The 57,671-nt window shown below is 43.7% G+C and carries 54 protein-coding genes and 2 tRNA genes (2 of these 56 running past the window's edge); 30 read left to right on the forward strand and 26 right to left on the reverse strand.

Going from position 1 to position 57,671, the window contains the following annotated elements:
• The 3 genes from BACSA_RS10525 to BACSA_RS10535 all read left to right on the forward strand — a co-directional run.
• Window positions 1-1,672, forward strand: the 3' portion of a protein-coding gene (locus tag BACSA_RS10525; RefSeq protein WP_013618087.1) for a SusC/RagA family TonB-linked outer membrane protein. Its footprint begins 1,595 nt before the window's first position; the window shows 1,672 of its 3,267 coding nt (coding positions 1,596-3,267); its start codon lies beyond the left edge, outside the window; it ends in the stop codon at window positions 1,670-1,672.
• 22 nt (window positions 1,673-1,694) lie between these two features.
• Window positions 1,695-3,212, forward strand: coding sequence for a SusD family outer membrane lipoprotein NanU (gene nanU, locus BACSA_RS10530; RefSeq protein WP_041584360.1), 1,518 nt, complete (start codon window positions 1,695-1,697; stop codon window positions 3,210-3,212).
• A 179-nt stretch (window positions 3,213-3,391) separates the two neighbouring features.
• Window positions 3,392-4,024, forward strand: coding sequence for a nitroreductase family protein (locus BACSA_RS10535; protein ID WP_013618089.1), 633 nt, complete (start codon window positions 3,392-3,394; stop codon window positions 4,022-4,024).
• 415 nt (window positions 4,025-4,439) lie between these two features.
• Here the strand turns inward: BACSA_RS10535 and BACSA_RS10540 are convergent, their stop codons facing one another.
• The 8 genes from BACSA_RS10540 to BACSA_RS10575 all read right to left on the reverse strand — a co-directional run bounded on the left by BACSA_RS10540 (window position 4,440) and on the right by BACSA_RS10575 (window position 13,358).
• Complete coding sequence (locus tag BACSA_RS10540) at window positions 4,440-5,195, reverse strand: succinate dehydrogenase/fumarate reductase iron-sulfur subunit (protein WP_013618090.1); 756 nt, start codon at window positions 5,193-5,195, stop codon at window positions 4,440-4,442.
• A 35-nt stretch (window positions 5,196-5,230) separates the two neighbouring features.
• On the reverse strand, window positions 5,231-7,213 hold the full coding sequence (locus BACSA_RS10545; RefSeq protein ID WP_013618091.1) for a fumarate reductase/succinate dehydrogenase flavoprotein subunit: 1,983 nt from the start codon (window positions 7,211-7,213) through the stop codon (window positions 5,231-5,233).
• A gap of 106 nt (window positions 7,214-7,319) precedes the next feature.
• Window positions 7,320-7,994 carry a succinate dehydrogenase cytochrome b subunit gene (locus BACSA_RS10550; RefSeq protein ID WP_013618092.1) on the reverse strand — a complete coding sequence of 225 codons (675 nt, stop codon included), beginning with the start codon at window positions 7,992-7,994 and terminating at the stop codon, window positions 7,320-7,322.
• Window positions 7,995-8,266: 272 nt separating this feature from the next.
• Window positions 8,267-8,698 (reverse strand): hypothetical protein, encoded by a 432-nt coding sequence (locus BACSA_RS10555; RefSeq protein WP_013618093.1) that lies wholly within the window; start codon window positions 8,696-8,698, stop codon window positions 8,267-8,269.
• A 160-nt stretch (window positions 8,699-8,858) separates the two neighbouring features.
• Entirely contained in the window at window positions 8,859-9,968 is a 1,110-nt protein-coding gene (locus tag BACSA_RS10560) for a site-specific integrase (protein WP_013618094.1), read from the reverse strand.
• 64 nt (window positions 9,969-10,032) lie between these two features.
• Window positions 10,033-11,145 (reverse strand): OmpA family protein, encoded by a 1,113-nt coding sequence (locus tag BACSA_RS10565; protein WP_013618095.1) that lies wholly within the window; start codon window positions 11,143-11,145, stop codon window positions 10,033-10,035.
• A gap of 157 nt (window positions 11,146-11,302) precedes the next feature.
• Window positions 11,303-12,442, reverse strand: a complete 1,140-nt coding sequence (gene mnmA / locus BACSA_RS10570; protein ID WP_013618096.1) for a tRNA 2-thiouridine(34) synthase MnmA — start codon at window positions 12,440-12,442, stop codon at window positions 11,303-11,305.
• 133 nt (window positions 12,443-12,575) lie between these two features.
• Window positions 12,576-13,358, reverse strand: a complete 783-nt coding sequence (locus BACSA_RS10575; RefSeq protein WP_013618097.1) for a 4Fe-4S binding protein — start codon at window positions 13,356-13,358, stop codon at window positions 12,576-12,578.
• A gap of 100 nt (window positions 13,359-13,458) precedes the next feature.
• Between BACSA_RS10575 and ruvB the strand changes: the two genes are divergently transcribed.
• Entirely contained in the window at window positions 13,459-14,484 is a 1,026-nt protein-coding gene (ruvB, locus tag BACSA_RS10580) for a Holliday junction branch migration DNA helicase RuvB (RefSeq protein WP_013618098.1), read from the forward strand.
• A 95-nt stretch (window positions 14,485-14,579) separates the two neighbouring features.
• Window positions 14,580-16,055: an oligosaccharide flippase family protein gene (locus BACSA_RS10585; protein ID WP_013618099.1), complete on the forward strand. Its 1,476-nt coding sequence runs from the start codon at window positions 14,580-14,582 to the stop codon at window positions 16,053-16,055.
• 103 nt (window positions 16,056-16,158) lie between these two features.
• On the opposite strand, the gene BACSA_RS10590 is transcribed toward BACSA_RS10585, so the two are convergent.
• The 9 genes from BACSA_RS10590 to BACSA_RS10630 all read right to left on the reverse strand — a co-directional run bounded on the left by BACSA_RS10590 (window position 16,159) and on the right by BACSA_RS10630 (window position 22,585).
• Window positions 16,159-18,015, reverse strand: a complete 1,857-nt coding sequence (locus tag BACSA_RS10590; RefSeq protein ID WP_013618100.1) for a DEAD/DEAH box helicase — start codon at window positions 18,013-18,015, stop codon at window positions 16,159-16,161.
• Between the two features lie 201 nt (window positions 18,016-18,216).
• Complete coding sequence (locus BACSA_RS10595) at window positions 18,217-18,426, reverse strand: helix-turn-helix domain-containing protein (protein ID WP_013618101.1); 210 nt, start codon at window positions 18,424-18,426, stop codon at window positions 18,217-18,219.
• Window positions 18,427-18,431: 5 nt separating this feature from the next.
• Entirely contained in the window at window positions 18,432-18,668 is a 237-nt protein-coding gene (locus BACSA_RS10600) for a hypothetical protein (RefSeq protein ID WP_013618102.1), read from the reverse strand.
• 13 nt (window positions 18,669-18,681) lie between these two features.
• A complete protein-coding gene (locus tag BACSA_RS10605; protein WP_013618103.1) occupies window positions 18,682-19,134 on the reverse strand; it encodes a DUF2975 domain-containing protein in 453 nt (150 codons plus the stop codon).
• Window positions 19,135-19,149: 15 nt separating this feature from the next.
• The gene (locus BACSA_RS10610; protein WP_013618104.1) at window positions 19,150-19,800 is read right to left on the reverse strand and encodes a DUF2975 domain-containing protein; all 651 of its coding nucleotides are present in this window, start codon (window positions 19,798-19,800) and stop codon (window positions 19,150-19,152) included.
• 27 nt (window positions 19,801-19,827) lie between these two features.
• The gene (locus tag BACSA_RS10615) at window positions 19,828-20,472 is read right to left on the reverse strand and encodes a DUF2975 domain-containing protein (protein ID WP_013618105.1); all 645 of its coding nucleotides are present in this window, start codon (window positions 20,470-20,472) and stop codon (window positions 19,828-19,830) included.
• A gap of 182 nt (window positions 20,473-20,654) precedes the next feature.
• A complete protein-coding gene (locus BACSA_RS10620) occupies window positions 20,655-21,269 on the reverse strand; it encodes a DUF2975 domain-containing protein (RefSeq protein WP_013618106.1) in 615 nt (204 codons plus the stop codon).
• Window positions 21,270-21,281: 12 nt separating this feature from the next.
• Window positions 21,282-22,124, reverse strand: a complete 843-nt coding sequence (locus BACSA_RS10625) for a CPBP family intramembrane glutamic endopeptidase (RefSeq protein WP_013618107.1) — start codon at window positions 22,122-22,124, stop codon at window positions 21,282-21,284.
• A gap of 44 nt (window positions 22,125-22,168) precedes the next feature.
• A complete protein-coding gene (locus BACSA_RS10630) occupies window positions 22,169-22,585 on the reverse strand; it encodes a DUF3836 domain-containing protein (protein WP_013618108.1) in 417 nt (138 codons plus the stop codon).
• Window positions 22,586-23,032: 447 nt separating this feature from the next.
• On the opposite strand from BACSA_RS10630, the gene BACSA_RS10635 reads away from it, so the two are divergent.
• A complete protein-coding gene (locus BACSA_RS10635) occupies window positions 23,033-25,144 on the forward strand; it encodes a glycoside hydrolase family 97 protein (RefSeq protein ID WP_013618109.1) in 2,112 nt (703 codons plus the stop codon).
• Window positions 25,145-25,394: 250 nt separating this feature from the next.
• Here the strand turns inward: BACSA_RS10635 and BACSA_RS10640 are convergent, their stop codons facing one another.
• The 4 genes from BACSA_RS10640 to BACSA_RS10655 form a co-directional block, all read right to left on the reverse strand.
• Window positions 25,395-26,183, reverse strand: coding sequence for a class I SAM-dependent methyltransferase (locus BACSA_RS10640; RefSeq protein WP_013618110.1), 789 nt, complete (start codon window positions 26,181-26,183; stop codon window positions 25,395-25,397).
• A gap of 77 nt (window positions 26,184-26,260) precedes the next feature.
• A complete protein-coding gene (locus BACSA_RS10645; RefSeq protein ID WP_013618111.1) occupies window positions 26,261-27,763 on the reverse strand; it encodes a sigma-70 family RNA polymerase sigma factor in 1,503 nt (500 codons plus the stop codon).
• A gap of 239 nt (window positions 27,764-28,002) precedes the next feature.
• Window positions 28,003-28,923: a riboflavin biosynthesis protein RibF gene (ribF, locus tag BACSA_RS10650; RefSeq protein ID WP_013618112.1), complete on the reverse strand. Its 921-nt coding sequence runs from the start codon at window positions 28,921-28,923 to the stop codon at window positions 28,003-28,005.
• Between the two features lie 224 nt (window positions 28,924-29,147).
• On the reverse strand, window positions 29,148-31,793 hold the full coding sequence (locus tag BACSA_RS10655) for a calcium-translocating P-type ATPase, PMCA-type (RefSeq protein ID WP_013618113.1): 2,646 nt from the start codon (window positions 31,791-31,793) through the stop codon (window positions 29,148-29,150).
• Window positions 31,794-31,955: 162 nt separating this feature from the next.
• On the opposite strand from BACSA_RS10655, the gene BACSA_RS10660 reads away from it, so the two are divergent.
• From BACSA_RS10660 to BACSA_RS10680, 5 genes are all read left to right on the forward strand, one after another.
• Window positions 31,956-32,029 (forward strand) — tRNA-Ile (locus tag BACSA_RS10660).
• Between the two features lie 153 nt (window positions 32,030-32,182).
• Entirely contained in the window at window positions 32,183-33,451 is a 1,269-nt protein-coding gene (locus BACSA_RS10665) for a phage integrase SAM-like domain-containing protein (protein WP_013618114.1), read from the forward strand.
• A gap of 147 nt (window positions 33,452-33,598) precedes the next feature.
• On the forward strand, window positions 33,599-34,456 hold the full coding sequence (locus BACSA_RS10670; protein WP_013618115.1) for a hypothetical protein: 858 nt from the start codon (window positions 33,599-33,601) through the stop codon (window positions 34,454-34,456).
• A 120-nt stretch (window positions 34,457-34,576) separates the two neighbouring features.
• A complete protein-coding gene (locus BACSA_RS10675) occupies window positions 34,577-35,485 on the forward strand; it encodes a hypothetical protein (RefSeq protein ID WP_013618116.1) in 909 nt (302 codons plus the stop codon).
• A 78-nt stretch (window positions 35,486-35,563) separates the two neighbouring features.
• A complete protein-coding gene (locus BACSA_RS10680; protein WP_013618117.1) occupies window positions 35,564-36,337 on the forward strand; it encodes a hypothetical protein in 774 nt (257 codons plus the stop codon).
• Between the two features lie 42 nt (window positions 36,338-36,379).
• Here the strand turns inward: BACSA_RS10680 and BACSA_RS10685 are convergent, their stop codons facing one another.
• Complete coding sequence (locus BACSA_RS10685; protein ID WP_013618118.1) at window positions 36,380-38,200, reverse strand: hypothetical protein; 1,821 nt, start codon at window positions 38,198-38,200, stop codon at window positions 36,380-36,382.
• A gap of 848 nt (window positions 38,201-39,048) precedes the next feature.
• On the opposite strand from BACSA_RS10685, the gene BACSA_RS10690 reads away from it, so the two are divergent.
• The 9 genes from BACSA_RS10690 to BACSA_RS10735 all read left to right on the forward strand — a co-directional run bounded on the left by BACSA_RS10690 (window position 39,049) and on the right by BACSA_RS10735 (window position 46,004).
• Entirely contained in the window at window positions 39,049-40,074 is a 1,026-nt protein-coding gene (locus BACSA_RS10690; RefSeq protein WP_013618119.1) for a DUF3871 family protein, read from the forward strand.
• A 103-nt stretch (window positions 40,075-40,177) separates the two neighbouring features.
• Window positions 40,178-40,450 carry a hypothetical protein gene (locus tag BACSA_RS10695; RefSeq protein WP_013618120.1) on the forward strand — a complete coding sequence of 91 codons (273 nt, stop codon included), beginning with the start codon at window positions 40,178-40,180 and terminating at the stop codon, window positions 40,448-40,450.
• A 405-nt stretch (window positions 40,451-40,855) separates the two neighbouring features.
• Window positions 40,856-41,170 (forward strand): hypothetical protein, encoded by a 315-nt coding sequence (locus BACSA_RS10700; RefSeq protein WP_013618121.1) that lies wholly within the window; start codon window positions 40,856-40,858, stop codon window positions 41,168-41,170.
• 40 nt (window positions 41,171-41,210) lie between these two features.
• Window positions 41,211-42,062 (forward strand): exonuclease/endonuclease/phosphatase family protein, encoded by an 852-nt coding sequence (locus BACSA_RS10705; protein ID WP_013618122.1) that lies wholly within the window; start codon window positions 41,211-41,213, stop codon window positions 42,060-42,062.
• A gap of 98 nt (window positions 42,063-42,160) precedes the next feature.
• Window positions 42,161-42,436 (forward strand): hypothetical protein, encoded by a 276-nt coding sequence (locus BACSA_RS10710; protein WP_052305985.1) that lies wholly within the window; start codon window positions 42,161-42,163, stop codon window positions 42,434-42,436.
• Window positions 42,437-42,814: 378 nt separating this feature from the next.
• Entirely contained in the window at window positions 42,815-43,384 is a 570-nt protein-coding gene (locus BACSA_RS10720) for a hypothetical protein (RefSeq protein WP_013618125.1), read from the forward strand.
• A gap of 159 nt (window positions 43,385-43,543) precedes the next feature.
• Window positions 43,544-44,308: a hypothetical protein gene (locus BACSA_RS10725; RefSeq protein ID WP_013618126.1), complete on the forward strand. Its 765-nt coding sequence runs from the start codon at window positions 43,544-43,546 to the stop codon at window positions 44,306-44,308.
• Window positions 44,309-44,381: 73 nt separating this feature from the next.
• Window positions 44,382-45,227: a hypothetical protein gene (locus BACSA_RS10730; protein WP_013618127.1), complete on the forward strand. Its 846-nt coding sequence runs from the start codon at window positions 44,382-44,384 to the stop codon at window positions 45,225-45,227.
• 90 nt (window positions 45,228-45,317) lie between these two features.
• Window positions 45,318-46,004 carry a hypothetical protein gene (locus BACSA_RS10735; protein WP_013618128.1) on the forward strand — a complete coding sequence of 229 codons (687 nt, stop codon included), beginning with the start codon at window positions 45,318-45,320 and terminating at the stop codon, window positions 46,002-46,004.
• Here the strand turns inward: BACSA_RS10735 and BACSA_RS10740 are convergent.
• Window positions 45,985-46,623: a nucleotidyl transferase AbiEii/AbiGii toxin family protein gene (locus tag BACSA_RS10740; RefSeq protein WP_013618129.1), complete on the reverse strand. Its 639-nt coding sequence runs from the start codon at window positions 46,621-46,623 to the stop codon at window positions 45,985-45,987. The two genes, BACSA_RS10735 and BACSA_RS10740, sit on opposite strands and share 20 nt — an antisense overlap.
• Window positions 46,620-46,952 (reverse strand): hypothetical protein, encoded by a 333-nt coding sequence (locus BACSA_RS10745; protein ID WP_013618130.1) that lies wholly within the window; start codon window positions 46,950-46,952, stop codon window positions 46,620-46,622. Before BACSA_RS10745 ends, BACSA_RS10740 begins: the two co-directional genes overlap by 4 nt.
• Before the next feature lie 266 nt (window positions 46,953-47,218).
• Between BACSA_RS10745 and BACSA_RS10750 the strand changes: the two genes are divergently transcribed.
• The 10 genes from BACSA_RS10750 to BACSA_RS10795 all read left to right on the forward strand — a co-directional run bounded on the left by BACSA_RS10750 (window position 47,219) and on the right by BACSA_RS10795 (window position 55,993).
• A tRNA-Met gene (locus BACSA_RS10750) sits at window positions 47,219-47,324 on the forward strand.
• 611 nt (window positions 47,325-47,935) lie between these two features.
• Window positions 47,936-49,429, forward strand: a complete 1,494-nt coding sequence (locus tag BACSA_RS10755; RefSeq protein ID WP_013618131.1) for a tyrosine-type recombinase/integrase — start codon at window positions 47,936-47,938, stop codon at window positions 49,427-49,429.
• Between the two features lie 13 nt (window positions 49,430-49,442).
• Window positions 49,443-50,678, forward strand: coding sequence for a DUF6043 family protein (locus BACSA_RS10760; protein ID WP_013618132.1), 1,236 nt, complete (start codon window positions 49,443-49,445; stop codon window positions 50,676-50,678).
• Window positions 50,679-50,859: 181 nt separating this feature from the next.
• Window positions 50,860-51,177 carry a DUF3853 family protein gene (locus BACSA_RS10765; protein WP_013618133.1) on the forward strand — a complete coding sequence of 106 codons (318 nt, stop codon included), beginning with the start codon at window positions 50,860-50,862 and terminating at the stop codon, window positions 51,175-51,177.
• A gap of 4 nt (window positions 51,178-51,181) precedes the next feature.
• Window positions 51,182-52,567 (forward strand): virulence-associated E family protein, encoded by a 1,386-nt coding sequence (locus BACSA_RS10770; RefSeq protein WP_013618134.1) that lies wholly within the window; start codon window positions 51,182-51,184, stop codon window positions 52,565-52,567.
• Between the two features lie 135 nt (window positions 52,568-52,702).
• Window positions 52,703-53,050, forward strand: a complete 348-nt coding sequence (locus tag BACSA_RS10775) for a hypothetical protein (protein WP_013618135.1) — start codon at window positions 52,703-52,705, stop codon at window positions 53,048-53,050.
• 50 nt (window positions 53,051-53,100) lie between these two features.
• A complete protein-coding gene (locus tag BACSA_RS10780) occupies window positions 53,101-53,631 on the forward strand; it encodes a hypothetical protein (protein WP_041584367.1) in 531 nt (176 codons plus the stop codon).
• Between the two features lie 173 nt (window positions 53,632-53,804).
• Entirely contained in the window at window positions 53,805-54,203 is a 399-nt protein-coding gene (locus tag BACSA_RS10785) for a plasmid mobilization protein (RefSeq protein WP_013618137.1), read from the forward strand.
• Between the two features lie 14 nt (window positions 54,204-54,217).
• Window positions 54,218-55,426 carry a relaxase/mobilization nuclease domain-containing protein gene (locus BACSA_RS10790; protein WP_013618138.1) on the forward strand — a complete coding sequence of 403 codons (1,209 nt, stop codon included), beginning with the start codon at window positions 54,218-54,220 and terminating at the stop codon, window positions 55,424-55,426.
• A gap of 24 nt (window positions 55,427-55,450) precedes the next feature.
• Window positions 55,451-55,993 (forward strand): hypothetical protein, encoded by a 543-nt coding sequence (locus BACSA_RS10795; RefSeq protein ID WP_013618139.1) that lies wholly within the window; start codon window positions 55,451-55,453, stop codon window positions 55,991-55,993.
• 392 nt (window positions 55,994-56,385) lie between these two features.
• Here BACSA_RS10795 and BACSA_RS10800 read toward each other — a convergent pair whose 3' ends face one another.
• Together BACSA_RS10800 and BACSA_RS10805 are read right to left on the reverse strand one after the other, a co-directional pair.
• The gene (locus BACSA_RS10800; RefSeq protein ID WP_041583997.1) at window positions 56,386-57,201 is read right to left on the reverse strand and encodes a hypothetical protein; all 816 of its coding nucleotides are present in this window, start codon (window positions 57,199-57,201) and stop codon (window positions 56,386-56,388) included.
• A 1-nt stretch (window position 57,202) separates the two neighbouring features.
• On the reverse strand, window positions 57,203-57,671 hold the final stretch of the coding sequence (locus tag BACSA_RS10805) for a reverse transcriptase domain-containing protein (RefSeq protein ID WP_013618142.1). It continues 992 nt past the right edge of the window; the window shows 469 of its 1,461 coding nt (coding positions 993-1,461); the start codon falls outside the window, past its right edge; the stop codon is at window positions 57,203-57,205.

Genomic DNA, 57,671 nt, shown 5'->3' on the forward strand with positions numbered 1-57,671 from the left:
TTTCAGGAAAGACCATAATTTCTCCGCCATGTTAGGAGGTGAATATTTTGAGAATCAATATACCGAATACAGAGGAAGCGCTCAGGGAGCGCCTTTTGATGATATTCCTACACTGAATGCATCGGGAAACGAAAATATGACCGCTTATTCATACTGTGAAGGATACCGTATCGCTTCGTTTTTCGGCAGGGTGACTTACGATTACAAACGCCGGTATCTGTTTACGGCTGTAGCCCGATACGATGGCATTTCCCGTTTGTCCGACAACCGCTGGGGATTCTTCCCGGGCGTGTCTGCCGGTTGGAATATCCACGAAGAAGCTTTCTTCCACGACAGTCCGCTTGCCAGCGTGATTTCTACGTTAAAGCCTCGTATCTCGTACGGTATCAACGGAAACGTGAACGGCATCAACAATTACGATGTCTACGGACTTTACGGACAAGCCAGCGGCACGCATCCTTATAACGGAGTGAACGGCATCCTGAATACGGCAGTCATCAATTCGCAGCTGCGATGGGAAAAGAGTAAGTCTTTCGAGGCGGGTTTGGACCTCGGTTTCCTGAACAACCGCTTCAACCTGATTCTGGACTATTACAACCGCACCACATCCGACCTGCTGACCGACGTGAACCTGCCGGGATATACAGGCTTTGATTCGTTCAAGACCAATTTGGGAACCTTGCGCAACAGTGGTTTCGAGGTGGAAGGCAACTTGAACCTGATAACCAACCCGAAGGGATTCAACTGGAATTTCTCTTTTAACGCTTCGTATGTGTTCAATAAGATTGTGAAATTGCCCGATAATGGCAATGAGAACAACCGTCAGGGCGGATCTCAAGTTTGGGACCCGGCATCTCAACAGGTCATTTGGGTAGGAGGATACCAGGAAGGTCATACGTTGGGCGATATTTATGCATATCAGCAGGTAAAAATCTTGAGAGACGAAAGCGAAGTGGCGCAATTGGCAGGAAACCGTATGGATATGATTGCAGGACTGTACGGGCCGAATGTCAGCGAGGCAGACCGCCAACGTTACGGACTGACCAAGCCGATTGAAGCCGGCGATGTGCTTTGGGCAGACTTGAACGGCGATAATGTCATTGACCAGCTGGACCGCGTAAAGGTCGGAAACATCTATCCGAAATGGACCGGCGGCTTCAGCACTACCCTTTCGTATAAAAATGTCTCGCTTTACGGGCGGTTCGACTTTGCAGTCGGGCATACCATCTTGAACATGGTGGCGATGCGTTCTATCGGGCAGTCGGTCGGATTCAAGAACATCATTGCCGACGGGCTGGATTGCTGGACAAGCGAAAATCCGGATACAGACCTGCCTAAGTCATACTACGATGATTCCACCAATAAGAAGAACCTTTACCGCGATACGGCAGGAAGTGACATTACGAGCGTAGACAACCGTAGCTCCCGTTTCTATGAAAAGGGCGACTATTTGGCTTTGCGTGAATTGACATTGAGTTGGAAGCTGCCTGAGAAATGGGTTTCCAAGATTCATAGCACCGATGTTTCATTGTATATTACAGGGCAGAATCTGTTTTACATTACGGGATATAGCGGCACGTCTCCCGAAGCTCCGTTGGTTTATCCGGGAGTCGATACCGGACGTTATCCGACTCCGCGTACCGTATTGGTCGGTGCGTCTATTTCATTCTAACTTTAAAAAACGTATGATGATTATGAAGAAAACAATACAGATGTCAGTTTTGGGCGTGATAGCGGCATGCTCATTTAGCAGTTGCCTGGATATGACCCCAATCAGCGAAATTACCGATGAAAATATGTGGAAAAACGAAGGGCATTTCACTTCCTTCATGTATGGCATACACAGCCGCTTGCGTGATGCCGATGCGCAAAATCTGTTTATGTTGGGCGAATTGCGTTCGGACATTTACAATACAGGCATCGGCTGGACGGGCGAAAGCAATCAGGTAGAAGAAATCACTTCCAATACACTGACCGAAGAACGTCCGGGCATTGAGAATTACGGCGGACTGTATTACAATATCAATCAAATCAACCTGTTTCTCTCACGGGCTGAAACCACAGACTTATTAAGTGAAGCCGACCGCAATTATTACTTGGGCGAAGCGTATGGGCTGCGTGCCTTCTATTATTTCCATTTATTGCGCTCGTGGGGCAATGTAGTATGGAATGCCGACCCCAGTTTAGGTTTTGAAGTAGGCAACTTGGAGCGTCCGGCTACGGATGCGTCAACCGTAATGCAGTATATCAAAGACGATATCGCGTCATCTGAAACAGCTTTTGGAGACGATTATTCGTTCCGTGCCGGGCGTTCGTTGTGGTCGAAGGCGGCAACACTGACTTTAAAAGCGGAAGCTTACCTTTGGTCCAGCAGGCAAATGAATGGCGGAACGGCTGATGCACAGACAGCTTTAGAGGCATTGAACGATGTGCAGACGCATATCTCGCGTACAGAATTGGATTTGCTGCCCGATTTTGCCTCTGTGTTCGATTACGAAAATAAGGGCAATAACGAAATTATCTTCTCGCTGCATGCGGCTTACAACGAGGCGGATTTGTTTAACGGAGAATGGCGCAACCGCATGGTGCCGCAACAGACCACGTTGAGCAGTTATTACGAAAGCGATGGTTCGCCCATCAGCCTGAACTTTAACGGCAATGTATATTATCCGCTCCGCGAAGAACTGTACAGCCAGTTTGATGAAGCAGACACACGCTTGAGCGGAACATTGCGGGCTGTTTATAGCAAAGACGAATCAGGAACGGTTGCATACGTCGGTTGTTTTGCTTATAAATTCCGGGGCATGACACCTGCCGGCGCTTCATACCGGGAGTTTTGCGACGATTACCCCATTTACCGTTATGCCGATGTGTTATTGCTGAAGGCAGAGGCGAAAGCGGTGCTTGGCAGTGACCCTGCAGAAGAAATCAATCAGATTCGTCAGCGGGCGTATGCCGGAGCGTACGAGGAAATGTCAATGGGTTATCCGCATCTGGCAGGAGACAACGAAGGAATCAACGAAGTGCTTTTGCGTGAACGTTTGCGTGAGTTTATGTTCGAAGGAAAACGCTGGTACGACCTTCGCCGTTTCGGACAAGAATACGTCATGAAATATTCGTCCTTGCAAAACCCGGGCCATTTGCTTTGGCCCATCGATACAGACACCATGACAGATAATCCGGCATTGACACAAACACCGGGATACGAATAAGTTTGTGAGTTTTTAAGTTTATGAGTTTTTGAGTTTATCATATTGTTTGTATATTCGCAATTGGATTTTTACCACAGAGGACACAGCGTTTTTCTCTAAAAAAATCATTCCTGTATGATACTCTGTGCCCTCTGTGGTAAAATCCAACAAAACTCACAAACTTAAAAACTCAAAAACTCATGAAACACGTATTAATCGCAACCCTGCTTCTGCCCCTGATGGCGTGCGGAGGAGGACAAACACAGGCAACCGCCGAAGTTACCCAAGACAGTGTAAAGAATCAAGTAGTGGAAACCATCATGACACGCCGCAGCATCCGCCAGTATAAGCCGGAAGCCGTAGCGCGTGAGAAGATGCAGACGATTGTGGAATGCGGCATCAATGCGCCCAATGCCATGAACCGCCAGCCGTGGGAAGTCCGGGTAGTGGATAATCCCGACTATATCAACGGTGTGACCGAATTGTATAAAAAAGCCAATCCGAAAGCTGCGGCAGATTCTACTTTCCGCAATATGTTCCGCAATGCTCCGACTGTAGTCTTTATCGGACACGATAAGGAATCGGAAAGTTCTCCGTTCGATTGTGGGCTGATGGCAGAAAACATGATGCTTTCGGCATGGTCAATGGGTATCGGCAGTTGTTGCTTAGGAAGTCCGGCACGCTTTATGAAAAGTCCCGAAGCCGCAGAATACCTGAAGAAGCTGAACTTCAGCGAAGGCTACGAATTGCTTTACTGCATCGGTTTCGGCTATCCCGATGAGGCTCCCGCAGCCAAACCGCGCGAAGCAGGCAAGATTCAGTTTATCGAGTAAATTATCTTCTCCGCCGCATAAGCTTATCCTTTTTCGCCATTGAATGCGGCTATACAATGGGCATAAAAAATGGGAGAACGCTTTCTCCCAACCTTGTTAACCTTAAATCTAATACTATGAAAAAAATCACTTTGCAAATATAGTTATTCCGTTTGATTCTTCCAATATTATACAAGGATATTACAAATAGTTTAAAATTCTTTTGCATAGGTGCAACCCCTCCATACCGCACACGTCATAAGTTTTGATGAATATCCGCATTTTTCCCAATTGCCCTGTAGGGACATTCATAAAAATTCTTCATAAAAAAGCGAGTTGACAAGAAGACTTGGATTTAAATCCTTATCAACTTGTCAACTCGTCAACTATCCAGTGCCTAGTACCTAGTCAACTGGTACCTGGCACCTAAAAATCATCAGTCTTTCAGTTTTGCCTTGATAAAGTCGCGGTTCAAACGAGCGATGTTGCTGATTGAAACGTTCTTAGGACATTCAGCTTCACAAGCACGGGTATTGGTACAGTTACCGAAGCCCAGTTCGTCCATCTTGGCAATCATGGCTTTCGCACGGCGCAAAGCTTCCGGTTTACCTTGCGGCAACAGATTCAGCTGGCTAACCTTTGCTGATACGAACAGCATTGCCGAACCGTTCTTACAAGCAGCTACACATGCGCCACAACCGATACAAGAAGCAGCATCCATCGCTTCGTCAGCCACTTGTTTCGGAATCAGGATAGCATTGGCATCCTGAGGAGCGCCTGTACGTACACTGATGAAACCACCAGCCTGCATAATCTTGTCGTAAGCCGTACGGTCTACCATCAAGTCTTTGATAACCGGGAAACCAGCCGAACGCCACGGTTCAACGGTAATGACATCGCCATCGTGGAAACGGCGCATATAGAGCTGGCAGGTAGTAGCACCTGTTGCAGGTCCGTGCGGATGTCCGTTAATATACAGAGAACACATACCGCAGATACCTTCACGGCAATCGTGATCGAATACTACCGGTTCTTTACCAGCCTCAACCAACTGCTCGTTCAAGATATCCAACATTTCCAGGAACGAAGTATCGCCCGGGATATCTTTCATCTGGAATGTATCGAAATGACCTTTTTCCTTCGGTCCGTTCTGACGCCAAATTTTCAGCGTAAATGATATATTTTTGTCCATTTTACTTAGAATCTTTAATTGTTTAACTTCACAGATTAGCTCTTGTAGTTACGAGTCTGTACCTTAATAGCTTCGTAAACCAGCGGTTCCTTGTAGAGAACCGGAGCTTTATCATCCGAGCCTTGGTATTCCCAGCAAGATACATAGAAATAGTTGGCATCATCACGTTTGGCTTCGCCCTCTTCGGTCTGATATTCTTCACGGAAGTGACCGCCGCACGATTCGTTACGGTTCAATGCGTCGTATGCAATCAGTTCACCCATGGTGATGAAGTCGTTCAAGCGGATTGCCTTATCCAATTCTACGTTCAGACCTTCTTTCTTGCCCGGAATGAACAAGTTGGTTTCGAATTCCTTGCGGATATCTTTCAGCTTCGCAAGAGCAGTCTTCAGTCCGGCTTCGGTACGTCCCATACCTACGTATTCCCACATGATGTGGCCCAGTTCCTTGTGGATAGAATCTACCGAGCGTTTGCCCTGGATTCCCATCAGGTGGTCAATCTTAGCCTGGACAGCCTTTTCTGCTTCCTCAAATTCCGGCAAGTCGGTAGAGAAGCGGGGAACAGTGATTTGGTCTGCCAGATAGTTCTGGATGGTGTAAGGCAATACAAAGTAACCATCTGCCAAACCTTGCATCAAGGCAGAAGCACCCAGACGGTTTGCACCGTGGTCGGAGAAGTTACATTCGCCGATAGCAAACAGACCCTTAATGGTAGTCTGCAATTCGTAGTCTACCCAGATACCACCCATGGTGTAGTGGATAGCCGGATAAATCATCATCGGGTTGTAATATTTCACGCCGTTGATTTCGTTTGCCAATTTGCCCGGGTTCACATCGGTGATTTCTTCGTACATATCGAAGAGGTTGCCATAACGCTGGCGCACTACATCCAATCCCAAACGTTCGATACTTTCAGAGAAGTCGAGGAATACAGCCAAGCCGGTATTGTTGACACCGAAACCGTGGTCGCAACGTTCCTTAGCCGCACGGCTGGCAACGTCACGCGGAACCAAGTTACCGAATGCCGGATAACGGCGTTCCAGGTAATAGTCACGGTCTTCTTCCGGAATGTCACTGCCTTTCTTGGTACCAGCCTGCAAAGCCTTGGCATCTTCCAGCTTCTTCGGAACCCAGATACGTCCGTCGTTACGCAACGATTCAGACATCAAAGTCAACTTAGACTGCTTGTCGCCGTGTACCGGAATACAAGTCGGGTGAATCTGCACGTATGCCGGATTAGCGAAGAACGCACCTTTACGGTAGCAAGCCATTGCAGCCGAGCAGTTACATGCCATCGCATTGGTAGACAAGAAGTAAGTATTACCGTAACCACCGGTAGCGATAACTACAGCATGTGCAGCAAAACGTTCCAGTTTACCGGTTACCAGATTCTTGGCAATGATACCGCGGGCACGGCCGTCGATGATTACCACATCTTCCATTTCATAGCGAGTGTACAGCTTGACTGTGCCTGCACCTACCTGACGGCTCAATGCCGAGTAAGCACCCAACAGCAACTGCTGTCCGGTCTGTCCTTTGGCATAGAATGTACGTGACACCTGTGCTCCACCGAACGAACGGTTTGCCAGCAGACCTCCATATTCGCGTGCGAAAGGTACACCCTGAGCCACGCATTGGTCGATGATGTTGTTCGAAACTTCAGCCAAACGATAAACGTTTGCCTCACGTGCACGATAGTCACCACCTTTTACAGTATCATAAAACAGACGATATACAGAGTCGCCATCGTTCTGATAATTCTTTGCAGCATTGATACCACCTTGAGCAGCGATAGAGTGAGCGCGGCGCGGAGAATCCTGAATACAGAAGTTAAACACACGGAAGCCCATTTCGCCCAAAGAAGCGGCTGCAGAAGCACCTGCAAGACCGGTTCCTACCACGATGATATCCAAACGACGTTTGTTGGCGGGGTTCACCAGTTTCTGGTGAGCTTTATAGTTGGTCCATTTTTCAGCTATCGGACCTTCAGGAATTTTAGAGTCGAGTATATTAGCCATAATTGTTTTCTTTTTTTAGTTGACAAGGTTTCAGGTTTCAGTTGACAAGGCTCTTTTGCGATTCAATGCAAACCTTGTTAACTTGTCAACTTGTTAACTTGTCACCTTAAAATAAATTCTTCACAAAAAATACTACCGCAACCAGCATAAAGCCCAGCACGATAATCGTAGAATAAATGTTAGAGATGCACTTCCAACGGTTAATCCAGGTGGTGTTGTTCCAGCCCAATGTCTGCATAGAGCTCCAGAAACCATGAGTCAAGTGGAACCACAAAGCGCACAACCAAACGATGTACAGAACAAAGAATACCGGATTAGAGAAAGTCTGTACAATGTAACCGTAACCGTCGGTTGCTTCCAGACCGCCCATCATCGGATTGCCTATCAATTCGGCAAACATCATGTTGTACCAGAAGTTGAACAAGTGCAACAGCAAGCCCAGGATGACAATCACACCCAAAGCCAACATGTTCTGAGAAGCCCATTCCACAGTTTTAGGCTTTGCACTCACCGCATAACGTTCGTTACCACGTGCGGCACGGTTCAACATCGTCAGCCAGAAAGCGTAAACGATGTGAATTACAAACAAGGCAGCTAACGCCAAGGTACCTATCAAAGCGTACCAGTTAGTACCCAAGAATTCACATACTGTGTTATAACCTTCCGCCGAAAACAGTGCAACAAGGTTCATCAACATGTGAAATGTAAGAAACAGGACAAGGGCGATACCCGTTACGCTCATCACCACTTTCCTTCCAATAGATGAATTACTTAACCACATAAATGATTGAATTTAAATTATTTAATTGTTTGAACTAAAATATCCTCCAGTACGGTCTGTTACACGATGCAAAATTAGAAGATTTATTGAGATAACACAAGCAATTACGGAAATAATTCTTTAAATGTTTGTTGCGAGTTGAAAATAGCACAGAGACCATAGCAGACAAGCACAGAAAACCACGGCATTGATTCCATAAGCTATGCAATATCCGCTTAAAGAAATCCGTGGTTTTCTGTGCTTGTCTGCTATGGTCTCTGTGCTAAGACAGATTATTTTCTCATGTTCCGAATCAGGCTTCCTGCCCCTCCGAAAGGAAGGTATGCATTTTCCAGACGGGTGCCGGCTAACTTTTGAGCCATTAGAATACGCGCAGTAGCATACACATCGGTCAGTATGGCCTCGATGAAACCATTAGGGAACTTATATTGGTGCGTACCTTTTTGCGGGCTGGTGGTATGTTCCAGATTGCTCAGGCTATCTACCTCAAGCGTAAACCGGAAACGCAAAGCGGCTGCCACTTCTTTGGCAGGCGTTACATACCCTACGTGCGCTACAATCGTAAGCAAATTCTTATTAATGTCAGAAAGCAACTCAAAACCCATTTGCGGAGCCAATGCTTTCGAGGCATCAGCCAATATTTCATCGTTGCGTGTAAAGCCGTCTTCGGCAATTCTTTTCAGGCTAACTTTCAGTTCGTTCATAAGCTCGAATTAAGATTGTTAATTAAAACTGCGCAAATGTATATAAAAAGGATTGATTTCTTATCGATTTGACTATAAATTTTTATTTTATTGTCATTCGCTTGACAAATTAGGCGTTGACAAGCCGGTTTAAAGAAGCAAAAGAGCGGTTCCCGGATAATCAGAGCGGAAGTTCAGGAAGGCTGTCTACAGCTTGCTGCATTTGCTTATCGATAATATGGATGTATTTCTCGGTATGGCGTGTGCTGGAATGTCCGGCAAGCGATGCAGCAGTCTTAATATTGGCACCCCGAGCCATAATCAGCGTAATAAATGTATGGCGTGCACAATGAAAAGAGATGTGTTTACGTAAGCCGGCATGGATAGTCCATTCATTCAGAATCCGTAAGCTATAAGAATGGGAAGGCAATTCGAAGACCAGATCATTGCCTCTGCCCTGGCGCTCGTGCAATAGCCGCAACGCATTGTCATTCAGATACAGATGTAGAACCGCCTTTTGAGAATGCCCTGCCACTTTTTTCTGAATAAGCATCAGGTGGCGTTGCTGGAAATCGATATTCTTATAACGAAGTTCTAATATGTCACACCATCTTAACCCGCTTTGACAGGAAAACAAGAAAGCCCGTTTCACTTCGCTATTCCGGCAAGGGGTCTTGACCAGTTTGACAAGTTCTCGGGTAGACAGGATTTCTTTTGTCACGGCGTTGTTTTGCGGCATACGGATTCCTTTGGCTGGGTTGGATGCCAGGAAATGCTCTTCGACGCAATAATCCAGACAGACTTTGAATTTTTTAAAGTAATTGACCGGAGTGCTGCCCCTCAATTTCTCTTGCAGGAAGATAAAAAAGGAATTACAAAACCTACGTGTGATTTTCGCCATAGGCAGGGCTGAAGAATGAAACTGCTCCAAATAAGTGAACATCGCTTGTACCATCCGGCAATCTTTCCGGTGATAATGAATCCGGTAGTCGGAAATCAAATGAAAAAAGTCGCAAGTAGCCACATGTTCCGGACGTTGTTCGCTTTTCGGGTGAAAAAAAGAAGGCAGTTGGTTCCAATAGTTGTGATGGAGGCAATCTATCTCCCGACGCGCCCGCAACAGGCGGGCAAGTTTCAGTTTTGCCTGATTAGCCAAGCGTGCTTCTTTACTCGTAGGCGCTTCCAACGTAATGCCCAGGCTCTCTTTATAGCGTTTTCCGGCGACATTACAGTCCAGGTAAAGCGAAAAGCGCCCTTTGGTCAGTTTTCTTTTAGATAATAAGATTCCCATAAGGCTTCTACAAAAAAAGGGCTGCCTATTTAAAGACAGCCCTTCGGTTATAAAAAATTAAAGTTTATTCGGCAATACAAATCGTAACGCGGTTTTCTTCGATTACATTAAACGGTTGTTCGGTATCACCTTTATAATCAATTGTAATACGGTCGGCTGCAATGCCTTCTGCTTTCAGTGCTTCTGCAACTGCCTCGGCACGTTCTTGCGATAACTTCTTGTTGATACGTGCATTTCCGGTATTCTTGTCGGCATATCCGCAGAGAGAAACTTTAGCGTCAGTATGTTCCTTCAGGTAAGCTATGAGGTTATTGACTTTGCTTTGTTCTGATGTGCGGATTTCAGAAGAATTGATAAGGAAGAAGATGTTCTGTCTCATCGGTTGTACCTTTACAGGTTCCGGAGCGGGAGCAGGTTCTTCTTTCTTTTCTTCTACGACAGGTGCCGGAGCAGGAGCGGGAGCGGGTTCATAATAAACCGGCTCGGTACGCGTGTAAGTTTTTCCGAATTTGAACGTGAATCCAGCCAAGGCATTAAACTGCCAGTCGGAATTACCGGCTTTCTTTGAATTGTACTTGTCTGACATCGTGTTGGCATTCACTTCGATATTGAAGAATACATGGTCGCTGATGCGTAAGTTCGTGCCCAAGCCGAAACGGCCTACTACATTAACTTTGCTATCGCGCCACAAGTATTCCAAGCGGTGTCCGGCATCGTTCAAGGCTACGGCTTCATCGTTGTTGAATGCTCCGTTCACGCCGATACCTCCGAACAGGTATGCGTTAAAGAAACGTGTCGGGTTGTAACCGCAGAACAGATTACTTAAGTCAAGTGTGGCATCTACATTTCCCTGCAAGTAATTATACTTGTAAATCGTTTCAGGGCTTACCCATGCACCCTTAGCTTCCCAGCCACTCAGACCGGCACGCAATCCCCACAACGGAGTGAATTGATAACCGAAGTTCAATGCAGCGGCTGGAGAAATCAGGTCTCCGAATTTGGCTTCTCCCACAGTATGCGAAGCACCAGCTTGTACTTGCATGAACCAGTGCGGATTAAATACAGTCTTGCCTTCTTCTTTAATCTGGCGTGTCTCGGTGTTGCCATCAGTCTGGGCAAACGCTGCAATCGTGCTTAATCCAAGTACGAGTGCGGTAAGATTTCTTCTTAGTTTCATAATCTTTTTATTTTTGTGTTATACAGATATTGCTTACCAAAAGTAAAGGTATAAAAAAAACAGATAGCTTGTTTCTTTTTCGGTAGTTTTTTATTTATTAATTTTTAAATTTATTATTAAGCGAACAAATAACCCGAGGGGTTAGTTCATCCTTTTGTCACCTTTTCTTATCAAATAGCGGTGCATGCTCCGCGCTGATTTTCCGAATGCCTTGCTGGGAAGCGATAAAGCTTCCGCCCAACACACGGTTCCCGTCATAGAACACCGCCGATTGCCCGGGGGTAATAGCAGAAGCCTCCACGGCAAATCTTACCAGCAAATAGCCGTTCTCAGGCAATCGGACGACTTGACAAGGAATCGGGCGGCTTCGGTACCGGATGCGCACCGAAAGATTCGGGCATGCCAAAAGCTCCTCTATATCCGGAGCCACGGGCGGTTCTGCCAGCATGTATTCGGTTCTCAGCTGATCGGCATCTCCCAACATGACCGTGTTCTTCTCGGGATTAATTTTCAATACGTATGCCGGTTCGCCCAGTGCGATGCCCAATCCTTTCCGCTGGCCGATGGTGTAATAGGCAAATCCTTTATGCTGCCCCAACTTTACCCCTTTGCTGTCTACGAACCATCCCGGACCGATACGCTCATCGATATCGGGACAATGTTCACGCAGGAACTCCCGGTAATCCTTGTCGATAAAGCAAATCTCCATGCTTTCCCCTCCTTTCGCTTTCGCCTCAAATCCTTTATGGGCAAGGTATTCGCGGACCTTGTCCTTGGTCATTCCGCCCAAAGGGAACAGCATCCGGCTTAAAATCTCTTGCGGAAGTTTCCAGAGGAAATACGACTGGTCTTTGGTGGCATCGTCGCCAGTCACAATGTAAAACCACCCGTTCCGTTTCTCGATTTGGCAATAATGCCCTGTAGCTATCCATTGGCATCCGGTACGGTCTGCCCATTCGCATAAAATGCGTTCCTTAAAGAGCGGGTTACACAATACACACGGATTCGGGGTACGCCCGCGCATGTATTCATCGATAAAGTATTGCACGATGACTTTCCTGAACTCTTCGCGCACATCCGCTACATGGTGTTCAATGCCAAGCCGGGCGGCAACGGCTTGCGCTTCCAATATCTCGTCGGGTTGTTCTTGTCCGGGAGTAGAAAAATGAGAAGGGATATCCCAGGTGCGCATGGTCACTCCTACCACTTCATATCCTTGCTCTTGCAACATGATGCAAGTGGCAGAGCTGTCTATGCCTCCGCTCATTCCTACCAATACCCGTTTGTCTTTTGTCATATTTTGTTCTTTTTAGGGATTATCACTCCGCTTCGCTCCGTCAGGAGCCAAAGCGATTTGTAAATGCAACTATATGCAACGGACATTCCAGCTATATCCGTTTGCCTTTGCACCTATATGCATCAGCCTCTGCTTATAAGAACAATTCCGGTTCACGCCGTGCGCTGAAGTTCTCATGCAGGAATGCAGCAAAGGGGTTATCATAGACGCGTGCCCCGTTCGGGCAAGCTTTTACGCAGGCACAGCAACGGATGCAGCGGTTGATGTCTGTCTCTATCACGTTTTCGGCATTGAGCCGGATGGCATGCGTGGGACATACCTCAACGCATTCCCCGCATCCGAAACAGTTTTCCGTACACACCGGAGCCGAAGGCTTTCCGCTCATCAGGGGTTTGTACGGAACATTTCCCTTGATATAAAACGTCGGGACAGGGAGATTTGTTCGCTCCAGCTTCAACAAACTTTCTTTTCCGAAGCGGCGGGCAATGCCAAGGTCCGCCTCATCCGGCCTGCCCATAGCCACGGGCAATGCAGGCGTGCTATAGCTATGCTCGCCGATGAAAGCCCCTGCGGACAGAGGCGTAAAGCCCAATTCAATCGCCGTATCGCGCAACTCTACCAGTGCATCTTCGTAATCCCGGTTCCCGTAAACCACAGCCAATATAACCGGAGCATTCGTCCCTTTCAAGCGTTTCATGCGCTGCAAAGCAATCGGAGCCACCCGTCCGCCATATACAGGAGCGGCAAGTATGGTCAGCGAACCGTTGATTTCAATCGTAGAAGTGCTTTCGTCCAAAGTCAGGTCAGTCTCGATACGTCTTTCCATGCCGATGCCCTCACCAATGGCACGGGCTATTTTTTCTGATGTATGGGTCGGCGAGAAATAAACAATGTGGGTTGTTTGAGATGTAGTCATATTGTTAATTGATTAGTTAACTTGTCACCTGAAATAATACAAAAGTAATAAAATAACTCAGATTATTCATTACCTTTGCATAAGATTCAGAAAGAAAATTATGGAAGAACAGTTCGACATACGCGATTATAAGCCTACCGGAAAGGAGCGTGATTTCGAGAACGCACTGCGTCCGCTTCAGTTTGAAGACTTTAGCGGGCAAGACAAGGTGGTGGATAACCTGCGTATTTTTGTAAAGGCGGCACGGCTTCGTGCCGAGGCACTTGACCATGTATTGCTGCACGGCCCTCCCGGACTGGGGAAGACTACGCTGAGCAACATCATTGCCAATGAACTGGGCGTAGGGTTCCGTGTCACATCCGGTCCGGTACTGGACAAGCCCGGCGACCTGGCGGGAGTCCTGACCAGCCTGGAACCGAACGATGTATTGTTTATCGATGAAATACACCGCTTGAGTCCGGTCGTGGAAGAATACCTGTATTCGGCAATGGAAGACTACCGGATAGACATCATGATAGACAAAGGTCCGTCGGCACGCAGCATCCAGCTTGACTTAAACCCGTTCACCCTGGTAGGAGCAACGACCCGAAGCGGCTTGCTGACCGCACCGTTGCGGGCACGCTTCGGCATCAACCTGCACTTGGAATACTACGAAGACAGTACGCTGACCAAAATCATCTTGCGCTCGGCTAAGATTCTGGGGGTGCCTTGTGATACGGAAGCGGCCGGGGAGATTGCCTCGCGAAGCCGCGGAACGCCCCGTATCGCCAACGCTTTGCTCCGGCGGGTGCGTGATTTCGCGCAAGTGAAAGGCTCCGGACGCATCGACTTGAAGATTGCCCAGTTCGCATTGGAGGCATTGAACATAGACCGTTACGGCTTGGACCAGATAGACAACAAGTTGCTTTGCACCATCATCGACAAGTTCCGAGGCGGTCCTGTAGGATTGACCACCATTGCTACGGCATTGGGGGAAGACCCCGGCACGATAGAAGAAGTATACGAACCCTTTCTTATCAAGGAAGGCTTCTTGAAGCGTACACCCCGCGGACGGGAAGTGACCGAACTGGCATACCGGCATTTGGGCAGAAGCCGGTGGAATGAACAAAAAACATTATTCGATTGAGCGTGTTTGATTTCACCACAGAGGAAATAAAATATCTCTCCGTGTCCTCTGTGGTGAATATAAAACAAGCGCAGATTATAAACTAATTGACATCTATGGCTGGACTGAAATCATTGGCTAAAGATACGGCAATCTACGGACTGAGCAGCATTGTCGGACGGTTTTTGAATTATTTGCTGGTGCCTCTCTATACGGCGGTCATCCCGGCTGTATCGGGCGGTTATGGCGTAGTGTCGAACGTGTATGCCTATACGGCACTGATATTGGTATTGCTGACTTTCGGCATGGAAACAGGGTTCTTCCGCTTTGCCAACAAGACCGATGCCGACCCGAAACATGTGTATGCCAATGCGCTGTTGTTTGTGGGCGGACTATCCCTGTTGTTTGTCGTGCTTTGCCTTGCGTTCATCCATCCGTTATCTGCCTTTCTGGAATACCCCGACCATCCTGACTACATCGCCATGATGGTGATTGTAGTGGCACTCGATTCGTTCCAGTGCATCCCTTTCGCCTATTTGCGCTATCAGAAGAAACCGATGAAGTTTGCTGCCATCAAGTTGTTCAACATCATCGGGAATATCGTGCTGAACCTTTTCTTCCTCTTGTTGTGCCCCTATATATATAAGGTGTCGCCCGAAACAATCAGCTGGTTCTACCGCCCCGATTATCTGGTGGGTTACATTTTCGTATCCAACCTTATCATGTCGGCGGTGCAGATGTTCTTCTTTATCCCCGAACTCAAAGGCTTTTCTTACCGGTTGGACCGTCCGTTGATGAAGCAAATGGTGAGTTATTCATTCCCTATCCTGATATTCGGGTTAGTAGGCATTTTAAACCAAACGGTAGACAAGATGATTTATCCATTCTTGTTCGATGACCGGCAAGAAGGTTTGGTGCAGCTGGGCATCTATAGTGCGACAAGTAAGGTGGCGATGGTCATGGCGATGTTTACACAAGCCTTCCGCTATGCTTACGAGCCTTTTGTCTTTGGCAAGAACAAGGAAGGAGATAACCGGGAAATGTACGCCAAGGCAATGAAATACTTCTTTATCTTCTCGCTTCTGGCTTTTCTTGCGGTGATGTTCTACATGGACATTTTGCGCTATCTCATTGCCCCCGACTATTGGGAAGGACTGGGTGTCGTGGCAATTGTGATGGGAGCGGAAATCTTGAAAGGCATTTATTTCAACTTGTCGTTCTGGTACAAGCTGACCGATGAGACAAAGTGGGGGGCTTATTTCTCCATCATCGGTTGTGCCGTTATCCTGATACTGAACATCTGGCTGGTTCCGCGATACGGCTATGTGGCTTCCGCCTGGGCTTCGGTAGCCGGATACGGGCTCATTACCTTACTTTCCTATGTGATAGGACAGAAGAAATACCCCGTAGTTTATCCGTTGAAAGACATGACGGTTTATCTGGTTTTTGCCGCTGTGTTGTATATCCTTTCCGAAGAAATAAGCATCGCGAACGTCTTCGCACGGTTGGCTTTCAATACGTTGTTAATCGTATGCTTTGCCGGATATATCTTGAAGAAAGACCTTCTGAAGGTGATCAAAAAGAGTAATTGATTGGAATATTCACCACAAAGGACACAGGGTATCACAGAGTTTTTTATGTTTCTCCTCTGTGATACCCTGTGTCCTCTGTGGTGTATTGAGATTTGAAGACCGTTTATTTCCGCTTTTTCTTCTTTTTCGCCCAACCTGCCTCTTCGCCGAAATCGGGTTCTGCGAAATCATTTTCGTGTTCGAAGAACTGCTTCCAATCGTCTTTACGCTTCGACTTGCGTGCAATTTCGTATTCCGGCTCTTCGCGGCGTGATTTTGTTTTTTTAGTTTCCTTTACACGTTTCTTTCCGCCCTTATCGCTCTTGCCTTCGTTTTCCGAAGCCACTTCCACCACGACTTTACGTCCGTTGTAAGTCGTCTTGTTCAAGGCTCTTACCACTTTCGATGCTTGTGACTCAATCACTTCGAAAAACGAGAAATTCTGCATCAGGTCGATGCGTCCTACTTCGATACGCTCTTTCTTCAGGTTACGGTTGATGAGTTCGATAACCTGATTGGGGAAGAAACCGTCGGTCTTGCCTAAGTTGATGAACAAGCGCGTATAACCCTTTTCGGCTTTGCGCGAACGCTCTCTGCGCTCCGGACGTTCTCCTTTTTTCTTCTCTTTCTTGTCTTTTCCTTTTTCGTTCGAACTGGGCTGGTCTATTTCCGGCGCATTCTTGTAATAATCCAGGAAGCGGTTGAATTCCATCGAAACAACGCGTTTGATAAGGTCTTCCTTGCTCAGCCATTCCAGTTTGCGGTAGATGCCCGGCAAGAATGCTTCGATTTCTTCTTCGTCCACCTTTACCTTTTCGATATCGTCTACCAGCTTAATCAGCTGCTGTTCGCAGATGGCTTGTCCCGTAGGCAAGGTCTCAACACTGAACTTCTTGTTCAGGATGCGTTCTATCTGCTTCATCTTACCTTTTTCGCGCAGGTTCATGATGGCGATAGAGATACCCGTCTTGCCGGCACGTCCCGTACGTCCGCTTCGGTGGGTATAGCTTTCCACATCATCGGGCAAGCCATAATTGATAACATGTGTCAGGTCGTTCACGTCCAGTCCGCGGGCAGCCACGTCCGTAGCAACCAGTAATTGCAGATGACGCTGGCGGAACTTCTGCATCACCAGGTCACGTTGCGCCTGGCTCAGCTCGCCGTGCAACGAGTCGGCATTATAGCCGTCCTGTATCAGCTTGTCGGCAATCTCCTGCGTTTCCAGACGGGTGCGGCAGAAGATGATGCCATAAATCATCGGATAAAAGTCAACCACACGCTTCAACGCCAAGTATTTATCTTTGGCATGCACGATGTAAGCCACGTGATGCACGTTCTTCGTACCTTCGTTCTTCGTACCGATGGTGATTTCCTTTGCGTCGCGCAGGTAAGTCTTGGCAATGCGTGAGATTTCCGGGCTCATCGTAGCCGAGAACATCAGGGTATTGCGGTCTTCGGGCACCTTTTCCAAGATGGCATTGATGCTGTCGGTAAAGCCCATGTTCAACATCTCATCGGCTTCATCCATCACTACGTCACGGATGGTTTCCAGTTTTGCCACCTTCCGTTCTATCAAGTCGATAAGCCGTCCCGGAGTAGCGACAATGATATGCACGCCCTTCTTCAGGCTCTTGATTTGGCTCTCGATAGACGAACCTCCGTAAACGGGTATTATCTTCAAGTCGGTGATATACTTCGAATAGTCATTCAGGTCACCTGCTATCTGCAAGCAAAGTTCGCGCGTCGGGCAGAGTATCAAAGCCTGCGGCACGCGGTTGCCAACGTCAATTTTCTGTATCAGCGGCAAGCCAAATGCAGCTGTCTTTCCAGTTCCGGTCTGTGCCAGAGCCACTACATCGTTCCCGTTTCCCAACAGGTAAGGAATCACTTCTTCTTGTACAGGCATCGGGTTCTCATACCCCATTTCTTCAATCGCTTTGCGTATTTCGGGAGCTACGCCAAGTTCTTCAAATGTCTTCATTTATCTATAACTGTCTAATTCGGCTGCAAAGATACAGAGAATTAACGATATATACGTATGTTTGCCCGTTTTTTTGCTGACAAAAAGGAAGGAAAGTGTCTTGCTGTTACTATTTCACCACAGAGGGACACAAAGGAGGCACACAGGGTTTTCATTTTTTATTCCTCCGTGATACTCTGTGACCTCTGTGGTGAATATCGGCTATTCTTCCGCCTGGTATTCCAGTATGTCGCCGGGCTGGCAATTCAGTTCCTTGCAGATGGCTTCCAGCGTGGAGAAGCGCACCGCTTTGGCTTTTCCTGTCTTCAGGATAGAAAGGTTTGCCGGTGTAAGGTCAATCCGTTCGGCAAGCTCTCCCAGCGAAATCTTCCGTTTCGCCATCATCACATCAAGATTTACTATTATCGGCATAGGCATTATTGTTTATTTTCCAGTTTCTTCCACCATTTGGTATAACGGCGGGTCAGTTTGTAATAGATAGCAACCACAAGATAAACCCAAGCCACATTCATGAGCGGAAGCCAAGTCTGCTTGGGCACCAATGGGACTATCGCTAAAAAATAGATGAGTTCGCCTACAATCATCGAGGCGATAAGGCACAGGAAGATGTAAAATCCTGCCATTACTCGGGTATAGTTGCTTTTCGGTTTCATAGGCATAATGGGTTTAAATGGTGAGGTCCTGTTCTTCCTGCATGCGGATGCCTATCTTGAACATCAGCGAGACAAGGACGATGAACAATCCGATGATGATGAGCAACAGGCTGGTATCGGTCGGCATCTCAAGAGGAGAACAGTTGATAATAGCATTGATAAGCGCGCCGGAAATAACGGTCGAGCCGCCAATGGCAAGCAGGATGCGCTGGTTGGCGGAAGTAAAGACCGATCCGTTCCGCACGTTGCGTGCCAGAAAGTAGGTCAGGACGGCGATGAAGAACATCGCGTATGCCTTTATGCCTTGCACCAAGGCAAACCAAATGAAGGTGTCGCTTGCGTCTTTGCCCAACTCGTAGCAGATTGGGAAAATGTTCGATACGCCAAAACATGTTGCGCTAAAGGCAGAGAGCACCATCAGCACTTCGCAATATTGTACCAATTGTTTATCGGGTTTTGTTTTCATAAGCGGTCCGTTTTTTTAGATGGTTAAGTCGTTCTCTTCTTTCATTTTCAAGCCGATAGCAAATATCTCGGCGAATAGCAACGCTGTAAAGCCGATAAGCAATGTCGGGTCTGAAAACTGGAAAGCAATGGAAAAGTCACAATCCTTCAAGCTTATCGCTTGAGAGACCAAATGATTGTTGATGGCGAACGTCACCAACGAGCAACAGAAGCTGAGGATAAGCGAAAAGCCTAACCGGCGCAGACGTTTCACGTTCGCCCAATCGAAAATGATGTTGCGGTGGATGTTCCGAATCATTTTGACGAATTGGACTATGGCATAAATACAACATATCATTACCATCCAGTCCAGCAATGAAAGGAATATGGAATCGGTAGCATCCGCTTTCTCGTTCGGAACTCCTATCATGCTGATAAAGGGAAGAATAGACACGGTGGAACCGTCTTTCTCATTGATAGCCGTAGCGGTTTCGTTGGTGATGACATCGGTCGGCATCGTGCCAATCATCTTGTAAGTCACGTCAAGCTTTTCCACTCCCGCCGCTCCTTGTTCGTAAGCGTCAATCCCTGCCTTGAAACCGTAATAGAATGTGCTGAACAAGAAGGACATGGAGACAAGAACGGCGAGCACAATTCCCAAGCAGATGAGGTTTAGTCTTTTTTTCATAAGGCGTAATAATTTGCAATGTGTAATTTAGATGGTTAAATCCTGTTCTTCCTTAATCTTTACCGCTACGGCATAGACCTCTGCCAGTAAGACGATGACAAAGAAGGAACTGAAATCGTAAACGGTATGTTCGATGCCGATGACCTGATAGCCCGGAATACGGAGCTGGCTTACCGCATCGCGCTCCAACAACCATTCGAAGAACATCAATCCCAGGTAAATTCCGGCATTGACGTAGGCGAACCAGCGTATCCAGTATACGTTGCGACGAGAAAAAATATCACGTTTCGCCACACGTATCAACAAGCGGATCAGGCAATAAATGGAATAGATGCCGATAAGGGCAACAAAGAAAGAACCGAAGGTAAGGGCTATCGCAATGAACCAGCTGGGGCGCACCTCGCATTTTACTTCGGCAATACTATAGGGCACGGTCTTTGTCCCATCCGCAAGTTGCAAGGTGGCTTCCCCCTCCATTCCTTCGGGAATGACTTTGGCTTTTACGGGAAGAAGGAAAGAATGGACATAACTTGCACCGCTTTCCGCTTGTTGTGCTCCGGTTTCACGTCCGGCATTAAAGCTTTCTATTGCATCTCCGCCAGACATCTGTAAAACGAACTCCGCGCAAAGGGCGATAATGGTGATGATTCCTAAAAGGCTGATGTATTTCATAAGATATACTATTTAATGCTGTTCAAATTCCCGTTATAGCCTATTTACATGCCTCCGCAAACGAATATAGCTGCGTTTGCCATTGAATATATCTTCTATGGGAGTTTCAGTAGTACTGAAACTGCCGATGAAGTATATATTACTTTTCAAGGCAAGCAAACAGGCCGAACGGAAGTGTTTATTTATATGGTTAAATCGTTCTCTTCTTTGATGCGTACCGCTTGGGCGAAAATCTCGGTCAAGAGGGCAATCACCAACATGAAAGTCCACGAATATTTCAAGTGGAAATCATCGAACACATACCCGGAAGATACCAGCTCGCTGGTGGCAATCCGGTAAAGGATATAGTTCTGAAGTTCGTACAAGGCAGAGAATGCCATTATCGGATAAATGAAGAAACGCAGGCGGCGTATGTTCTTCTGAATCAATATTTCTCCCCGGCTTACCGATATCAACAAGCGTATCAGGCAATAAACTCCATAAAAGACGAGCAATATAACAGGTAGAATCACAAAGCCCATGGCATGCACCCATGAATTATGCTTCACGTAGGTGTTCACCCCATTTACTTCGCAGGGCACATTGGCTTGCATAGCCCGGTTGAACAGGCTATCGGGAACCCCGTCTTTATATCCTTCTACCGATAAAGACACCGAATTAAAGTCGGCAGGCAGAACCAGTTGGGAATCGGCTTCGGCATCATTCCACCCGTCTATAAATCCGGGAATGGCATCTTTAAGGGCACCTCCTATCAGCGCCAATATCACGATAATTCCTAAAATGCGTACGGTTTTCATAAGCGTGATGAATTAGGCTTGTTCTTTACTTTCTGATGCAATCACTTCTTCTGCCGGAGCGGGTGTTTCTTTCCATGCTATCTGATTCGGAATCAGGCGGGTCTTGATGTACCAGATGCTCCATACGGTCAATGCTACACCCACGAGGGCAAGACTGATGGCACCGGTCGTGCCCAAGGCTTCGGTCATGGTTTCGTCTTTCCCTCCCGAAAGGTGGAAGAGCAATACCGAGGTGCCGTTATTGATAAAGTGCATCAGTATACAGGGCAACAGGCTTCCGGTGCGGTAATATACCCAGCCCAGTACCAATCCCAGGATGGAAGCGAAAAACATTTGCACGGGATTGCCATGTACGATGCCGAAGATGAGGACAGATACCAAAATCGCCCATTGGGGATTCTTCCATTTGCGCAAGAGATGTCCTTGCATTCCTCCGCGGAACAAAAGTTCTTCCACAATGGGAGCCATTACGACGATGGAGATGATGCCTAACGGGTTGTTCATCGCTTTGGCAAAAAGTTCCTCCATCGTATTGGGCAGTTCGGTCAATTCGGTCAAATAATTTGTCCAAAACCCCATGCCTACACTAAGTATAACGGAAGCAAGCAGCACCTTAGCCGTGTTCGGAAAATCAAAACTTAAATCTTTGCGGGTCACATACTTCCATGCCAACAGATGAATACCTAAAGCTAATGTAGCAAGCAGCTGCACCCACATTAAGAGGTTAAAGTAAACAGGACCACTTTGCGGCATATCGGAAGTATGATTAACAAATCCATAGACCCCGAACACAACGCCCATAAAAACCAAGTTGTATAAGAAATAATAAATAACCAGTTTAATAACGCGTCCCATAATTGTATCTCCTTATATGATAATAGGTAAATGAATCAAGTGGATTATCTCTGAATGTCGGTCAACAACATACCGTTTTCGGCTTGCTGGTAATAGATGCTGGTCTGGATGTTTTGCGTAAACGCGCCCGAAGCCTTGTCGTATTCGGCATAATCAATCAGGTAGATGCCGTCGCCCGGAAGATAATTCAGCAGGTAAGCGGGTTGCCACGAACGGTTACCGGCATTCCAGCGGTAAGCCTTCTTTTCCGCCAGGTTCCCGTTGGCATCGTATTGGTATTCGTATTTCAGCTTCGGCGTAATCGAGATGCCATCGGCATTCAGCGTAGAAACGGTCATTGTGTTTCCGTCTTGTCCATAAACAAAGGTGTTCTGTGCACCGGCTTCGGTAGCGGTTGTAAAACTCATCATAGCGGTAGCAAAGATAGCGGCAATGGCTTTGGTAACAAATGTCTTTTTCATAATCGTATGTCTTTAATGTTTTTATTAATCTTGTTTGATTCTCTATTCGATAATTATTTATCGTTTATCGATATGCAAATGTACGCATTATTTTTATACTACCAAAGATTTTCGAGAAAAATTTATCGAAAAACGATAATTTTTTAATGAAATGCGGTTATAACACCTTCTGTAGGGGATAACAAGGCTTGTTTTTTATTCCGAAAGGCATAAGTGGAACAGGACTTTCGGTTGTTCTTTATATATAGCGGCATAGCCAAACGTTAAAAACGCGGCTGCCCGTGTAGGCTGACGTAAGCGGTTACGTTGGTCTACACGGGCGGTTGCGGAAGGCAATGCGGGCGGTCACGCAAGGAGATAAATCAATAGGCATCTTGCGGGCTTCCGCATGGGCTGTGCCATATTATATAATAAGGAGTAATCTTTACCTAAAAAACATATCATCCTATGAAACGACTAAGCATGATTTGCCTGTTCCTGCTCGTCTGGGCTGGAACAATGTTTGCACAGACACTGAAATCGCCGGACGGAAACCTGACCCTGCAGTTCCGCCTTTCGGCTGAAGGTACACCGGTCTATTCCTTGCAATACAAAGGAAAAGATGTCATCAAGGAGAGCAAGTTGGGATTCAGCGTGCGTCCCGATTATCAATTCGACCGCAACTTTACGGTGACCGACACACAAACTTCGGAAAGCAACACTACCTGGAAGCCCGTATGGGGACAATACAGTGAAATCCGCGACCACCATAACGAATTGTTCATCGCCATGAAGCAAAATGGGACGGGCTGGCTGCTGAACCTCCGTTTCCGTCTGTTCAATGACGGGCTGGGATTCCGCTATGAGTTCCCGGTGCAGAAAGAACTGCGCCATTTTACGGTGAACGAAGAAGAGACCGAATTCCGCCTGACCGGCGACCATAAGGCGTTCTGGCTTCCGGGCGACTATGATACGAACGAATATCCCACTACGACTTCGAAACTCTCGGAAGTGGCAAGCCTGATTGACAGCGTGCGCCAGGAACCGCTCGCCATCCGTTCGGCTACCCCGAACCTTGCCGTACAATCGCCGTTGATGCTGAAATCGGCTGAAGGATTATACATCAATATCCACGAAGCCGCACTGGTGAACTATCCTGCCATGCAGCTGAATCTGGATGACAAAGGCTTCGTACTCAGCACGCATCTTACGCCCGACCGCAATGGCACGAAAGCCTACGTGCAGACCGGAAGCGTTACGCCGTGGCGTACCATTGTAGTAAGCGATGATGCCCGCGACATCTTGGCTTCCAACCTTATCTTAAACCTGAACGAACCTTGCAAGCTGGCGGATACCTCGTGGATTCATCCCACGAAATATGTCGGCGTATGGTGGGAATACTTTACGGGACAAGGCTCCACGTGGGCATATACCGACACGCAGGACATCGTTATCGGCAAGACCGATTATACGAAGCTGAAACCGAACGGACACCACGGAGCCAACACGGCACACGTAAAAGAATACATCGACTTTGCAGCGAAACACGGGTTTGACGCCGTATTGGTAGAAGGCTGGAACGAAGGCTGGGAAGACAACTATGCTTACAGCAAGGAATTCATTTACGATTTCGACAAGCCCTACCCCGATTTCGATGTAGCCGAACTGCAACGCTATGCCCAGGAGAAAGGCGTGAAAATCATCATGCACCACGAAACCACCTCATCGGTAGCCGACTACGAACGCCAAATGCACGACGCCTTCCGCTTTATGAACAAATACGGATACGATGCCGTAAAGACGGGCTACGTAGGTGGCATCATCCCGCGCAGCGAACATCACGACGGACAATGGATGGTAAACCATTATCTCCGCGTAGCGAAAACGGCTGCACAATATAAGATTATGGTCAACTCGCACGAAGCCGTCCGCCCCACAGGTTTATGCCGTACATATCCCAACTGGATTGCGCAGGAGTCGGCACGCGGCACCGAGTTTGAATCCTTCAAAGGAAACCGCCCCGACCATACCACTATCCTGCCCTTTACCCGCCTGATGGGCGGCCCGATGGACTACACGCCCGGCATCTTCGAAGGCGACCTCTCGCAATACGGCTCGAACCAAGCGAAGCTGAGCACCACACTGGTAAAACAGCTTGCCCTCTACGTCACGATGTATAGCCCGCTCCAGATGGCAGCCGACCTGTACCAAAGCTACGAGAAACACCTTGATGCCTTCCAGTTCATCAAAGACGTGGCGGTAGACTGGGACAATACCTACATCCTGGAAGCCGAACCGGGCGACTACATCACCATAGCCCGCAAGGCGAAAGGCAAGAACGAATGGTACATCGGCGGCATCACTGACGAGAATGCGCGCGAAGCCGTTATCGACCTCAGCTTCCTGCCCGAAGGCAAGAAATACGAAGCCACCATTTATGCCGACGGCAAAAAGGCAGACTGGCGCACCAATCCGCAAGACTACGTCATCTCTACCAAGAAAGTCTCCAGCAAGACCATGCTGAAGCAACGCCTCGCGCCCAGCGGCGGTGTGGCTATCAGCATTAAGGAGCTGGAATAATAGGTTTTGTTGAAACGCAGATTAGCGCAGATTTACGCGGATTATTATTTTATCCGCGTAAATCTGCGCTAATCTGCGTTTCAAACTTTCAACCCAACAGCCGGATAATCGTTTCTTTGTCTTGTTGCAGCTGGTCAACTAAAGCACCGATGCATTCGAACTTCTGTTCGTCTTCTTTCTGGGGCAGGCAGGAGAAGTAACCAACACGCTCCGTAACCCTTGCCTGTCTCTTGGAAACACTGTTATGAACTCACGTAAGTTTTTTTCTGGTTAGGATATAGAAGCAGCTTGTGCTGAAAAAATTCCTAAAAATAGGAATGCGGGCTATGTATTTGCTTAGCTTGCGTGGAGATAATCCAAATTTTATTTTGTAGTGAGGATTGATAAACCATAGTTCCCTGTTTTGGATGCTTAGGGATGTTTTTTTGACTAAGTTCTCAAACGATTCTATTGTTACGCGTGTATATTTGATGGAAAGTAATTCTGCCACGCAGCCATCGCTTTCCCTGAAAGCCCTTAACAATAACCGGTAGATTGTAGCAGGTAGCAAATGAATGAAAGGCAAGTGGGACAAGATTTTGCTTCTGCAAATCTGTTGATGCCCTCCGAACGGCATTTGCCATGCTGGGAATGACATAAAAACAATGCCTTGAGGTTTCAGGTATTTATTCAGATGAACTAAAAACAGTTCTTTATTGGCAATATGTTCCAATACATCATGGCAAATGATGATGTCGAAATCCTGTTTCAATTCATTTAACAGGAAAATGTCTTGTGCGATAAACACTCCTTTTGCATGAGCAGCCTTGAAGAATGCCATGGCATCTTTAATCCGGCTCTCCGCGATGTCGACCCCAGTGGTATTACATCCCATTTCAGAGAAAGGGAGCAAATTTCCGCCTTCACCACAACCAATCTCCAATACCTTCATTCCTGCTTCTACCGGATGCCACTTCCGGATATAGGGAATAAAATAGTTCTTACTCGTAATGGAAAGCTCTTTGAAATAAACAGTCCTGTCTTTGTGACGCTTTTGCATACTGATGATTATTTGAGTTATTCTCCATGGATATGATAAGCCCTTGGGTAAAAGACTGCATGAAAGCCATCACTTTTTTACCAAGAAAAGCGGATGCCTATAGGCAGCGTCACGTTTAATGGTTTTTCCGTTCGGATTGTTTCAATGTTATCTCCATTGTTGAAGTAATAGTGTAAATTGGGTTCCGCATAGATGCCAATGTTAGGAGCAAGTTGGTATTGGATGCCGATGCCAAAACTTGTTGACCATTGCAAAGACGGATATAAATTGTTCTTTTGGCGAAGGATGAGTTGCCCGTTCTCCCAAACGGATTTTTCGAAAGTGGATTCCACAGGTATGTCCAAGGTGATTCCTGCCGAGGTATAAATGGAAAAGCTCTTTTGCTTCCATATATTCAATGTTCCTTTAAGCGGTATTCCGATGTAGTTGATTTTCTGAATGCCTTCCATGCGGTTGTCACCAATTATGGTAAAATCAGAGCGCAAATGCGTGTATTGGAGACCGATTTCTCCGCCCCAACGCTCATTTATGTTTTTATGCAGTGTAAGGGAGAATGTGACAGGCATCCGGTGATGTGATTTCTTCAGTTCTTCTTTGGGTTCTCCTGATATGATGTCATCGGAAGGAATGAATCTCTTGTGGGCATCTGTATGTTTTTCTCCTCCCGAATAAGACAAGCTTAAAGTCCAGTTCTTTTTACTGTTAGAGACGTATGAGGGCATCATACCATAAGGAGTGTTTTTATCGCTTATGGCATATTGGTTGTCCGTTGTTTTTCGTTCAGGCAATGATGTACTGTCTTTTTTCTCGGTAGGATTGTCTTGTGAAACCATTTCTTGTTTCGTTTCGATAGTTTCTTGGGGTTCAGCATGTGCGTGCCGGGGATTGGACGCATAGATGTTTGAATCTGATAATAAAATAGTTTCGACCTGCTGTTCCTTTTGTGGCTTATCCGTTGATGTGAGCTTCGGTTTTGATTGTTTTTTAGGCGTGTACAAAAAGATGTATAAAGATATGATAGAAGATAATGCAAGCAGCCCTGCCACGATGCGGTATTGGATCAGCAGTTTACGCAACATGTCCTTTGCCCTTGACAGTTGTGAGGAAGAAGAATGAGGGGCTATTTTCAATAATCGGGCTATTTCTTTGTGGGAAAGCCCTTCCAATACCGCTAACTTAAAGATGTGGCGATAGCCTTTGGGCAATCTTTCTATTATCTCAAGTATAGTGTTATAAGTGGGGATCTCATTTGCGTCATAAGATAGTGCCAGGGGTTCTTCATCTTCTTTTATATCATCTAAAGGCTTTGTGACGACGGAACGGCATTGCTCCAAATATTTCAGTGAGATATTCTTCATGATTTTCCCCATCCAGCTTTCCAATTTATCGGGAGAACGCAAGTCACTGATAGATGTGAAGATTATGATAAAACCATCGTGCAGGAGATCGTTTACAATCTCTTTGTCAGCAACATATTGGCAGCAAATCTTTCTCATTTTATGCACGTAAGTAGTATAGAGCAGACTTAAAGCCTGCTCATCCCTTTGCTTGCATAATTCTATTAGTTCTTCGTTGCTCATATCATGTTTCAGTCCATTTATATATGATAAGGCATGACATGAAAGACTGCACGGACATTCGCCTTTTAACTTATATTAGGTAAGTAACTATTCATAATTAGCTTATATGATAAAATTCACCACAGGGGTCACAGAATAGCACAGAGAGAATTTTTTAAAAGACTCTGTGATACTCTGCGTCCTCTGTGGTAAATAAAGAATAATCTGCGGAAATCTGCGCTAATCTGCATTTCAAACTTTCAACTCAACAGCCGGATAATCGTTGCTTTGTCTTGTTGCAACTGGGCAATCAGCGCCTCGATGCCCTCGAACTTCTGTTCCTCACGGATGTATTGCATGAACTCTACCCGAAGAGCGTGCTGGTACAGGTTGCCTTCGAAGCCGATGAGGTGCACCTCGATACTCCGCTCGGTGCCGTTGCCTATCGTGGGGCGGCTGCCGATGTTCAGCATGCCGGCGTAGCGTTTCCCCTCCACATACGCGTAAACGGCATAGACCCCTTCTTTCGGTACCAGCTTGTCGGGGCAGGACGGTTGGAGGTTGGCGGTAGGGAAGCCCAGTTTGCGCCCCACCTGATAGCCGCTTACCACCTGCCCGTCCAGGTAATAACGATAGCCCAAATAGCGGTTGGCACGCGCCACATCGCCTTCTTTCAATAGGTTGCGGATGAGGCTGGAGCTGATAGACAAGCCGTCTTCTTCCAACGCTTGGGCATGGATTACCTCCATACCCAACTCTTTCCCATAGCAGCAATAGTCCTCAAAGCCTTCGCTCCGGTTGTGCCCGAAGCGGTGATCGTAACCGATAACCAGTGCCTGCACGTTGAAACGGGTGTGCAGCAGCTCCATGAACCGCCGTGCCGAGAGCAGCGACAGTTCGTGCGTAAACGGCAAAAGGATGCAATAGTCTGCATCCTCTTGCTGTAACAATTCTTTTTTCTGAGGGAGGCAAGTGAGCCATTGCGGGCAGTAACCGCTCTGCATCACCTGCCGGGGATGGACAGGGAAAGTAACCAGCGCGCTGTGCAGTCCCCTTGCGAGGGCTTCGCGGCGCACCTGGTCTATCAGGTAGCGGTGTCCGCGATGCACGCCATCGAAGCACCCGATAGTGGCTGCGCAAGGCGGAAACGCAAATGGGCTTTCGGCACTGATTATTTCCATAAGTAGATGTTGAGAATTAGTTTATATAATGTGGTCGGCTCAGAAACGCAGATTAACGCAGATTTTCGCGGATTCTTTTAATTTACTATTTTTCGATTTACGAAGTACGATTTAAAGCTCAAATAGTAGATAGTAAATTGTCAAATCGTAAATTACAATAATCTGCGCTAATCCGCGAAAATCTGTGTTTCTGGTAATATCATTTAATTTTGCACACTTACTTATCAGTTTTTAGCCAGACGTTTGATGCCTCGCCAAATCTCGCCAATCCATAATACGAACGACGTGCCGCCGATGATATAAAGCCATTCTATGAGCGGAAGCGGTTCGGTGCGGAACACTTTGCCACCGAAGGTGACGATGATGAACTGTCCGACCAGGATAATCAACGCCACACTCAGCATACCCAATGCGTGGCTGGCGTCACGGAAGATGGAATGGTTGGTTCCGAATACGCTGGCATTAAACAGGTTCCAGAACTGAAGCATAACGAATACCGTGAAGAATACGGTAAGGTAGTGCACGTTCATTTCGCCGTTGGGAAGCAAACCTTCGGGTAATCCCTTGAAATAAGCCAACATACCCATCAGGATGACGAGGAATCCCAACCCTACGCCAAAGATGTTGTTGCGCATCGCCGGCGTGATGATGAAGTCGGTACGTTTACGAGGTTTCTCGTTCATCACGTCCATGCTGGGCGAAATAGATGCCAGTGCCATGGCGGCGAAGGTATCCATAATCAGGTTCACCCAAAGCATCTGCGTCACCGTAAGCGGAAGGGAAGTGCCGAAGAATGCGCCTAACAATACGCTCAACAAAGCTACTACATTAATGGTCAGCTGGAATACGATGAAACGCTGGATATTCTTATACAAGGAGCGTCCCCACATCACGGCGGTGGCAATGCTATGGAAGGAATCATCGAGCAAGGTGATGTCGCTCGCCTCTTTAGCCACCGATGTACCTGTACCCATCGAAAGTCCTACCTGTGCGTGGTTCAATGCCGGGGCATCGTTGGTCCCGTCGCCTGTTACAGCCACTACAGCACCTTTCTGCTGCAGGAGTTGCACCAATCGTTGCTTGTCCATCGGGCGGGCACGGCTCATCACTTTCAAGTCGAGCACACGGTCGAGAGCTTCTTCATCGCTCAAAGCAGCAAACTCCACGCCCGTAATGCGGTTGCGTTCGGTATCTTCGGGTTTCCACAAACCTATCTGACGGGCAATCTCGGTAGCTGTTCCCGGTGTATCGCCGGTCACAATCTTCACGCTGATGCCTGCCGACTGGCATTTCTTTACGGCATCAGGCACATCGGGACGAATCGGATCACTGATGGCAAAGATGCCCAAGAAGGTCAATCCGCCTTCGTTTACCAGTTCGGCACAATCGGTCGATGCATCCGTGGGCACTATCTTATAGGCAAGCCCCAAGGTACGCATTGCCTTGTTCTGATAAGCAAGCAGCTGCTCATTGTTGGCATCCACCTGTTCCTTGCTTACGTTGCATTTGCCCATCACGATTTCAGGTGCGCCTTTCACGTAAAGTATCCGCTTTTGCTGGATAGGCGAATCTACCAGCGTAGCCATATACTTGCGTTCGGTGGAGAACGTAAGTTGGTTCACTACTTTAGCACCTGCCCGCAGCGTTTCATAATTCTTACCCTTGCCGTTGAGCCAAAGCAGCAGTGCCACCTCAGTCGGATTTCCTACACCCGACGGCTTTTCACCTTCCGCTTTCTCTTCAAGGAAAGCGGTAGAGTTGGCTGCAATGCCTTCAGCTATCAGGTCGGGCTGGCTTTCATCCAGTTTTGCGTCATATACCTGCATCAGATTCTGTGTCAGTGTACCGGTTTTATCCGTACAAATTACGGTGATGGCACCCATTGTTTCGCAGGCATGCATCTTGCGCACCAGATTGTTGGTCTTCAGCATCCGGCGCATATTCAGAGCCAAGCTGAGGGTGACACTCATCGGCAAGCCTTCGGGCACAGCCACGACAATCAGAGTAACCGCCATCATGAAATACTTCAATACGATACGGGCTATGTCCAGCCATTGATGCCAGTCATTTACCGTATTCGCCTGTAGGTAAGCATACAGGTCTTTCGAAGTAAATATAATAAAGGTAAGGGCAGCAATGGTAAATCCAGCCTTCCCAATCAGGTTGGCAAGTTTAGACAACTGGATATTCAGCGGAGTCTGTTCCTGGCTTTGCTCGGTAGCCTGACGTGCCACTTTGCCAATCTCGGTTGCATCACCCACCCGTTCGACACGCATCATACCATGACCGTCGGTAATGGTAGTACCGCGCATCACACTATTCGAAGGATAAGTAGCCTCATCATCAAAATCGGCTTCCACCGTTGTCTTGTTCACCATCAACTCTCCGGTCAAGCTCGATTCATTCACCTGAAGCGATACGGCTTCCAGCAAGGTACCGTCGGCTGGCACTTCTTCGCCTGTATTCAGAATAACAATATCGCCTACCACGACATCTTTGCGGGGAATCTCGTGTACCTTCCCGTTTCGGATAACCGTAACAGGAGTTTCTTCGCCCACTGCATTCAGAAGGTCGAACTTCTTGTTCGCGTCATATTCGAAATAGAATCCGATGCCCGTAGCCAAGAAGATAGCGAAGAAAATACCAATGGTTTCGGCATATTCATTCTCAATAATGGAAATGATTAACGAAAAGACTGCCGCTACCAGCAACACCCGGATAACAGGGTCTTGAAATTTTTCTAAATAAAGTTTCCACATGGAAGGCCGCTTAGGGGGAGTAAGCAGGTTGACTCCGTATTTCTCGCGGCTGGAGAGAACTTCCTGATCGGTAAGTCCGGTCAAGTGGGGTTCATTTGCTTTTTGTGACATAATGCCTGTTTATTAGTTAATTTTAGTGCCGCAAAAATACAACATATATTGTAAGAACGGATAAAGATTAGTTTTTTTTTCGAAAAAATATGCTCAACTATTGCAAGTCTCACTATAAACCATTACCTTTGCGCTCAGTTTTTAAGGAATACTTTTTGTGTAGGACTTGTAGCTCAGTTGGTTAGAGCAACAGACTCATAATCTGGAGGTCCCAGGTTCAAGCCCTGGCTGGTCCACTCGAAAACAAAGCGTTAATTGCACGAAATCAAGCAGTTAACGCTTTTCTTTTTGTGTCCCTCTAAGAGTTATGGTAAGCTCAAACTAATAGAAAAGCATATCTTTTGCAGCATTTGTTTACCGCTTGTTTACCGCTAAACAAAAGGAGTAATATGCTGACAATCAATGCAGAAATCAAGAAAGACGGACAACGGTCTGATGGTACTTACAACGTAAAGTTAAGATTCACGCTTGACAGAAAGATGAGAAGGCTGGCAACAAGCCTGTTCGTTACAAGTAAGGACTTAACTAAAGAATTGAAAATCAAACAGACATCATCTATCAGGCAAGAAGTGGATAGCCTGATTCGCAGTTATCAGGAGAAGTGTGCCAAGCTACAAATTGAACTAAACCATTATACACTTGATGAAGTAATGGACTATTTGGACGGTGAACGTCAGAGGCAGCAAACCATTGACTTTATAAAGTTCAGTCGTGAGTGGATAGCCTCAGCTACTATTAAAGGCGCAGCCAATTACACTTCTGCCCTTAATGCGCTAATCCGCTTCATTGGTAAAGAAGAATTGGACGTGAATCTGATAACCCTTGACTTCTTAGAGAACTTCAAAGCGTTTTTGAATAAAGAGCGTGAAGCAAGAACAAATAAACTGATAGCACAAGGCAAACGTGTTCCCTCTAATCGTTCTTTGTCTCTCTATTTGGTGAGCATCAAAAAGCTATTCAATGAAGCCAAAAAGAAGTACAACAAGAAAGACAAGAATCTGATTCTGATACCCCACTCACCTTTTGAGGACTTTGCCATACCCAAACAAGAAGCCACACGCAAGAGAGCCATATCCACAGACATCATAAAGAAGATATGGAAGTTGCCTTATAAAGACATGAAGAAAGGCTATAAAGCCACTTGCCGCTATAATTTGGCAAAAGATTGCTTTATTCTCTCATTCTGTTTAATGGGAATCAATTCAGCAGACCTTTATAATGCCACAGAAATGAAGAATAACACTATCACCTATTATAGAACCAAAACGAAAGACCGCAGATTGGATAATGCGAAGATGGTAGTAGATGTTCCTCAAATAATTTTGCCTTTAATAGAAAAGTACAAGGACAAGACAGGTAAGCGGTTATTCAACTTCTATCAATACTATGCAGATGAAAAAGACTTCAACAAGGCTATCAACTATGGACTAAAAGAGATTGGTGCATTGCTAAATGTGGAAGATTTGGAATACTATGCTGCCCGGCATAGTTGGGCTACCATTGCCTTGAACAAAGTAGGCATTGATAAATATGTAGTTCATGCAGCTTTGAACCACATTGACGATTCTATGAAAGTGACCGATATTTATATAGAGCGTGATTTTGTGAATGAGAATAAAGCTAATGACAAGGTGGTGAGATATGTGTTTGGCAAATAGTTCTGAAAGAGTGACGCAAATCTATCTTGACAGCTTTGACAATGAGCAGATAGATGAAGCAATGAAATCTCTCTTTTAACGAAAATAATCCTGTTTATCAGAACGATAGGCAGGATTATTTTTTAATTTTGTAGAAAAACAGCATTTATGGAAATATCCGACTTTCTAAGAAAACGAGAACCACTCCCTACATTGCCTGGCGATTACAAGGAAAATGCAGAATGGGAGGAAGAAAGATTATTTAATGCTTGGATAAAGAAATATCCGGCAGAAAAATGTACCGACATAAAAGAACGGTTACAATATATCCGTAAATATGCTTTGCTCTATCCTGATTTTGATGGTGAAGAATGGTTCCCATCTCAAGCCGCCATAAACTATTATGAAATTAGACAGGAAAGGCTTGAATACTGCAAATTGTCAGAAGCAGATTTCTATTCACTGAAAGAAATACAGGAATCAATCAAGGAGTTAGGCATACAGCCAAAACCGACTTTTGAATTTATCGTTTATTTATGGGATATACTTAAAAGATGGTGGGAACATGGAGATGTTGAACTTGTAACAGAAAGGATAAAGCGTCTGTTCGGCTTGATTGAGAAACAGCCTGATGTACACCTGAAACTTGATGTAAGTGTGGGCAGGAAACATATAAAATTTGAAAATGATAGATTCATAAAGTCTTTGTTTGCTGTTTTCCTTAATTCAAATGTTGAGGGCTTAAACAGTGTGGAAACCGTCAAACCTGACAAACTTGAAATAGATTATATCTTGATAAAGACCCTGCTAGACAACCTCCCAATAAAATATACGAAAGAAAAGAAAGGTAAATACACAAAGGCGGAGAGGATTTTTTCTCTTAGCGTTCTTTGGCTGACAGGGGAAATTGCTCATGGAAAAAATGACTGCCCATTGGATACAGAAACTTTTAATAACGGGACATTTGACTTGTTGATGAGAAGATACAAGGATATGCCATTACCAGCAGTGTTTGCTTTACATTAGAGTAAGAAAAGCGTGTTTTTCTTACTTGTAATTGAACCTTGAAGCCGTAGTACCTTTGCACCTGAAATCAGACAGCAGACCACACGTTGTGGCTGACTTATCCCTGATTACACTAGAAATATGAAGAAAGAAAATTATTTTCAAGTCGAAGTTTCAGTAAATAACGAAACTCGTAAGGTGGCTTTCGCCAAGGGCATTAACCGTGAAGTGAATTTTGCAAACGTCAAAAAACTATTGGCTGAAATGGGTCTCAAAGGCTACCGCAAGGCAGAGATGGTACAGGTCTTTCGTGCTGAGGATGCTATTGCCAATGGGGACATTGTTCTTATTGACATCAATGGCAATGAAATCAACAAGGACAATGCGAATGGCTATTATCTCATTATTGACGGGCAACACCGTGTTTATGCCGCTTCTATGCTCAATCGTGAACGTGAGAAACAAGGTGAGCGTACATTTCAAGTTCCCGGCATACTCATAGAGCTTGCAGAAAATGAAACCATTGCGGAATATATCTCCGCCGTAAACATCACTAAAATGCCGTGGAAAACGGATGATTATATTCGTGGTGCAGCCAATGTAAAACAAGATGAGTTACTTGATAAATACAATGAGCTTATCAGGACAGACGATAACCCCAACGGCTATCCTCTAAGCACATTGAACATAATCTATTGTAACAATCCCAAAGCCATGAATAAGACAAGCCTGTCATTACTCTGTCAAGGCAAGAATGAGAAAGGCAGAGGCAAAGTGAAGAAGCCAATTATTCCAGCCCACAATATAGAGCGTGGAAACCGTTTTATCGCACTTTGTAAGGATAAAGGGTTCTCCGACAAAGACATTTCCAAACGATACTTGTCCGAAAAGTTTTCCGATTTATTCAATGAGGGTGGAGAAGATAAAGCCTTTGACATATTCAGCCGGATAACACCTAATGACTGTCAAGCCATGCACAATGACAAGGGCAATCTCATAGAAGAAAAAGTGATTGAACAATTCCGATTAATTGAAAGCAGAATAGCGTAACCTACAAATGGATATGGCTTTCAGAGAATCCCCTTATACGGGGATTCCTGAAGCTGTCGGTAACAAAAATTTGAACACATGATACTATATGAAAGGAAAGGGAATATGTACGAGTTTGTAACTCATACATGGAATCCGATAAAAGGTAAGTGTTACCACGATTGCAGTTATTGCTACATGAAGAAAATCAACCCTGATGCGCAGCCGGTTAGGCTTGTTGAAAATGAATTGCAAGGGGATTTTGGAATAAACAAATTTATATTTGTAGGTAGCAGTACTGATATGTTTGCACAGAATGTAAAAGACGAATGGATAAAAGAAGTTCTTGATTTTTGCCTTGTTAAGACCTCCCGACAAGCACAGCAAGAAAGGACACGTTTTATGTTTCAGACAAAGAATCCACAACGCTTGTTGCAATTCATCAGCCACCCGTTGTTTGATGTGGAAAGAAAGCAAGCCGTAATTTGCACCACATTGGAAACAAACCGTCATTATCCTGATATTATGAACAATGCCCCACTCCCACAAGACAGGGCGGAAGCCATGAATGCCATAGCAAAATTAGGCATTGAAACTTTTGTGACGGTAGAGCCTATCATGGATTTTGACTTAGGCGAATTTGTGTCACTTGTCAAAAGATGCAATCCTCTGCAAGTCAATATTGGAATAAACACCAATGCAAATATAAAATTGCCCTGTCCTGCCATCGAAAAGCTGATTAATTTGATACTCTTGCTAACCATATTTACAAAGGTACATATCAAGAAGAATGCGAATAATGAAAACAATCTATGTAAATCGCTGATTCACAAACTAAAGAAGAATATATTCTTTGAACAACCTGTTCCTTAAAAAGTAAAGGGCATTCCGCATTACACGGTTTGCCCTCTATTTTTATACAAACTCATAGCCACTTTTCCGGCTACCGTCTGCCAACGGAATCTTTACAGGCTTTATCCTAATTCCAAACCGTTTTTCCAAATGGCTTGCAACTCCCTTTTGCCTGATTCCATATCTTGCATACACTTCTTCCATTTTCTGCTTTATCATATCAGTAAGCATTCTTGTTCCAACAGGAAAGATAGCCCTAAACTCCTTATAAAGATGATAAGTTGCCTGTTTGTTCATCATTTCATTTTTAAGATTCAGTTCCTTATAGCCAAGAGCTTTTATCCGTTCATAACCCAGCGAATCATAATACAGCTTCAAGTCTTCACTTTGACGTTCCATGACTTCATCAACCAATACGAACATACAGGCTTCTTTATTCTTACGATACTCGCAATAGCGTTTCATCCTGTCAGCAAACCCCTCTTTCCTAATGATACACTCCAATTGTTCCTCATAATCTGAATGCAACTCTTTTCCACTGACATTAAAACCGCTATCTTCCAACTGCTTCCTGACTTTGATACCATCCAAATAGTTCTCTTTCTGTACATCATAAGAAAAACACTCGTTCAAATAAGCCATGTCGTTTACAAAGAAACTGTTAGTTGCCTCATTATAGCATACATAATGCTCACTATACTTATTCAGTTTTTGACAAGTTTGAATATCTTTAATGGCAAAATCCCTGTTTGCACCCGTCAAACTGTTTTTAAGTCGGGCATATTCATAGGAATCTTGCAGCTTCTTTTCTAAATCTGCTTTATATGAATCATCCTTGCTTTCTCCCACATCCACATTATAAATGAAAGTGACAGTGTTCCTGAACGGATTACATTCCAGCCTTTGACGACCTGCTATTTGAGCCAACTCCGTAGCTATGTCAATGGAAGTGTAGGATTTCTTGTTGTCACTTATTACAAAGGTAGATGCACAAGTTGAATAGAAATCACACCCAGCAAAGGCTGTGGAAGTGCAAAACGTGAAATTCTTATGCTGTTCTCCTTTTAATGGAATCACACCTATTCCATAATCCAGCCCTAACTTCTTTACAAGCTGTTCATTTTCAAGAGTAGAAGCCACTACTATATTGACATCATCAGTCTGTAATCCTGTTTGCCTGATGATATTTATAATGTTGGTAACGCTATTCAAGAAGATAACACACTCTTTCGATTCAATCTTTTCATCATTTGCAAGGACGAACGGATAAATACCTTTCTGATAGTTCCTGACTATCTCAATGGCATTGTTTATCGGATTCTTCGATTGTACCCTTTTGACAAACCGTTGTTCTACATTACTCCATTCTAATACAGTGTAGGGCAAATCCTTAAACCAATCCATTTGCCTCATATACTTGTCTGCAATAGGGGTGGCAGACAGATAAGTGACATACGGAAACTCTTTTAATGTTTCCAATAAGGCTATTTCTGTTTCAGACTTGAATCCACTATCTATTAGAAGATATTGATATTCATCTACGACTACTCTCCAATCCGGCTTATCCTTTATAAGACCGTTCAATCGTGGAATGGAATCATACGTTGCCAATATCTTAGGCTTTGGGCTGTTTTTCAAATAATCTTCAATCTCTCCATTCCTCACATCACCATAGACAGCCAAAGTTCCTTTATGTTGCTGGCACTTGTTTTTAATCAGGTTGATTCTTGGAATGCAAATGATAGTCTTATGTTCATCTTCAATGGCAAGGGTGGTAGCTCCACACCCTGTTATCCCCTTATTTACAATACCTCTCGGCAGTTCAAAGCCTGCCCATTCATTCAAAAAGTTTACATTAGCTGGTACTTTTATTGTTTCGACCATACTACAAGATTTAGAAAATCAATATATCCGAATCTTAAAATCTGTGTCCGATATTCCATCGGTTTAATCTTTATTATTAAGGAGGTCAGGACAAAAAATCAGACAGTCCAAAAAATCTTGAAGTCAATCTATCTTTCTAAGGACATCAGGAAAGAAAATCAGACAGTACCCACAAAATAAAACCGAAACGCATTGTTTCCGGCTTTATTCCCATCTGCAAGAAATGGATATGTCGATTTTCTAATTAAAAGGGTCAGACAGTAATTTTTTCCTCTCTGAATCCTGATATAAGCAAATATATACACCTTTAAGGACACTTCCAAACGAAAATAGCTCCAACCATAAAAACAGCACCTTACATATTGTTTACGTCTATATTTCAACGATTTGGCTCACAATCATACAGGATGAGAAAGTAAAAGGACTTTTTTCGGCAAGAACTTATATTTATAGGGTGAAGTTGAAAAAAGTACCACTCATTATTGAAGCAATTACACCTTATGTACTGCCAACAAATTTTGCCTATTTCATTTTATACAATAAGTTTTGACTTTGAATCTTGTACATATAACACCACTCAATTTTAATTCACAATACCCACATTCCAACTTAAAAGGAATATATAACGCAAAACAGGTACTTGTGCCAATCAAAAAATACGGGAAGTGTTACATACAAGCGACTACACCCCAAAAAAAAATCCCCTCCCCATAAGTGGAATGGAAAAGTAAAACCTATCCGATAAGTACAGGAGAAAAATATAACCTATCCTACTATAAACCTCTATAACTATATGACAATGATAGTCATTGTCCTTGTAATCAATAACACTTAATCCCAATTAAATTATGGAAGCAACATTATCATTTGTACCAATGGTACGCAACAATCATTCTTCGTTTGCACAAGATGCAGAGTACGTTCCTTTTGAGGAAGTAAGCGAACAGCCATCCATCAGACCCAGCGTGAATTTCTTGGAAGCCAACACTTCTGAAATCTCCATTGAGGAACTGACTACTCAATGCGTAGTGCCTACATGGGCTAATCAGGAGTTGACAATCTCTCATCAGGACTTCATTCACACAGTGCATGAAGCAGCACAGACCATGTTTTCAGGTGAAACTATCTGTGAGCCTGCAATACGTGTGTCGCACATAGTACGTGGCAGGGTTCCGTCAGCACTTGGCAAGAAAGCAAGTGAACTTCTTGAATCTGAAAAGACACAGTTCTACCAAAGACTGGCTTTTGCTTTCACCATTCCCACTATTCATGAAAAAGTGAACGGTCAGAAGTTGGAGCTTTGCATTGGAGGTGTCCGTAACTATTCCGACTTGAACCTTTATAGGGCTAACAAAGGCTTGGAGAAGTTCTCTGTCTTTATCGGTTGGAGAGTAAACGTGTGCAGCAATCAGGTGCTTACAGGTGATGGAGTGAAACTCCAACTTGAAGTGATGAACCTGAATGACCTTTACAGAGCTGTTCTTGAACTATTCTATAACTTCAATCCTGCAAGGGAAATCCACCTGATGCAGACGCTTTCGCAGTCTTACCTGACAGAAACACAGTTTGCTCAAATTGTGGGGAGGATGAGATTATATCAGGCACTACCCAATGGCTATCAAAAGGCTGTTCCACGGTTGCTGATTACGGACAGTCAGATTAACAATGTCTGCCGTGATTACTTCACCAATCCAAATTTTGGAGCAAAAGGCAACACTATCTCCATGTTTGACTTCCACAACTTGCTGACAGAAGCCAATAAGAGCAGTTATATTGATACCTACCTGCAAAGGGCTGTGAATGCAACGGAAGTGGCGGTAGGCATCAACAACGCACTGCATGGAGATACGAAATACGCTTGGTTCTTGGGCTAAGTGCTTATTGATTCACTTCTGACAATCGGACATTTCTCATTATGGGGAGTGTCCGATTTTTATTCCTGATACTCTTATAAATATAGTAATAAACAATACAAAAATGGACATACAGAATACACGTGAATACAAGGCTGCAAAAGACTTGGAAAGAGCCTTGAATGATTATGGCTGGAATCCTGCGCTATTTGCAGAAAGTACAAGATATTTTCATCGTACATTGCAGCAGAATTTGGTAAAGACTGTTGTTGCCATAATAAGAATGGTGGGCAGTGAGAACTATGGGACAGACCTTAGAAACAGGGCTTCACATGAGCTTTGTAAAAGGATAGTGGAAAGTGGTGTGTTGGATGATGCACATCTGCCTTTCATCTAAAATGCTGTTATTTAGCAGAAATCAGCAAATATATTTCATTTAGATGCAGATATTCAACGCTTTTTCGTTAACTTTGTGGCTGACTTCCGAAAGGTTGTCAGACATAAGAGAACGAAGAGCGTTATTGAAACTCGCCCTTACAATCAAATTCTCGCAAAATTTGAATATGGAAAGAGGGAGGGTAGCAACAACGCTCACGCTACGGATATATACTATCCTGAAAGGGAGAACTATATACCTCGCAAGCGTGAGTGGCTGTTGCTTACTCATTTCCATAGGCAATGCGAGAAGCCCGATTGTTGAGTAAGCATAGATACAGTCCTCACGCTTTTCGCATTTAATAACTTTAGATGTTCCAACGGAGGATGAGGGACACGTTTTATACTTATGTACAAACCAACAGAAATGGAACTGACTATCTATGCCATGTCGGCAGAGATGAATGACAAGTACAACCAACCCAACACCTCAAAAAGTATTGCAGAAGAAGCAGAATTATGGGCAAGAGATTTTTCAATGCTTACAGAAGAACAGCTATGCGATAAGGCTGTAGAATTTACCCGTAAAAATGTACGTGAAATGAATTGGAGTGAAGATGATATAGATGGGGTTACATGGTTTTTGGGATGCTATGCCCATGTTATATTAAAAGCTGGCTTATCTCAAAGCTTTGCATCTATTATGATGACTTCTTTACGTAAATATTTTAATCTCATTTAATTTACTTTTTATGACACCTTGGAGTAAATTTAATCAGTGCATGGCTATAGCTGCCCGTTGCAGTCAGGTCTTTTGTAAGTTGTTTAAGATACAAGTCAGCAACAAGAGACTATTGTGGATAGATTTATATCCAATAAATGGGTTGCATAAGGACAACATACACATGGTTTGTGATAGAGATTCCAATAAACTTGAAGTTTATTTCAATCTCAACTCTATGAAATATCCTTTTACAAAGGACGACTTGGATAGTATTGCCTATAAATTGGGAATGGGTATTCTTAGCCAATATGTTATTATTGAAAGCGGAATTATTTTCATATTGGATGAATCTGTAAATTATCCATTTTATGAAAATACTTTTTCGTTTATGGACATAGACCAAAAGGAAAGGACTATAACAACAGATTTCCCCTTGTTGCATCATTTGCAAACAGAATTAGAAGTTGGGACATCCATCTATTTTGAAACTCATGAAATAATTCGTCCTAATTCAGCTATTGTGAAAAATGGGATTCCCATGTTTGACCCTCAGAAGCTCAGACAACACCAAGCATTTTTAATTGTAAATATTATAAAGAGTGGTGGTGCTATTGAAGTGAAATTAGATAATAACAACTTTATAGAAAACGCAACGAACATTTTTAACGGAATGTCTTTAATTTCATCATTGCCTTTTTATGGGAATGAAAAAGAAAGTAGTGAAAATGGGGCGGCTAAAATATATCTTTCAGCCTCAGTTGAAATGGGATTTATTAATATAGTACAAGTTCATCGTTTTGATAACACTTTATTGTCAAAACGAGAGATAGAAGAAGCTATACCCAAAATTCAAGATAGCTTAGGATTATCAGCATCATTTTGTGTTGATACATTTTGGGGAGTTCATTAAATGCTTAAATATAAATGCCAATAACTGACGACAAGAACATTGCACCATATTCTTATTCATGGTTTTATCATTGGTATTATGGCAAAATTACATCCTATATGGATGATGGTCTGCAAAAGGACTATTACAAAGAATGTGAATATGTTGCCTTATGGTTTAATCGTGTAAGAGGGAATAGCGTACTTCCCTTATTCTTTAAAGACAATACTGATTTTAATAATTGGGTTGAACATTATGGAGGATTCAAAATAATTCTTCGTTATCAATATTATAAAATCATTCATTATCCTATAGAGGCGGACAAGGAAACTATTATAGACATTATAATCAAAGCTTTGATGCAAATTTATAAGAACGGAGATATATCCAAATAATTGATGATATACAAGCTTCATATGTCACACTCCTTTTATAAATACGAATGTCCCGATTGTGGATATACCATAGATGGATTGTCAGAGGGTGGTAGGTTGTTCTCAGAATACAACTATATCCAACTTCAATGCCCTGCGTGTAAAAAGGTGGAGAGCATAAATGTCCCTTATGAAAAGGAACAAACCGGAGAATTTCCATTATCAGAATGTTGCAAAGTCAAGATGCAGAAATGGGATAAAAGTTGTCCCGTGTGTGGCAAGAAAATGATTCAGGCAGTCCTATGGGATGATTTTTGTTAAACAATTAAACAAAACACTTTTTATCAATTAAGATAGAAAATAATTCGCTAATTTTGAATCCTAAAAACTTGAATAAATATGATACCCAGAGAGTTTTATAAGGAATACATGCCACTTTATACCAAAGATTTTGATACGGAAATATACAGCACCATTCAACAATCTAATAGTTATAGAATAGATATTAGATTTGATGAAAAGTTCAACAACTATGTTTATTTCTTTAAAATATTTGGCGTGAGTGGGAAACTTTTAACCATGAATGGATGGACTTTAGTTAAAGCACGTTTCCAAAAGAATTGGTATGAGAATCTTAGTCCATACGTCACTATAAAAGATTCACAAGGAATAGTTCTTGATGACTACCAATTAGAAATGCCGTTTGCTAAAACAGAACCTAACATCGGTGGAGAAATAGAAAATAGGCTGAGAGAAATATTCCATTTTATGAAATATATATCAAAATTCCAAAGCCTTTATGATTTTGAAACAGTACATAAAACATCTCTTTCAAATATTGGTGATACAATACGCTTTTATTTAGAATGCTTGAAAATAAAAAACAGATTACCGCAAGAAGCGCAAACCTACATAATAGACATAGTAAAAACAAGATTTGAGAATTATCTCAATGAAGCAAATAAATAGGATACATTTATATGCAGACAGCATAGACGAGCCTGCAAACGGAGAAATTGAGAAATACATACGAGTAACAGATAGGTAGTACCTTTTTTGAAAGATACCCAATTTATAGGGAGTATCTGAAAAAAGTTATCTATCTTTACATGTTCAAATTAAAAACAGATGAAAACAGCAATTACATTCATCTTTATATTAGCTTTATCCGCTTGCAGTGCCAAGCCTGATAAGGTTGCCAATCTCTTTACAAAAGAGGAACGGGAGCAGTATGTAAACACTTTATCTTTATATCTTCAAGCAGATTCCGGCTTGATTGCAGAAAGGAATCAGTTCTTCCAATTCCTATTGAAACACATAGATGCAGAAGAAAAGGATTCTGCTTATTACATGGAGAACATAGCCCATGTGGATTCAGTCATTCATGCGGCTATTGGATTAGTGGAACAGGGCAATATGGACAATTTGCTTACTTTACTTGAACAGGAAAGATACAATATCTATGCACACCCGTGCAACAACATAGACAATGAGATTGCATTACACAATATGCTTATCCAACTCTATAACAAGGCTTATAAGGAGAACACGGATGAATACTACTCCAAAATTATAGATTTGGCAGAATACAGCAAACTTCATATTCTTGGATTGCTTGATAATGAGCAGTACATACCATATTACATACATAACCTGACTTCTTTAGTAGATTTATATATGTGTGCCAACCGTCATGCAGAAGCCATACGGACAGGCAAGGAGCTGTGCGAATTTACCAAGGATAAGAACAATAGCATACATATCAGGTGTGTCTTGTTATTGGGAAGCCTTTATAAAGAGTTAAATATGACAGAACAACAGGACAGTTGCATCAACAGCGTCAAGCATCTGCCTGAATTTGAAGCAATATATGATGATTATATGAAGCAATAAAAGTTGTCTGATTTTTTCCTGCCACTCTTAAAAGAAGAAATGAGATAAGTTGAATTTTAGACAGTAAAACATCATGAAAATAGTTCATATAGTTACTATGTTTTTAATTGCAATGGCTTTCCTTAACCTTACAGGATGCAACAGGGCAAGTAAGTCAAACGATGAAAGACAAATAGATATTACCCTTGAAAGAGAAAGTACCAATTTTTGGGGGCATGGTACACGTTCTTTTATTTCAAACAATTTACCAAACGGTTATAAGGTTTCTGTTTTCTATAAAGAAGAGGACAACTTGTGCATTTGGCATTTCCAGCGAGGAGACAGCATTGACAGATATATTGCTGGACATAGGTTGCCATTGTCACTAAGTTTTAAATGCAATGCTGCTCTTTATGATGAGAATTTGGATAAGCATTATGAGCCACTTGATACTACTCTGACACTAACCATTGATATTCCTATTGTCAAACAATTGGATATGGATGCTGCTGATGGCGACATCTGCTTCATGGATGTTAATTTTGACGGTCAAGAAGAGTTTATAATAGCCCATCCGGGATATAACCGTACATATTATGCCTGTTTTGATTTAGTGAATGGAGATGATTCTAATAGTGTTTGTCCCAGCTTTTTAACATCTATGGATGGTGAAGTGTACGGTAACTTGGTTGGTGGATTAAGTGGAAAAACAGAGTTTGACCATAAAAAGAAAATCATTCATGTCACAGAACAAATAGGCTGCTGTGAGAAAGTGGAAGCATGGGCTAAGCCTATCAAAGATATTGTGGATAATTCCATTGAAATTAGAATATTCAAGAAAGTAGAAAACGAGTATTGGATGAATGGAGAAGACCACATTATAACCTATCAATTAGTGAATGATTCTTTGAAACAAGTATCACATGAAATTATAAAATGACAAAAGGACATTTTTTGAAAGGAATCCAATTTATAGGGAGGAGTAGAAAAAAGTTCTCTATCTTTATAGTCTAATTAAAACGTTCAGATTATGTTCAAGTGGTTAAAGAAGAAAAAGACAGCCGTCCAAAAGAATGAAGTACGCCAAATGGCACTGCAAGCTCTTGTGCTACCTGAAATAGATATTGCAAAAGTGAAAGAATTTGCAATGAATGGTTGGGAACTTGGCGAAACACACGGTTTGCCTCATTGGCAAAGAGTGGAACGCAACGGAATCATTTTAAGTACAGAAATACGCAACGGGATTTCATGCATCCGTGAAGATATAAATATGAAGGTAGTCCGCATGTTCGCCTACTTACACGATAAGTGCCGCTTGAATAATGGAGCGGATTTGGAGCATGGAATTAGAGCTGCTGACATGCTCCCTTCTATCAGAAGTACCATACTGCAAGACCTTACAGATGAAGACTTTTCATTATTGGAAATTGCTTGCAGATTACATACGACAGAATTACGGACAGGAAACCTGACTGTTGACACTTGTTTTGATGCTGACAGGCTGGATTTGGAGAGGGTAGGCATTATTCCATTCCATAATAAAATGGCTACTGCGAATGGGAAATATTGGGCTATGCACTTAGACGAATTTCATCAAATAATATTTTCCTTACAGATAGCATTGCTGGAAGAACAGACTATAAAGAATCCATACTTAAAGAAGAATGTGGACGCAACAAAAATTCTAATTCATGAAACTATCTCAAACACGACTTAATATAATCTTCTATTTCTTTGGCGGTGACAGCATATACAGGTGCAAGTTGTTCAAAATGAGCATCCCTTGTGAAACGATTACCATTGGTCAGCATAGCAAGCAGGTTCTTGGATTTAAGCCGATGTCCTGAATAAGTAAGTGCCAAAGATATTAGTTCATGAATAGAAACGCCAGACTTTAGGATGGAGTAAATATCATAATAGTCACGAAAATTACTCCTGCGCAACATCACCTCCATCTTCATTGCTCCAATGGCTTTCACGTCAGCTAATCGTACATGATTCAAGTAATCCACAGGCTTATCAACCGGAGAATACTTGGGACAGGCATAGAAAGAGAATTTTACTCCAGCCATCACATACTCCACATGGTCTATATCCAAAATGTCTTTATGCTGGATTTCGCCAACAGTGGCAAGTTCTTTCTCTATCTGATGCCATGCCACTTCCATCTTTTCAGCTTTGGAAGTCCGCCATTTCATAAAGTCCAAATCTTCACTCCGACGTGTACCTATCTGCAAGGACAAGGCAGTACCACCCACCAAAAGATAGGGCTTGATGCAGTCTAATTTAGAAACTGCTTCAAAGATTTGTTGAGTGTGTGGTGCTAAACCTTTCATGCAAACATCTTATTGAGGTGACGGGTAGCCATAGACTTTATATAGGCATCCGGTTTCTTTGCTTTGAAATAGTACCAAGCAAAGAAGCGGTTCAACGTGTAGAGATATTCCTCTTGCGGAATAAGATAATCCAGCCATACCTGCTTTATCTTCTTAAAAGGATAAATCAGAAAAAGCTGGTTGATTTCATCCAAGTCAAGATGCAACAAGGTCTTTTCAATCAACATATCATCGGGAATATCCTTGATTGAATCCTCATTGTACGACCAAAAGCAATGCTCCTGCTTCAGCTTCGCCAACAGTTCTTGTTTGATTGCATCACTTGACATAACACATTCTTTTAGAATACTACAAAATTAGTGATTATTCCTATTGAGAACAAATAAAAAGGTGAGAATGTTGCGCATATCTTATCATCAGATTTATTCTATCTTGATTTACAGGAAAAAGTAAGTGCATCTACCTAAACAATAAGCCATTATCATTGCATAAACCCATAAGAATGACTATCTTTGCAACAAGAACGAATGTTTACCGCTGGTTTACCGATGCGTTCTTATAAGAGTTCATTAACAGGTTTGCAAACGCTTGCAAAGGACTTGTAGCTCAGTTGGTTGCATAGGAAAGCGCAGCTTTTCTATGCCGTAGAGAGCAACAGACTCATAATCTGGAGGTCCCAGGTTCAAGCCCTGGCTGGTCCACAAAGAAAATCAAGCACTTACGAGAAATCGCAGGTGCTTTTTTCTTTATTTGCGTAAACAATGCGTAAACAAACGGTTTGAGTTGGCTTTGTTTACGCATAGAATTTCCGTGAAACTCCGTGCAATCCTATAACACATTCACTAAGATATGTTGTTAGTGTGATGATACTTGGCGGTTAAATAAACTCAAATACATTCCATTTATATCTGATTTATAGAATAATATTGTATTTTTGTATCGCGTAATGCATTTGTGGCAAGCCATGACCTTGGTGGTGCTCTTTCTTGAAAAAGGAAAGTGAGTTTGCCAAACCATCGTGGGAGGGTTATTCCATTCCGATGAATCAATGCGTAGAGGGAGTGCCAGTCGGAGGGTACTCTATGACAAACGAAACGCGAGAGTTGCTTCAGGGGTTGAGACCGATTAGCATAAGCCCGGTTACCAGTCAGCGACAGAAGACAACGAGATTGCACCGCTGCATATAACGACAATGTTTTTATCCGTCTGAGGGTAGGGACTCTGTGGTTATATGCAGTGTTTTGTATATGTATGCCTCACATTGCAAAGCGTCTGTATTCAGAGGTTATGTTGAACATAAACAATGAATGCAATGGAAAAACTGACAAAGTCTCTGTCGCTTTTCAAGGAACGGAATTGTTCTGTTTCTATCGTGTTGGATTCACGCACTCGCAGGAAAAACGCGTGCGAGTTTCCGTTATCTCTCCGTTTCACGATAGACCGCAAGTGCTTTTATCTTACCGTTGGAAGTTCTTTCACAGAAAAGAAGTTCTCAGACATTTGTAATGCAACTAAATGCAAGAGTGAGAACTACAGACTTCAAAAAGAGTGGAAAGACACCTTTGTTCCCAAATACAAAGAAATTCTGATGAATTTGAACAAGGGCGGCATCCTGACTTTTGAAATGGTGCGTCAATGTATCATGGGCGATGGAACGGTGCTATCCCATGAGGGGACAACTACACCGCAATCCTTTATTGGTATATGGGAACTGATTATTCATGAGCTGCGCACAAACGATGGAGGTACGCGTTTTACTACGGCAGAGAGCTATGAATGTGCGCTCAAGTCATTCCGAAAGATACTCGGCACGGATATGGTCAAAGGATTCTGCATCAGTGCTGCGGAAATCCAAAAATGGAAAGAGGGCATGCACAATGGAGTAAAAGATAAGAACGGGGCGATAGTTGGGAAAATCAGTGATACAACAGCGGGAATCTATCTGCGTTGTTGCCGTGCTGTGTGGAATCGCTGCATACACGAAGGCTTCCTAAAAGACGTTCCTTATCCTTTCTCCAATAAGAAAGAGAAAGGGCTTGTGAGCATTCCCAAGAGTGCGAAGCGCAAGCAGAGCTTCTTGAACGTCAGTCAGATGACGGAACTATATAACCTTTTCGTCTCAAAGAAATATCCCGAACATTGGCCGGAAGAATATACCAAACGTGCTCATTACTCATTGGGACTGTTTCTTGCTCAATATCTATGCAATGGTTTCAATATGGCTGATGCAGGGCGATTGACTTACGATAACTATTATTACCAGACGGATGGCAAGGCTTTCCGTTTCAACCGAAAGAAAACTTCCCGAAGGAGTGCTGACGGTTCAGAGGTAATCGTTCCTATCATCCCTCCTTTACAATATGTGTTGGATGAAGTGGCAGCACCTCCTACCCGGGGTGGTTTGGTTTTCCCTCATATATTAAAAGGTGCGGAAACAGAAGAGTTGCGCCGTAAATATACCATGCAGGAAAACTCAAACGTAAAAGACCGTGTTATTAAAATATGCCATGAAGCACTACATTGGGACAAATCCATCTGCCCGTCCGGTACATGGTGCCGACACTCGTTTGCCACCAACCTGCATAATGCGGGAGTAGACATGGATTATATCTCTGAAAGCATGGGACACGCATCTTCAGATCATGCAATCACCCAAATATACATTGAGCATTATCCTCTGGACATACAAATGGAGAATAACTCGAAACTGTTGAATCTGGCAAAGACCTCTGAAAGGGATTTTTTATTGGCAAAACTGACTAGTATGTCGACAGAAGAGTTGGCTAAATTGTTTACACGACTATAAAACAGCTTGAAACATGTTCATAGAGAGAATAAAAGACTACTTCACAAGGAAGGATTGCGCTGATATGGCTATCCGTACTTGGAAATCTGCCAATGAAGAATTATATGCCGATTTCTGCAAACGTATGGATGCTGTAGGCAAGGGAAACTTATCTGTTTTGATGGATATGTGTCAGATGATGCAGGAATGTACGCCGCCAGAAGCCTTGATGCTGTATAATTGGCTTTCTGATTTCAGCGGTAAAAATGTACAGCATATCGCCAACCAACAATGGGCTGGCAAGTATACAGATATTATAGCCCATTGCATCACCAACAAACGGCTGTGGATAGGTGTCAACGTAAAAACGGGTACGGTAGAGCTGCTTACATCCCCAAAGTCGGAGTTACTGATGGTTCATTCCGAGACACCTATTGAAATTTGGAATCGTCTGCCCCAAGGAACGAAATCCTATTTGATAGGGCAATTGGATATACTTATGAGGAATAGCAAAGGATGCTATCTGTTGAGCAAGCTGGAAAGGAATATGGTGTACCAGTCCCTCGTGTATGTCTTCCGAATCATTTTCCTGTCCCATGCCGTATTTGTTGGCGAGATTATGGCAAACCTGTACGACTATATGATGGAGAAGAAGGAGGCTTTAGCTTATTGCATGTACTATTTCGTGGTATTTGACCACGGCCTTTCACGTATGGCTAAATTGCTCGACCGTATGCTTAACAGTGGAGAGGTTGACAATGGCGATATGATTCTGATAAAATCATGTGTTACCATACTTGTCAATGGAAGTATAGAGATGGGCACAGAAACCAAAGCGGATTGGGAAGATACAGTAGAAGCCTGTAATCCGGAAATCTGGAAAGAAGTGATGTTTGCCTTGCGAAAAGTCAAAGGCAGACGTGGGAACAAAAAGGTTATGCAATCATTGGATGATATCCTCGTTGGGAACAAGGAACGAATCAAGCAGGGCATCCACTCATTTCTTGAAGAGAACACAGAGGACATAAGCCTTGCTTATCTGTTGAAGTCGTTGGTTAATGCGGGTAGAATAAAGGCATCTACAAGATACATGACATTCCATCGTGCCATAGAACAATTTTCCAAAAGACATTATGGACACGATATACCACAGAAGCGATATGGCGAAATCAAGGATATGACTTTGGACTCACCACAAAAAGGAAGCAGTTATGCTAAGGCAAAACGAACAATAGACCGATGGACGAACTATTTTGCCAAGAACGGGTAGTTGGGAAATCCGGCTATTCGCAATACTCATCTGCAAACATCTGTTGGAAAACGGTCGGTAAAATTAAGCTATAAATAAACCGACCGATACGCAGAGTTTCATACACTACTTTTGCTTGTGATATCGGTTTTACAGAGTTGAACCGAGGCTTAAAATGTCTAATAACTAAACAAGTAAAAGTATGGAAGAAAGATTCAACCTCAACCAATTACTCCAAAAGCCTATTGCCATGATGACTGGCGAAGAGCTTTGCTTTCTCATTGAAAAATATGTAGAATCCACCGAGAAGTCCACATCCCAAGTGGCACCCAAGGGTAACTTCTATGGCATAGAGGGTATCGCCCGTGTGTTCGGATGTAGCGTACCCACGGCTAACCGCATTAAGAAGAGCGGCATCATAGATAAGGCTATCACGCAGATAGGTCGAAAAATCGTAGTGGACGCAGACCTTGCACTGTCTTTGGCAAAGGAATCAGGTGGCATCCGCATCAAGGAATAGCGATATGGAAGAGAATTGGAAAAAGAATCTGGCAACAGACAATAATGGGAACTTTACTCGCTCCATCAGCAACCTTAGACTCATTTTTACGCTGGACGAAAATTTGAGTTTGATAAAGTATGACACCTTTTGTCAAGACGATGTATGTTTCAGCCCTTTGTTTCGCAACGTCAATGGCAACAAGGTTGATGAGGAGTCAGCAGGAAAGATACAGGACTATTTAGAGAGAACATACAGATTACATCTGACACAGAATAAGGTATTCGAAATGCTAAAAACGACCTCTTCGGAACGGAGTTTTAACCCGGTACAGGATTTTATCACCCAAGAAACATGGGACGGATATCCTCGCATAGCTACGACCCTCATTGATTATTTGGGAGCGGAGGACACGCCGCTTGTTAAGGAACAGACAAAATTATGGTTCGTTGCAGCTGTTGCCCGGGTCTTCAACCCCGGTTGCAAGTTCGACAACGTACTGACTTTACCAGGTCCGCAAGGTATCGGGAAAAGCACCTTTTTCAAAACCATCAGTGGAAAGTGGTTCAACGATTCGTTCTCTTTTGCCAGTGGCGACAAGGAAAAGGTAGAAACCATAACCAATGGTTGGATTATTGAAATCAGTGAGTTGAACGGTTTGAAACGGGCGAATGACGCAGAGGCAGCCAAAGCTTTCCTGAGCCGTTGTAGTGACTATATGCGTCCTGCATACGGACATAAGGTTGTGGAGTTTATGCGGCACAATGTCTTTGCGGCTACAACCAACGAGACGAACTTTCTGCAAGGTGACAACGGAAACCGCCGCTGGTGGATAATTCCGGTTAAAGGCAATGGGCATGTTTCAGAATGGCTGGATGCACTGCAACATGTTGTCCCTCAGCTTTGGGCAGAAGCATACGCCTATTATCGGCAAGGAATGAAACTTTACTTGACACCAGATATGGAAATTCAAGCTAACGAAGTACAGGTGCAACATTCCAATATTCTTGTTGACCCCATCATGGAAGATTTGGAAATGTATCTGGAACGTGAGATTCCCATCCAATATGCAAGTTGGACTATCCCCATCCGACTGGCTTATCAAAAGGGAGCATATTCAGAGCCAAATTCAACAATGACCACACTCAACATGGTTTGCGCCCGGCAAATTATAGAGGAAATGCCTAATGATTTGGTCAGACGTAATCCAGCCAAATACACTTCGCAATATATCAACCGTTTGATGTCCATGATTCCTAATTGGAAACGGAGTGATCAGGAAAAAGTCAAAGGCTTGCACCCTGCCTATTGCGACAAGACCGGACGGGTAAAGCATCCGTGGGTGAGAGTGGACGCACCAAGCGAAGAGGTCAGTCCTGCATTACCAAGTGAACAGGATTTGCCATTCTAAATTTTGAACTAAGGGAAAAGAAAAAGCATCTGTCCCTTTGTCCCTCTTTCCCCCTCAAAAAGGATGAAAACAAAAGACAGATAAAAAAGAAAGTTATAAGAAACGCTTGGGACATGGGACAAAATAATTGAAAACATGAGAAAGGAAGAACTTATCAAACAACTCCAAGAGCATGAACCGCTACTGGCAAATGCGGTCAGCCACATGGTGGAGTATATTCAAGACCGTTACCCTGCAGCATACCCAAGTAAGGTACAGACCGAAGCTGTGAACGACTATCTGCGGAGCGTCTATGCAGATGGAGACGGTAGCATGTCGGAGCAGAACTGCGAGCACCGTCGTATCGCTTCGCAGAAGATTACCATTGCTGCCATCCGTGTACTGGACAGCCGCCAGCTTGACAGACTGCAAGGCATACTTGACCATATCGCATATGACAGAGAGTATTATATGCCGGAGAGAAGATGCGGAATACACCGTTGACTTTCTCTTTTGGCTGCACCACTTATAAAATATCTTCAAACAGACAGATGATGAAAACAAACTTGAACTATTGTATAGTGCTTTCAGCAGAGCAACTTGCTTATCTGGCAGGGAGCAAATACGGCATTGACCGTATGAAGATTCTGCACCTACTGATTGAAGCGGCAGTATTAAAAGAGACCGAGTACGCCATAAAAGGCTTCTCCACGACTTTGCAAGTAGGGCAAGCCGTTCTTTCAGAAGTGGATTTGTCCAGCAAGTTGGGCTACGATAAAAAGACCATATCCCGTGTGCTTGACAAGATGAACCAGTTGGGAATTGTCGCATCCACACAGAGTAATCGGACAAGCATCCATACACTGAAATGCATATCGGCGTGGATGCAGGATGGCAGCCGCATTGATAACCCTTTCTATGTCCGGCTGAAAGACAGGCTTGATGAAAGAGAGAATCCCCCTGCTATATCAAATGAATGTAAACAGTCTTCTCCCTTTTTCCCTTTCCCTTCTGTTTCAGTTTCCCCACAGATTGTGGCAACGGAAAATTCCGGCGGAGACATTCCGGCTGACAACCAGATATAGTTGCATCTGAAAGGTGGTGTGTCCGAAGTTGTTGTATGCAGTATTGCAAGAAGTTCCTATGTCGCACAAATTCGCTTCGCTCATTCGTACCACATAGGCATATTCCGGCAGTCGCAAGCTCCCACCGTGCTGACCTTTTTTGATTTATGTTTCACCCATAGCATTACAAAAGCATGAAGAAGAAAAAGAATATCGACAAGGAAGTTGATGAAGACAACGACAAGAAAGTCGTGAGACGTACCCTGCGGCTTGAAGCCAGGGTAACGGAACAGGAATATATCCAAGCAGCAGAACTTGCCAAGACATGCGGCTTATCCATAAGCGACTACGTGCGCCGCACCGCCTTGGGACAACACCCACGGCAACGGTTGTCTGACCGTGAAGTGGAAGCCTTGTGCAGCTTGACGGATGCAAGGGGCGACCTTATCCGTATTGCAGCAGCTGTGAAATCCATCCAAGCGGACAAACGTGCCATGTATTTCAGTGATACCCGATTTGTAGAACAATGGATGAGAGCTGCTACTCAACTTATAAATCGCTGGAGCCAGATAGAAAATTACCTCACTGAATAAATTCCCCATTCGTTATGATAGCAAAAGCCTCTACCATATCGCATGGTGCAAATGCCATAAGATATTCTGTCAACAAGGAGAAAGCGGATATAGTCAAAGCCAATCTTTTGCCCGATGATATCTCACCGGAAGCGATGTACGGACGGATGATGCTCGTACAGAGAAAGTTTGCCGAGAATATCAACAAGGGCAGACCGCTTGGCAGAAATGTGATAAGAATTGAGATTTCCCCATCCGAAGAAGAAAGCCGAGGATGGACAATGGACGATTGGGCAAGTTTGTCAAATGAGTTCATCCGCGTGTTTGATTCAATTGACCTCTCAGGCAAAACCAAACGGGCTTCTTCAAAGCAGACCAATCTCAAAGGCTCACAATACATAGTCGCCCTGCATCGTGATTCCAAAAGTGGCATTCTTCACTTGCACATTGACGCCAACCGTGTGGACATGGACGGAAAAATCAATGACAGTCATAAAATTGGCGAAAGGGCTGTCATGGCTGCGAACATCATCAACGAGAGACGGGGGTGGGTGCAGTCTGAAGAAATAGGCGTCCGGCATAGACAAGAAATTTCAAACTGTTGTATGGAAATACTCCGCACGATGGACAAATTCAGTTGGCTGCAATACGAAGCGGAACTGGTGAAACGAGGCTACAAAGTACACCTGCAAGAAAAAGAAGGTGGAGGAGTTTACGGTTATTCCATCAAACGTGGCAATTCCATTTATAAATCGTCCTTGTTGGGTGTCGGACGTAATCTGATTCCATCAAAGATTGAAGCTACTTGGGCAAAACTGCATCCGTTGGAAAGGAAATCCGAGCCGACAAAACCGATTTCCCAACAAACACGGACAGCCAATATGACTTCTGCTATACAGCCTACCCCTCTACAATCTGCTATGAAGCATTACAATATAGCGACAGTCGAATATCACAAATTCCATGTGGAGATACCCGAAACCGCAGATACAATTATTCGGCAAAATTGTTCTTTGGAGGAAGCCCATCCGTTGGCTAAGATTGAGGAGATACAGCACACTGCTCTTTTGCTCTTCGCCGGATATTTGGATGCTGCCACAAGTATGGCGGCTTCAAGTGGCGGTGGCGGTTCTGAAATAGGTGGCTGGGGACGGGACAAAGACGAGGATGAACTTGAATGGGCACGCCGTTGCGCACGGATGGCAAACAGTATGTGCAAACGCAAGAAAGGACTTCACAGATAAACGAATCATTAATAGACAAGAATCATGGGAATTGGCAAATCAAGAATCACTCCATCAATAGATGTTGATGATATGTTGGAAAAGGCAGAAATTAGTCATGAAATAGAGGCTGAAAAGCAAGATGCCGACAAGCGACTTGCGGAAGTGCGTGAAGCAAAGGATGCATTGGTAAAAATCCATCAAGACCTTCAAGACGCTATTAAAGCAGAACGTGATGCAGCAATGACGTTGAAGGCCGCTGTTGATAGTTCGGACAATGTCATCAACGATATTTGCAATGCGATTGTAAAAGCAGAACGAGACACGCAGTTCAAGGCAACCATAAAGTCGGAGCATCTTGCCCAGCTTCAAGAACTCTTGAACCAAGCTGTCAAAGCATGGAAAACCGTATTGGAGAATCACCACTCTGAACAAATGAAGATGCTAACGGAGCATGAATCCAATATGCGCAAACTTCTTAGGCGGAATGAAGGCATTTGGTTCTCAGATTTCTGGATGAAAGTATTGATGATATTTTTGTTTGTTTATACGGTAGCATTGGGGCTGGTTGTATATTGTGTCACATGAAATATCATGTGCGATGCCATACAGTATGAACGATTTCGGCCCTTGTTTTTAACTTGCCTGCAAATTACCGGCAAGTTAAAAATAGAATAATACTATCTGATTTTCAAGATACTATACATGTCAAATGACACTTTTGCAAGTTGCAAGCAAGTTAAATTTTCTCCAAACATGGGCAAACCTCATATCTCTGTAGGGATTATAATTTTGAAATAATACCACAATGATATTCTTTAATATTGTTAAAAATGATATGAATCCCTACTGTTTGAAGATCGGAATTGTAACGCCTTTTCTACAAGTTAAGTTCTACTTGAAGACTATTTGAAACGTTTTCTTCCGTCATCCTTCAAATCAATTTGACCTACTATATTTAGTTGTGGTGCAGAGATTTTCTACTTTTCAATGCTATCGCTATATTTTTTTAATTCTGGTATATATCTACACCCTTCTTTTATATATTCAACATATTGCGCCAACACTCCGAGAAATTTAAAATAATAAAGCGATTCCAAAGGAATTATTTTGGCAATAATATCATTTTGCCATTGGCTTTGAGAACTTCCGCGATGATTCATGTTGCGGCATTGATAAATGCCTTTAAGCAGATACTTGATTTCACGAAATGAAGTATTATCGCTAAACTTCAACATTGCCTTGTAACCCAAGAAATATACAATTGTGTTAATTTTATCTATTGCATATTGCTCGTGCAATGATATGCTTGCTTTTTCAGAAGCATTAGGATAGAACAATAATTCAGCAATTGTATAGCCATCGTCATATCTGTCACCTATAGATGATTTTCCTTTACTCAAATATGCAGGGCATCCCCACATTTTTTCTGCGATATAAGATAAGTCACTTCCCTCCTCGCACAATTTGTTAGTCATATATTCTATCTGTTGATAAAGTGCCAAACAAAAGTCTCTGAAATTATCCTTTCTCCTGAATGACTCCATCCGGATAAAATCTCCAATCAAAGTATCCTTTATAGACTGCAAAGGAAAGTCTTTATAAAATTCTTCGGCTTGCTTTCTTATGATTTCCTCAATGCAGTACTCGTAAATTTGGTTTATACGTTCATCGCCTAACAAAACAGAATTTGCGGAAGCTACATTCAGTCGCTTTCGCAATTCCATATCAAACTCGGCATTTTGCTGAGTTAATCTTGTTATTTTGTCTATCGTAGACATTAACTTATCGTCCATATCAAATGCCTAATAGTAAGTCTAAATCATTATTCAATTCGTCAATGTCAACAGGCTTCGGTTTGAACACTGTCACTTTATCAAGTAAATGTATGAGCCAGAATTGTTCTCCTCTAAAATTCTTACAACATGAGATAGCCAGCTTCTCTTTTTGTTGTTCATCATCAGGTGTCACATCCTTGTTAATTGATGCAACTTGATGCGTTTCTCCCATTCTGAACGTGGCATATCGTTTATTACCATCTTTGTGAAAGATAGTGATATTTGTATTTTTATCTTTCTCAAATTCCAAGATAGGAAAAGACTCAATATAGGAAATGCCATAAGAATTAGTTTTATCTGGACCAGAATCTCTATTGACAAGTTCTTGAAATTTTGTATAAAGTTTTATATATACAGAATCGGTGTCGCCTTTTACCATCTTCAAGTACAGGAGTTTCCCATCGAGCACATTGGTCAGTTCTGGATTA

It is taken from the genome of Phocaeicola salanitronis DSM 18170, from assembly GCF_000190575.1.
GTDB classification, from domain to species: domain Bacteria; phylum Bacteroidota; class Bacteroidia; order Bacteroidales; family Bacteroidaceae; genus Phocaeicola; species Phocaeicola salanitronis.

Excerpts from the sequence above, each read along its gene's own strand:
- nanU (WP_041584360.1), top strand. The coding sequence starts at position 1,695 with ATGAAGAAAACAATACAGATGTCAGTTTTGGGCGTGATAGCGGCATGC.
- BACSA_RS10535 (WP_013618089.1), top strand. The coding sequence starts at position 3,392 with ATGAAACACGTATTAATCGCAACCCTGCTTCTGCCCCTGATGGCGTGC.
- BACSA_RS10540 (WP_013618090.1), bottom strand. The coding sequence starts at position 5,195 with ATGGACAAAAATATATCATTTACGCTGAAAATTTGGCGTCAGAACGGA.
- BACSA_RS10545 (WP_013618091.1), bottom strand. The coding sequence starts at position 7,213 with ATGGCTAATATACTCGACTCTAAAATTCCTGAAGGTCCGATAGCTGAA.
- BACSA_RS10550 (WP_013618092.1), bottom strand. The coding sequence starts at position 7,994 with ATGTGGTTAAGTAATTCATCTATTGGAAGGAAAGTGGTGATGAGCGTA.
- BACSA_RS10555 (WP_013618093.1), bottom strand. The coding sequence starts at position 8,698 with ATGAACGAACTGAAAGTTAGCCTGAAAAGAATTGCCGAAGACGGCTTT.
- BACSA_RS10560 (WP_013618094.1), bottom strand. The coding sequence starts at position 9,968 with ATGGGAATCTTATTATCTAAAAGAAAACTGACCAAAGGGCGCTTTTCG.
- BACSA_RS10565 (WP_013618095.1), bottom strand. The coding sequence starts at position 11,145 with ATGAAACTAAGAAGAAATCTTACCGCACTCGTACTTGGATTAAGCACG.
- mnmA (WP_013618096.1), bottom strand. The coding sequence starts at position 12,442 with ATGACAAAAGACAAACGGGTATTGGTAGGAATGAGCGGAGGCATAGAC.
- BACSA_RS10575 (WP_013618097.1), bottom strand. The coding sequence starts at position 13,358 with ATGACTACATCTCAAACAACCCACATTGTTTATTTCTCGCCGACCCAT.
- ruvB (WP_013618098.1), top strand. The coding sequence starts at position 13,459 with ATGGAAGAACAGTTCGACATACGCGATTATAAGCCTACCGGAAAGGAG.
- BACSA_RS10585 (WP_013618099.1), top strand. The coding sequence starts at position 14,580 with ATGGCTGGACTGAAATCATTGGCTAAAGATACGGCAATCTACGGACTG.
- BACSA_RS10590 (WP_013618100.1), bottom strand. The coding sequence starts at position 18,015 with ATGAAGACATTTGAAGAACTTGGCGTAGCTCCCGAAATACGCAAAGCG.
- BACSA_RS10595 (WP_013618101.1), bottom strand. The coding sequence starts at position 18,426 with ATGCCGATAATAGTAAATCTTGATGTGATGATGGCGAAACGGAAGATT.
- BACSA_RS10600 (WP_013618102.1), bottom strand. The coding sequence starts at position 18,668 with ATGAAACCGAAAAGCAACTATACCCGAGTAATGGCAGGATTTTACATC.
- BACSA_RS10605 (WP_013618103.1), bottom strand. The coding sequence starts at position 19,134 with ATGAAAACAAAACCCGATAAACAATTGGTACAATATTGCGAAGTGCTG.
- BACSA_RS10610 (WP_013618104.1), bottom strand. The coding sequence starts at position 19,800 with ATGAAAAAAAGACTAAACCTCATCTGCTTGGGAATTGTGCTCGCCGTT.
- BACSA_RS10615 (WP_013618105.1), bottom strand. The coding sequence starts at position 20,472 with ATGAAATACATCAGCCTTTTAGGAATCATCACCATTATCGCCCTTTGC.
- BACSA_RS10620 (WP_013618106.1), bottom strand. The coding sequence starts at position 21,269 with ATGAAAACCGTACGCATTTTAGGAATTATCGTGATATTGGCGCTGATA.
- BACSA_RS10625 (WP_013618107.1), bottom strand. The coding sequence starts at position 22,124 with ATGGGACGCGTTATTAAACTGGTTATTTATTATTTCTTATACAACTTG.
- BACSA_RS10630 (WP_013618108.1), bottom strand. The coding sequence starts at position 22,585 with ATGAAAAAGACATTTGTTACCAAAGCCATTGCCGCTATCTTTGCTACC.
- BACSA_RS10635 (WP_013618109.1), top strand. The coding sequence starts at position 23,033 with ATGAAACGACTAAGCATGATTTGCCTGTTCCTGCTCGTCTGGGCTGGA.
- BACSA_RS10640 (WP_013618110.1), bottom strand. The coding sequence starts at position 26,183 with ATGCAAAAGCGTCACAAAGACAGGACTGTTTATTTCAAAGAGCTTTCC.
- BACSA_RS10645 (WP_013618111.1), bottom strand. The coding sequence starts at position 27,763 with ATGAGCAACGAAGAACTAATAGAATTATGCAAGCAAAGGGATGAGCAG.
- ribF (WP_013618112.1), bottom strand. The coding sequence starts at position 28,923 with ATGGAAATAATCAGTGCCGAAAGCCCATTTGCGTTTCCGCCTTGCGCA.
- BACSA_RS10655 (WP_013618113.1), bottom strand. The coding sequence starts at position 31,793 with ATGTCACAAAAAGCAAATGAACCCCACTTGACCGGACTTACCGATCAG.
- BACSA_RS10665 (WP_013618114.1), top strand. The coding sequence starts at position 32,183 with ATGCTGACAATCAATGCAGAAATCAAGAAAGACGGACAACGGTCTGAT.
- BACSA_RS10670 (WP_013618115.1), top strand. The coding sequence starts at position 33,599 with ATGGAAATATCCGACTTTCTAAGAAAACGAGAACCACTCCCTACATTG.
- BACSA_RS10675 (WP_013618116.1), top strand. The coding sequence starts at position 34,577 with ATGAAGAAAGAAAATTATTTTCAAGTCGAAGTTTCAGTAAATAACGAA.
- BACSA_RS10680 (WP_013618117.1), top strand. The coding sequence starts at position 35,564 with ATGATACTATATGAAAGGAAAGGGAATATGTACGAGTTTGTAACTCAT.
- BACSA_RS10685 (WP_013618118.1), bottom strand. The coding sequence starts at position 38,200 with ATGGTCGAAACAATAAAAGTACCAGCTAATGTAAACTTTTTGAATGAA.
- BACSA_RS10690 (WP_013618119.1), top strand. The coding sequence starts at position 39,049 with ATGGAAGCAACATTATCATTTGTACCAATGGTACGCAACAATCATTCT.
- BACSA_RS10695 (WP_013618120.1), top strand. The coding sequence starts at position 40,178 with ATGGACATACAGAATACACGTGAATACAAGGCTGCAAAAGACTTGGAA.
- BACSA_RS10700 (WP_013618121.1), top strand. The coding sequence starts at position 40,856 with ATGGAACTGACTATCTATGCCATGTCGGCAGAGATGAATGACAAGTAC.
- BACSA_RS10705 (WP_013618122.1), top strand. The coding sequence starts at position 41,211 with ATGGCTATAGCTGCCCGTTGCAGTCAGGTCTTTTGTAAGTTGTTTAAG.
- BACSA_RS10710 (WP_052305985.1), top strand. The coding sequence starts at position 42,161 with ATGGATGATGGTCTGCAAAAGGACTATTACAAAGAATGTGAATATGTT.
- BACSA_RS10720 (WP_013618125.1), top strand. The coding sequence starts at position 42,815 with ATGATACCCAGAGAGTTTTATAAGGAATACATGCCACTTTATACCAAA.
- BACSA_RS10725 (WP_013618126.1), top strand. The coding sequence starts at position 43,544 with ATGAAAACAGCAATTACATTCATCTTTATATTAGCTTTATCCGCTTGC.
- BACSA_RS10730 (WP_013618127.1), top strand. The coding sequence starts at position 44,382 with ATGAAAATAGTTCATATAGTTACTATGTTTTTAATTGCAATGGCTTTC.
- BACSA_RS10735 (WP_013618128.1), top strand. The coding sequence starts at position 45,318 with ATGTTCAAGTGGTTAAAGAAGAAAAAGACAGCCGTCCAAAAGAATGAA.
- BACSA_RS10740 (WP_013618129.1), bottom strand. The coding sequence starts at position 46,623 with ATGAAAGGTTTAGCACCACACACTCAACAAATCTTTGAAGCAGTTTCT.
- BACSA_RS10745 (WP_013618130.1), bottom strand. The coding sequence starts at position 46,952 with ATGTCAAGTGATGCAATCAAACAAGAACTGTTGGCGAAGCTGAAGCAG.
- BACSA_RS10755 (WP_013618131.1), top strand. The coding sequence starts at position 47,936 with ATGGAAAAACTGACAAAGTCTCTGTCGCTTTTCAAGGAACGGAATTGT.
- BACSA_RS10760 (WP_013618132.1), top strand. The coding sequence starts at position 49,443 with ATGTTCATAGAGAGAATAAAAGACTACTTCACAAGGAAGGATTGCGCT.
- BACSA_RS10765 (WP_013618133.1), top strand. The coding sequence starts at position 50,860 with ATGGAAGAAAGATTCAACCTCAACCAATTACTCCAAAAGCCTATTGCC.
- BACSA_RS10770 (WP_013618134.1), top strand. The coding sequence starts at position 51,182 with ATGGAAGAGAATTGGAAAAAGAATCTGGCAACAGACAATAATGGGAAC.
- BACSA_RS10775 (WP_013618135.1), top strand. The coding sequence starts at position 52,703 with ATGAGAAAGGAAGAACTTATCAAACAACTCCAAGAGCATGAACCGCTA.
- BACSA_RS10780 (WP_041584367.1), top strand. The coding sequence starts at position 53,101 with ATGAAAACAAACTTGAACTATTGTATAGTGCTTTCAGCAGAGCAACTT.
- BACSA_RS10785 (WP_013618137.1), top strand. The coding sequence starts at position 53,805 with ATGAAGAAGAAAAAGAATATCGACAAGGAAGTTGATGAAGACAACGAC.
- BACSA_RS10790 (WP_013618138.1), top strand. The coding sequence starts at position 54,218 with ATGATAGCAAAAGCCTCTACCATATCGCATGGTGCAAATGCCATAAGA.
- BACSA_RS10795 (WP_013618139.1), top strand. The coding sequence starts at position 55,451 with ATGGGAATTGGCAAATCAAGAATCACTCCATCAATAGATGTTGATGAT.
- BACSA_RS10800 (WP_041583997.1), bottom strand. The coding sequence starts at position 57,201 with ATGGACGATAAGTTAATGTCTACGATAGACAAAATAACAAGATTAACT.